This is a genomic window from Aquabacterium sp. A7-Y (assembly GCF_026153205.1).
In the GTDB taxonomy this organism is placed as follows: domain Bacteria; phylum Pseudomonadota; class Gammaproteobacteria; order Burkholderiales; family Burkholderiaceae_C; genus Caldimonas.
The window spans coordinates 1-54,653 of record NZ_JAPFBW010000013.1 but is presented as its reverse complement, the minus strand read 5'-3'; the positions used below and the strand labels follow the sequence as shown (position 1 = coordinate 54,653).

Here is a 54,653-nt window from a genome sequence, read left to right as displayed (position 1 = left end):
GGTCGAGATGACCAAGATGCCCGAGCTGGTGGCCTTCATGCACAGCATGATCGGCCTGGCAGCGGTGTTCATCGCGATCGCCGCGGTGGCCGAGCCCTGGGCCTTCCAGATCGTCCCGAAGGGGGAGCCCATCCCGGCCGGCAACCGGGTTGAGCTGTTCCTCGGCGCCGCCATCGGCGCGATCACCTTCAGCGGTTCGGTGATCGCTTTCGGCAAGCTCAGCGGCAAGTACAAGTTCCGCTTGTTCCAGGGCGCGCCGGTGGTCTTTGCCGGCCAGCACCTGCTCAACCTCGTGCTGGCGCTGGCCACCGTGGGGCTGGGCGGCGTGTTCACCTACAACGGCGATTGGAACGCCTTCTTCGCGATGCTGGCCCTGAGCTTCGTGCTGGGCGTGCTGATCATCATCCCGATCGGCGGCGCCGACATGCCGGTGGTGGTGTCCATGCTCAACAGCTACTCGGGCTGGGCGGCGGCGGGCATCGGTTTCTCGCTGAACAACAGCATGCTGATCATCGCCGGCTCGCTGGTGGGCTCCTCGGGCGCCATCCTGAGCTACATCATGTGCAAGGCGATGAACCGCTCCTTCTTCAACGTGATCCTGGGCGGTTTCGGCGGCGACGCCACGGCCGCCACTGGTGGCGCCCAGCAGCAGCGCAACGTGAAGAGCGGCAGCGCCGACGACGCGGCCTTCATCCTCGGCAATGCCGAGACGGTGGTCATCGTGCCGGGCTACGGTCTGGCGGTGGCCCGCGCGCAACACGCCGTGAAGGAGCTGGCCGAGAAGCTGACCCACAAGGGCGTGACCGTGAAGTACGCGATCCACCCGGTGGCCGGACGCATGCCGGGGCACATGAACGTGCTGCTGGCCGAGGCCGAGGTGCCCTACGACCAGGTGTTCGAGATGGAGGACATCAACGGCGAGTTCGGCCAGGCCGACGTCGCGATCATCCTCGGCGCCAACGACGTGGTGAACCCCGCGGCCCAGGTCAAGGGCAGCCCGATCTACGGCATGCCCATCCTGGAGGCCTACAAGGCCAAGACCGTCATCGTCAACAAGCGCTCGATGGCCGCCGGCTACGCCGGCCTCGACAACGAGCTGTTCTACATGGACAAGACGATGATGGTGTTCGGCGACGCGAAGAAGGTCGTCGAAGACATGGTGAAGGCGGTCGAGTAGGACGGCTGGGCAGGACCGCCCGGCGCCGGCCCTCAGCCCGCGTCGCCGGTCGGCACTTCCAGTTCCAGGACCGGCAGCTGCGGCCGCCTCAGGCGGCGCATCAGGCGGTCCCAGCGGCCCGGCCTTCGCGCCTTGTCGTAGAAGGGCGGGTGCGCGCGCAGCTCGTGCTGGCCGGGGGCCGGCCGCCGCCGCCCCGGCGCGAGGTGCAGCAGCCCCACCCCGGCCGGCAGGTGCAGCTGCGACAGCCGCTCCAGCTGCTCCTCGTGCGCCGGTCCCAGCGCGGCTTCCAGCAGCACCCCGACGCTGCTCACCACGCCCGGTGCCACCAGCAGGCAGAGCCAGCAGCGCTCGACCTCGGCATGGCTCTCGCAGTAGGCGTAGACCGCGCGCGCGAAGCCGTCCACCCGGGGCGGCGGCAGGTTCTGCGGCGCATCGTGGGCGCCCGAGGCCAGCAGCAGCAGGGTGCGCAGGTTGCACAACTGCGGGTAGGGAACGATGGCGATGTGCTCGCCGTCGCTGAGCACCGCATCGAACTTCTGCTGCTGGGTCCACGACAGCAGGATGGCGCCGCTGCACGCGATCACCGGCCCGCCGGCGAAGCCCGGGTCGCCGAGGTGGGCGCCTTCCTCGACATAGGCGGTGAGTCCGAGCCGGGTGCCGCCGTCGTAGGACATGAAGCTCAGCCGCGTGCGGGGTTTGCCATTGACCGGTTCGCTGTGCTGGCCCGTGATCCAGAGCGGGTGCCCGGCCAGCGTGCGCGCGAAGCGCAGCTCCTCGTCATGCGTCCTGTCGTCCTGCGCGGCGGCCAGCAACAATGGGTGCGATGACATGGCGGTCCTCCCTGGCGGCACCGGTGCGGCGGGTTCTTTTGGGAACGAGCCGGCGATGATGTCGTCCGCCCGCCGGAGCGGCAACCCCTCAACACGGCGGGTGCGGGCCCGCCCAGAAAAAAGGGCAGCCGGAGGCTGCCCTGAAGAGAGAGATGCAATAGAAGCGGAGGTCGGAACCTGTGCTCAGCGCATGGGCGCGGGCTCGGTGTTCGGTGTGATCGGGCCTTCGGTGCCGGGGGCCGGCGTTGTGGGCTCGATCATCGGCGCGGCAGGCGGCGCCTGTTCGTACGGCGTCGCGGGGGCCGCCGGCTGCTGCCAGCTGCCGGCCGGCTGCTCGGCGGGCGTGCCATAGGTCGGGGCCGGGGTGGCCGGCGCGGCACTCACCATGTCTTCGGGGCGAGCGCTGCTGCCGTCGGCGCCGAAGGTCGAACGGGCCAAGGGCGAGTTCGGCTCGACGGAACCGCTGCTGGACCCCGGCCCGGTCGAGGAGATCGTTTCGCCGTTCGGGCCCAGCGCGTCGACCGCGCTCTGGGCACCGGCCAGGCCGGCAGCGGCTGTCATCCACACCGCAAGGGTGGCGCTCAACATCGTTCGCTTTTTCATTCGTTCACTCCTTTGTCTGGTCCTGAAGCGGAGCCGGGGCCCGACAAGCCTTGTTGCCTGCGCCGGCCCGGCCGGTTTCGCCTTGGTGACACCGCCGCGAAGGGCGCCGGTGCAGGATGCAAGGCCGCTTGCAGGCATCTTGCGCGGAGCCGGGGGCGGCGTACTTTTCCTCGTGCGACAAGTGCAACGCTGCTCGTGTAGGTGAGCGCCGGACAGGTGTCGGACGGCTGGGAGATCACCCCCTCGCCGGCCTCAAAACCGCCCAGGAGTGGGCGGTCCTTTTGTAGGCGCGCAGCAGATTCGCTTTGCCAGGTCAGTAACGCCTTGTGGCACTTCCACCGAGTCGAATTCGGGTGGCAGTCCCGAAAGGAAGTCAAAAAAGTGCGAAAAAAGCCCATTCAGCACGACAATGCGCTACTCGAAACACCTGATGGCCGTCGTGTCAGCTATGCGTCAGAATCGAACGTCTTAGCGGAGTAACTGAATGAACAAGGTTTGGCTGGAGCACTACCCTGAGGGTGTTCCCCACGAGATCGATCCCGACCAGTACAGCTCGCTGGTCGGTTTGCTGGAGGAGAGCTTCCAGAAGCACCGGGACTTGCCGGCCTACAAGTTCATGGGCAAGACCGTGACCTTCGGTCAGGTGGACGACCTGTCGCGTGCCTTTGCGGCCTACCTGCAGTCCAGCGGACTGGCCAAGGGCGACCGGGTCGCGATCATGATGCCCAACGTGCCGCAGTACCCGATCGCGGTGGCCGGCATCCTGCGCGCCGGCATGGTGGTGGTCAACGTCAACCCCCTCTACACGCCGCGCGAACTGGAGCACCAGCTGAAGGATTCGGGCGCGAAGGCCATCGTGCTGATCGAGAACTTTGCGAAGACGCTGCAGGAGTGCCAGGCGAACACGCCGACGCGCCAGGTGGTGCTGGCCTCGATGGGGGACCTGCTGGGCTTCCCGAAGGGCCTGATCGTCAACTACGTGGTGCGCAACGTGAAGAAGATGGTGCCGGCCTATCAACTGAACGGCACCGTGCGTTTCAAGGACGCGATCGCGGCCGGGCGCCGCGCACCGTTCAAGAAGCCCGAGATCAAGCGCGACGACATCGCGGTGCTGCAGTACACCGGCGGCACCACTGGCGTGAGCAAGGGGGCGGTGCTGCTGCATCGCAACGTGATCGCCAACGTGCTGCAGTCCGAGGCCTGGAACGCCCCGGCGATGAAAAAGGTGGCTGCGGGCGAGCAGGTCGTGACCATCTGCGCGCTGCCGCTGTATCACATCTTCGCATTCACCGTGAACATGATGCTCAGCATGCGCATCGGCGGCTGCAACGTGCTGATCCCCAATCCGCGCGACCTGCCGTCGGTGTTCAAGGAGCTGTCGCAGCAGAAGTTCCACAGCTTCCCGGCCGTCAACACCTTGTTCAACGCGATGGCCCACCATCCCGACTTCAACACGGTGGACTGGAGCAGCCTGTCGCTGAGCGTCGGCGGCGGCATGGCGGTGCAGCAGGCCACCGCCAAGCTGTGGCTGGAGAAGACCGGCTGCTCGATCTGCGAGGGCTACGGCCTGAGCGAGACCTCGCCGTCGCTGAGCTGCAACCCGACCGACAGCAAGGCCTACACCGGCACCATCGGCTTGCCCCTGCCGTCCACCGAGCTGCGCCTGCTGGACGACGACGGGCGTGACGTGCCGCCCGGCACGCCGGGCGAGATCTGCGCCCGCGGCCCGCAGGTGATGGCCGGCTATTGGCAGCGCCCCGACGAGACCGCCAAGGTGATGACGGCCGACGGATTTTTCCGCACCGGCGACATCGGCACCGTGGACGAGCGCGGCTTCTTCCGTATCGTGGACCGCAAGAAGGACATGATCCTGGTGTCGGGCTTCAACGTCTATCCGAACGAGGTCGAGGACGTCGTGGCTCGCATGGAAGGGGTGCTGGAATGTGCGGCCGTCGGTGTGCCGGACGAGAAGTCGGGCGAGGCGGTCAAGCTCGTGATCGTGCGCAGCAACGCAGCGCTCTCGGAGTCCGAGGTGCGCGCCTATTGCGAGCAGAACCTGACCGGCTACAAGCGGCCCCGCAGCATCGAGTTCCGCACTGAGCTGCCCAAGAGCCCGGTCGGTAAGATCCTGCGACGCGAGCTGCGCAACAAATAAGCAGGCGTGGGTCCTCTGTCCCGCTTCGCGGCCCGGTGGCAACATCGGGCCGTTTTCGTTTCCGCTGAAAGGACCCTGTCATGTCCCGCATCGCCATCATGGCTGCCATGCAGGAAGAGCTGCGCGCGCTGCTCGCCCTGATGCCAGACGAACACAAGCAGGTGCTGGGCGGCCGCGAGTTCTGGCTGGGTCACTTGCACGGGCATGAGGTGGTGCTGGTGCTCTCGCGCATCGGCAAGGTCGCCGCAGCCACCACCGCCAGCTTGCTGGCGGCCCGCTTCGAACCCTCGGAGCTGCTGTTCGTCGGCGTGGCCGGCGGCCTGGGCCCGGCCGTGAAGGTGGGCGATGTCGTGGTGGCCGAGGACCTGCTCCAGCACGACCTCGACGCCTCGCCGCTGTTTCCGCGCCACGAGGTGCCGCTCTACGGCCGCTCGCGTTTCGTTTCGGATGCCGGCATGAACCGGCGGCTGGCCGCTGCCGTGCAGGCGGTGCTGGCCGAGGCGCCGCGGCATCTCGGTGCCAGCGCAGTGGCGGAGTTCGGCCTGGGGGCGCCGACCCTGCACCGCGGCCTGATCGTCAGCGGCGACCGCTTTGTCGCCAGCGGCGCGGAAAGCGCGGCCTTGCGCGCCGAACTGCCCGACGCGCTGGCGGTGGAGATGGAGGGCGCGGCGGTGGCCCAGGTCTGCCACGACTTGAGCCTGCCCTGCGCGGTGATGCGCACCGTGTCGGACCGCGCCGATGACAGCGCGCATGTGGACTTCAACGCCTTCATCCGCGAGGTCGCCAGCGCCTACAGTGCGGCGGTGGTGGCGGCCTATCTCGGCTAGCGTGCGGTCACAACCGACAGCCTCGCCACAAAGATGAGCGCGGAACCTGACCCCTTCATCGAACGGACAGAGACAAGCCGGCTTCGCCGTCTTGCGAGCGGACGTGGCGGCCCCTGAGGCGATCAATCGCGCTTGTAGCCTGACTCGCGCTGGCTGCGAACCGCCAACACGAAGACAGTGTCGACCGCGGAGACAAAGCGGTATAAGGCCACATAGCCGCGTGACCCGCTTCCAATGACCAGTTCCCGCTTCGAGCCTCTGACAGGTCGGCCAATCAGGGGACTGTGACTTAGGATCTGCAGCGCATCGAGAATCTCGCCGATGCGTTGTGGCGCATCGGCGGTGCGGGACGCGCTCATGTGGTCGAAGAAGCGATCGAAATCGTCGAACACCTCGGGCACCAGCTCGATGCGCGCCATCGGGTGGTGTCCGTTAGCGCACGAGCTTGCGAGCAGCTGGCCGCCGGGGCCGCTCGCCGCGGGCGCGCGCTTCCAAGTACGCCTTGGCGTCCTCCCAGCCCACCGACTCGCCGGTGCTCATCAGCCTCGCCCAGCGCTCATCCGCACGCTGGTGGAAGTCGTTGTCGAGCTCCGCCTGCTCCACGGTTTGTGCAATCGCATCGAGGATGAATGCGTGCGCGGTCTTGCCAGCCCGCTCCGCGGCAGCAGCCACTCGTTCCTTCAACTCGTCGTCCAGGCGGATGGTCGTCGTGCTCATGGGTACCTCGGCTCAGGCACGATAGTAGCACTTTTGTGCCACATCGTCGCGCTCAGAGTCCAAACCGTGATTCTGGTGCCCGGCGCGGCTGTCCAGTTCCTGCACCAACGAAAACGCGCCTCCGAGACCCCGGTGTTCGAGTGGACTCGTCCGGCCGCGGGCCCGTACCGTCCTAGGAGCGCCGCTCCTAAGCGCTGTCCGCCGGCGCCGCGTCGTCCCGCATGCGGCCCGCCACCAGGTCGAAGCGGAACAGCCGGCATTCGATCGGCCCGTTCCACATCGGCACACGCCGGCTTTCCTTCAGCCGCATCTTCGATGGCAGCTTCATGTCCGGGCTCAGGAGCCAGGCGGTCCAGCCGCTGAACTGGCGTTTCCAGTGGGCCGCCAGGCGCGGGAAAAAATCGTCCGGCGCGTCGGTGCCCTGGCGCTGCCGGCCGGCACTCCCGCGCGCCTCGATGCGCTCGCCGTAGGGCGGGTTGACCATCATCGTGCGCGCCAGGCCTTCGGGCAGGCGCGGCGCTGGACGCTCCAGCGCATCGCCGCCGTGGAACTCGATGGCCTGCGCGACCCCGGCCCGCTCGGCATTGCGGCGCGCGAAGTCGACCATGCGGAAGGCCACATCACTGGCGAACACCGGCACCGCCGGCGCATGCACCCGCGCCTGCGCCTGCTGCTTCATGGCCTGCCACTCGGCGCGCGCCTGCGGTCCGGCGAAAGGCGCCAGGGCCTCGAAGGCGAAACGCCGCTTGCTGCCGGGGGCGATGCCGCAGGCGATCTGGGCCGCCTCGATGGCGATGGTGCCCGACCCGCAGCAGGGGTCCAGCAGCGCGCCGCCCTGCTCGGGCGTGCCGCGCCAGCCGGCGGCCGCCAGCATCGCGGCGCCCAGCGTCTCCTTCAGCGGTGCCTCGCCCTTGTCCTCGCGCCAGCCGCGCTTGAACAGGGGCTCGCCCGAGGTGTCGGCGTAAACGGTGGCGTGGGTCTCGGTCAGGTGCAGCATCACGCGCAGCTGCGGGCGCTGGGTGTCGACGCTGGGGCGCTCGCCGCTTTCCTCGCGCATCACGTCACACACCGCATCCTTGATACGCAGCGCCGCGAAGTTGAGGCTGCGCAGCGGCGAACGCTGGGCCGTCACGTCGACCTTGAAGGTCTGGCGCGGCGTCAGCCACGCCTGCCACGGCACCTGCCGGGCCAGTGAATAAAGGTCTTCCTCCAGTCGGTAGGGGCCGTGCGCAACGCGCACCAGCACCCGTTGCGCCAGCCGGCTTTCGAGGTTGAGCGCCATCACTGCCCGGGCGTCGCCGCGCAGCGCGATGCCGCCGCGCTCGATGGTGCCCGCGGTGTCGGGCCCGAGGATGGTCATGGCCTCCTCGGCCAGCAGCTCCTCGACGCCGCCGGCGCAAGGCAGGAACAGGTCAAAAGGTTTCACAGGCTCTTGCGCAGGTTGGCCGGCGCGATCTTGAGCGCCTCGCGGTATTTGGCGACGGTGCGGCGCGCCACCTGGATGCCCTGCTCCTCCAGCATGTGGCTCAGCTGGCTGTCCGACAGCGGCTTGCGCGCGTCCTCGGCGGCCACCAACTGCTTGATCAGCGCGCGCACCGCGGTGCTGGAGGCGTTGCCGCCGGCCTCGGTGTTCAGCGAGGAGCCGAAAAAGTACTTCAGCTCGAAGGTGCCGAAGGGGGTGGCCATGTACTTGGCGGTGGTCACGCGCGAGATGGTGGATTCGTGCAGGCCCAGCTCGTCGGCGATCTCGCGCAGCACCAGCGGCTTCATCGCGATCTCGCCGTGGGTGAAGAAATTCTTCTGCCGCTCGACGATCGCCTGCGAGACACGCTGGATGGTCTCGAAGCGCTGCTGGATGTTTTTCATGAACCAGCGCGCCTCCTGCAGCCGCGCGCTCAGGGCCTGGCCGCTGTCGCCGGAGCGCTGCTGCTTGATGGCCTGGGCGTAGAGGTCGTTGATGCGCAGCTTGGGCATCACGTCGGGGTTCAGCACCACCTTCCAGTTGCGACCGGACTTCTGCACGATCACGTCGGGCACCACGATGTTGGCCTCGGCGCGCACGAAGGGCCGGCCAGGCTTGGGCTCCAGCGAGACGATCAGGCACTGGGCCTGCTTGATCAGCTCCTCGTCGGCGCCCGTGGCGGCCATCAGCTTCTTGATGTCGCGCCGGGCCAGCGCGTCGAGGCTGGTCTTGCAGATCATCAGCGCGATGATCTGCGCCTCGCTGCGCGGCATCGCGCGCAACTGCAGGCTCAGGCATTCGCACAGGTTGCGCGCGCCGACGCCGGTGGGCTCCATGTGCTGCAGCCAGCGCAGCGCGCACTGCAGGCGCTCGAGCAGCTCCTCGCGGGCCTCGGGATCGTCCTCGGGCACCAGCTCGGCGACGATGTCCTCCAGCGCATCGGCCAGGTAGCCGTCCTCGTCGAGCGACTCGATCAGCACCATCACGGCCGCCGCGTCGGTCGGGTCCAGCCGCATGCCGAGCAGCTGCTGGCGCAGGTGGTCCTGCAGGCTGATGCCGGGCGAGGCGCGGTCGATCGGGTCGAGGTCGTCGTCGTCGACCGCGCCGTTGCGGTTGCTGGGCGTCTCGCGGATGCCGTCGAAATCGTCCCGTTCGGTGCCGTTTTCCCAGTCTTCGCGCTCGGTCGCGCCGAACTCGACCGAGTCGACGCTGGCGGCGGCGTCGGGTGCCTCGCCGCTGTCGCTGTGCTCGGCGTCGGCCGTCTGGGTCTGTTCCCGTGTGATGGGACGTTCGAGGGCGGCGGCCGCCGCCGAATCGCCGGCGTAGTCGTCGTCGGGTTCCAGGAAGGGGTTCTGTTCCAGCATCTGCTCGACCTCCTGGTGAAGTTCGAGCGTGGACAGCTGCAGCAGCCGGATCGACTGCTGCAGCTGCGGCGTGAGCGCCAGATGCTGGGAGAGGCGGACTTGCAGCGACGGTTTCATCATCACATGCGGAAGTGCTCGCCGAGGTAGACCTTGCGGACGTCGGCGTTCTCGACGATCTCGCCAGGCGTGCCCTGGGCGAGCACGGCCCCCTCGCTGATGATGTAGGCGTGATCGCAGATGCCCAGCGTCTCACGCACGTTGTGGTCGGTGATCAGCACGCCGATGCCGCGTGCCTTCAGGAAGTTGATGATGCGCTGGATCTCGATTACCGCGATCGGGTCGACCCCCGCGAAGGGTTCGTCCAGCAGGATGAAGCGCGGCCGGCTGGCCAGCGCGCGGGCGATCTCGACACGGCGGCGTTCGCCGCCCGAGAGCGCCGGCGCCGGCGTGTGGCGCAGCTTCTCGATGCTGAGGTCGTGCAGCAGCGAGTTCAGGTACTGCTCGATCTGCGGTTTCTGCAGCGGCCGGCCCTTCTTGTCGTGCTGCAGCTCCAGCACGGCGCGGATGTTCTCCTCGACGGTGAGCTTGCGGAAGATCGAGGCTTCCTGGGGCAGGTAGCTCAAGCCCAGGCGCGAGCGCTCGTGGATGGGACGGCGCTCGACGTTGCGCCCGTCCAGCTTGATCTCGCCGCCGTCGGCGCGCACCAGGCCGACGATCATGTAGAAGCTGGTGGTCTTGCCGGCGCCGTTGGGGCCCAGCAGGCCCACCACCTCGCCGCTTTCGACTGCCAGGTGCACGTCCTTGACGACCTTGCGCGCGCCGTAGGTCTTCTGCAGCCCGTGCGCCTCGAGCCGGCTCTTGCGCGACTCGCGCGCGACCGCGGCCGGTGCGGCGCCGTTCACGGCGTGCTCCTGGCCGGGGGCTCGGACGGCGTCGCCGACGCGGCGGGCGCGGGCACGGAAGCCGCCGCCTCGCCCGGCGGCGGGTTGCGCGGCGACAGCACGCCGCGCACGCGGCCGCCCGGCGCGCCGGTGGCGGCCCCGTCGACGGTGAACACCTCGGCGCCGTTGTTGTAGGTGATGGTCTGCCCGGCCACCTCGTCGGCGAGGGTGTCGCCGCGGTAGCGCCGGATCTGGGCGTTACCGATCAGGCGCAGGGTATCGCTGCGGGTGTCGTATTCGATGCGCTCGGCCTCACCCTCGATGTATTCGTTGACCGCTTCGCGCTTCTGGCGGAAGAAGGCTGGCCGGCCCGAGCCCACGCCCACCGCCGACTGCTGGCCGTCGGGGGTCTGGCGGACCTCGACGCGGGCCGCGCGCATCACCATGGTGCCTTTGGTGATCACCACGTTGCCGGTCAGCACATTGGTCTGCTTGGCGTCGTCGTAGCGCAGGTTGTCGGCCGAGAAGTTGAGCGGCTTGTTGCGGTCGGCGCGCTCGGCCGCGGCCGGGCCCGCGACACAGGCTAGCGCCAGGGCCAGCAGCAGGGCAGGCAGCGCGTGTGCGTCGGTTCGGCGGGACCCGTCGAGCGGGCGGAAAGTCGGGGGGAGGAGCAAGTGGTACGGGCGCATTGAGAGGCATGAAACTTGCAGTAAAGGCCATTCTAGCCCACTGCCGCGAAGATGCCTCCCCACGACGTGCAGGTTTTGGACAGGAAGCCGCTTTTCGGGGCCGGCGACCGCGCCCCGGTGGGCCGGGGGCGGTTCAAGGCGGGCGGCCGGCGCGACGGCGCGGCCGGAGCGGCGCGCCGTCGTGCTTGCTCACTTTCGGCGCGACAGCGCGATCAGGTGGTCGGCCACCTGCAGTGAGCGTTCCAGGGAGCCGGCCACGCTGCCGGAGGTCCAGTAGCGACCGTTGATGCCGAGGGCCGGCACGCCGTCGATCCGGAAGCCGTCGGCCAGTTGTTTGGCCTGGCGGGTTTTGGTCTGCACGCCGAAGGAGTTGTAGGCCTCCAGGAACTTGGCACGGTCGACGCCGTTGGCCGCCATCCAGTCGGCGATCGCGTTGACCTCGTCCAGGCTCTTGCGCTCGACGTGGATCGCGTGGAAGACGCGCTTGTGCACCGGCTCCACCTGCCCGAGCGCCTCGAGCGCGTAGTAGATGCGCTGGTGCACGACAAACTCGTCGCGGAAGGCCACCGGCACACGACGGAAACGCACATCCGCCGGCAGCTTCTTGACCCAGGCTTCGAGCAGGGGCTCGAAGCGGTGGCAGTGCGGGCAGCCATACCAGAAGAACTCGACCACCTCGACGCCCTGCGGCGTGGAGGTCGGCTGTTGCTGGCGCAGCTCGACATAGTCCTTGCCCGCCTGGAAAGCCGCCTGCGCGACGGCGGTGCCGGCCAGCCAGGGCGCCACCGCCGCGCCACCGACCCACGCGGCCATGCCGCCAGTGAACTCACGACGCTTCATCCCGGATCCTTTCTCGTGTTGGAATGTGTAAGTGCCCCGATGGGAGTCGGGGCGCTTCACAAAGTTCATCCGCCCTACTCAGCGCTGCACGCGCACCAGGGCCGATTCGATGCCGCTGCTGGCCAGTTTTTCCTTCGCGCCGTCGGCTTCCGGCTGCGAGTCGTAGGGCCCCAGACGCACCCGGTAGACGGTGCGGCCGGTCTGCTCGCGCTCGGTGATCTTGGCGGCGAAGCCCAGCATCGCCAGCTTGGCGCGCTGCTGCTCGGCTTCCTCGACGCGGGCGTAAGCGCCGGCCTGCACGAAGTAGGCCGCGCTGTCCGAGGCCGAGGCCGAGGCTGGGGCCGGCCGCGTCTCGGGCGCCTGGCCGGAGAGGATCGCGGCCGGGTCGCGCGTCGAGCTCGGCGGCGCGGCGCTCGGACGCTGGCTGTCGGCGGCGCGGCTGTTGCTGCGCAGGCCCGGCGGCAGCGCCGCCGAGGCGGCCGGCACCGGCGCTTCGGCGGCGGCCGGCGCGCTGGCCTGCGGCCGCACCGGGTTGCGGCCCTGCAGCGGCGCATTGGGGTCCCAGTTGCGGTTGCGCTCGGCCTCCGCCGCGTCCTGTTCGGCCGTGCGCGAGGGCACCTTGTTGACGAAGGGGACCGGCACCTTGGTGACGTAGAGGGCCACACCCAGGGCCAGCGCCAGGCCGACCAGCAGGCCGACGATCAGGCCCAGGATGAAGCCGCCGCGTTGCTTTTTCATGTGAGTTCTGGCTTTTGCTGATATTTCGATCTTGGCACGCCGGGTGCCTCGGCAGGCGATTGTGTGGCAGCCGTGGCCGCTCACATCTTTTCCGGAGCGCTGACGCCCAACACCGTGAGGCCGTTGCGCAACACCTGCATGGTCGCCGTCAGCAGCGCCAGGCGGGCGCGGGTGAGTTCCGCGTCCTCGACCAGGAAACGCTGGGCCGCGTAATAGGTGTGGTACGCGCCAGCCAGCTCGCGCAGGTAGAAGGCCACGTCATGGGGCGCCAGGTCGGTGGCGGCCCGGGTCAGCATGTCGGGATACTCCGCCAGCTTGAGCATCAGCGCCGTTTCGCTGGGCGCGACCAGGTGGGCCAGGTCGGCGCTGTCCAGCGTCGAGAGGTCGCCCTGGTACTCGGCCACGTACTTCTGGCGCACCGAGCAGATGCGCGCATGCGCGTACTGCACGTAGTACACCGGGTTCTCGTCGTTCTGCTTGAGCGCCAGGTCGACGTCAAAGACGAACTCGGTGTCGGCCTTGCGGCTGATCAGGAAAAAGCGCACCGCATCGCGGCTGGTCCACTCGATGAGGTCGCGCAGGGTGACATAGGAGCCGGCGCGCTTGGAGATCTTGACCTCCTCGCCGCCCTTCATCACCGTGACCATCTTGTGCAGCACGTAGTCGGGGTAGCCCTCGGGGATGCCGACGCCGGCCGCCTGCAGGCCGGCGCGCACCCGCGCGATGGTGCCGTGATGGTCGCTGCCCTGCACGTTGATGACCTGGCTGAAGCCGCGCTCCCACTTGTTGATGTGGTAGGCGACATCGGGCAGGAAGTAGGTGTAGCTGCCGTCGGACTTGCGCATCACGCGGTCCTTGTCGTCGCCGTACTCGGTGGTGCGCAGCCACAGCGCGCCGTCCTGCTCGTAGGTCTTGCCGGCCGCGACCAGCTTCTGCACCGTCTGCTCCACCCGGCCGCTGCTGTAGAGGCTGGATTCGAGGAAATAGTTGTCGAACTTGACCCCGAAAGCCTGCAGGTCGAGGTCCTGCTCGTGGCGCAAGTAGGCCACCGCGAACTGGCGGATGCTGTCCAGGTCGTTGACCTCGCCCGAGGCGGTGAATTCACGGTCGTCGGCCTTCACTGTCTTGCGAGCCAGGAAGTCCGCGGCGATGTCGGCGATGTACTCGCCGTTGTAGGCTGCCTCCGGCCAGGCGGGGTCGCCGGGCTTGTGGCCCTGCAGGCGCAGCTGCGTCGAGTTCGCCAGGGTCGAGATCTGCACGCCCGCGTCGTTGTAGTAGAACTCACGCGTGACCTCGTGGCCCTGGGTCTCGAACAGATGGCAGATCGCGTCTCCGAGGGCCGCCTGGCGGCCATGGCCCACGTGCAGCGGCCCGGTCGGGTTGGCCGAGACGAACTCGACCATCACACGCCGGCCGGTCGGCGCGCGCAGCCCGAAGCGGTCGCCGGCGCTCAGCACCTCGGCCACCACCTGCTGCTTGGCGGCCAGCTTGAGGCGCAGGTTGATGAAGCCGGGACCGGCGATCTCCATGCTCTCGACCCAGCGCTGGAAGGCTTCACGCTGCTTCAGCGCGTCGATCAGCGCCTGGGCGAGCTCGCGCGGGTTTTTCTTCAGCGGCTTGGCCAGTTGCATCGCCGAGGTGCAGGCCAGGTCGCCGTGAGCGGCCTGCTTGGGCAGTTCGAAGGCGGCCACGGGGGTCTGGCCGGGGGCGAGCGCCGCCAGCTCGGCGGCGAGGGCTTCCAGGAGTTCGTGTTTGGCGCGGATCATCCGGCGATTCTACGTTTGGCCCCCGGCCCTGCCCGCGACGCTTGCAGCCCGGCGGCAGCAATGAAATGATGGGCGCCGCAAACCAGCCGCCGCGCCTGAATGACAGCAGTACCCGACAACCGCCCGCCCGTGCCCAGCCACATCGGTGAATACCGCGTCCTGCGCAGGCTCGGGGAGGGCGCGACCAGCGAGGTGTTCCTATGCCGCGACGAATTCCACGACCGCGAGGTGGCGGTCAAGCGGGTGCGCGAATCGGCGCTGCGCGACCCCGTTGACGGCCGCTACTACTCGCGGTTTTTCGCGGCCGAGGCGGCCCTGGTCGGGCGGCTGCAGCATCCGCACGTGGTGCAGATCTTCGACGCCGTGGAGGCGCCCGGCGAGCAGTACCTGGTGATGGAATACGTGCCGGGCAGCACCTTGCGGCGCTACTGCCGCGCCGACCAGCTGCTGCCGCTGGAGCTGATCGTCGAGCTGGGCTTCAAATGCGCGATGGCGCTGGGCTATGTGTTCCGCCAGGGCCTGATCCACCGCGACATCAAGCCGGCCAACCTGCTGGGCGTCGAATCCGGCGGACATCTCACCGACGTGAAGGTGAGCGACTTCGGCAGCGCGCTCAATCTGGGCGCCGACACCACCCAGGTGCACCGCGTCGGCTCGCTGACCTACATGTCGCCCGAGCAGCTCGACGGCGGTGCGCTCAATGCGCAGTCCGACATGTACGCGCTCGGCGCGGTGCTCTACCACCTGGTGACCGGCCACGCCCCGGTCGAGGGCGACTCGCAGGCCTCGATGATTCAGGGCATCCTGCACGCCCCGGTGGTGCCGCCCAGCGAGCGCCGCCAGGGCGTCGAGCCGGCGGTGGACGAGGCCATCCTGCGCGCCCTGCAGAAGCGCCCCGAGGATCGCTATCCCGACTGGGACGCCTTTGCCAACGCGCTGGCCGACCTGATCACGCGGCGCCAGGTGCCGCGCGGCAACCTGCAGGCGGTGCTCGACTCAGAGCGCTTCAACCTGCTGCGGCAGCTGGACTTTTTCGCCAAGTTCGACGATGTCGAGCTGTGGGAGGTGGTGCACCAGGGCCGCTGGCAACGCTACTCGGTCGGCCACCGGCTGATGCGTCGCGGCGAAAAGGGGCGGGACTTCCACATCGTGGCCCAGGGTGCCGTCGACGTGCAGCGCGACGGCCAGCGTGTCGAAACGCTGAGCGCTGGCATGCTGGTCGGCGAGATGGCCTACCTGGCGCCCAGCCGCGAGCTGCGGCTGCGCTCGGCCGACGTCGTGGCGCTCGACCCGCTGACCACCATCTCCTTCACGCCGGAGACCTTGGGCCAGCTCAGCCTGGCCTGCCGCGGCCGCTTCAACGAGGCCTTCATCGGTGTGCTGGTACGGCGCCTGCACGCCGCCCACGAAGCCTTGTCGCATCCCCAGCGCATCCTCTGAAGGGCCACCGCCGAGGCCGGCGCGCCCTGGCTCGCTCACTGCGCCAGCGGCTTGATGCCCTTGCAGTCGCTGCCCAGCCAGCGTGCGTTCTGCTCCATCTTCATCGACATCGGCTGGCCGTTCATCGTGCCTTCCATCGCGAGCGAGGTGCGGTAGCCCTCGGGGGTGATGTTCCAGCCGCGCCCCTGGCCCTTGAGCGTGCCCTGCGGGCTGGTGCAACTGAAGGAGAAGCTGGCCTCGGTGGCCGATTTCGGCTGCACGCTGTGCTCGCACTTCATGCTGGGATCGGGCGGCTGCGACAGCGGGTCGCGCTCGACCATCGCCTGGGTGAGGCAGTAGCGCATGGTGCCCGGTTTGCCAGTCAGGCCCACGCCGCGTTCGCGCATGGTCTGCTCGACCTGGCGGCGCTGTTCCGCGGTCATGCGTCCCAGCGCCGTCTCCAACTCGCGCTGGGACGGCATCGCCTGCCCGGCCACCTGGCCGGCCTGCTGGGTGTGCTGCACCTCCCACAGCCCGGGCTTGCGTTGGGTGAGGGTCTGCGCCTGGCTGGCGCCGGCGCTGACGGCCGCGGCAAGCGCCAGCAGGGCGGCGCTCCATCCGGTTCGCTCCATGAGATCTCCTTGGTATCAACGGGTCCAGACGCCGCGCGCCAGCAGCGTGGCGGCCAGCGGCACCAGGATGAGCAGGTGGGCCTCGATCATGACCCAGCGCCTGGCGCTGCGCACTTCGGCCTCGGGCGGCAGCGCGCCGCCCGCCGCGAGCGCCTTGCGCCAGCGCAGGAACAGCAGGGTGGGCCGGATGGACATCGCGCCGATCGCGACGAACAGCGTGAACTTGAGGTGCAGCAGCGGCTGGCTCCAGTACCAGCCGAAACCCTTGATGCCCCAGATCGTGCGCGCCAAGCCGGTGAGCAGCACCGCGGCGGCGGCGACCACGTAGAGCAGGTCCACCCGCGCCAGGCGCCGCACCACCGCGGCATTCATCCATTCGGTCCGGCACAGCGCGGCCTCGCTGGTGAGGAAGACCACCAGCGCCAGGATGGCGCTGAAGTGCAGGTAGGCCAGCAGGGATTCGAGCCACATCGTCAGCGTCTCCTTCGTGGGTGTCGAGCCGGCGCGCCCTCAGGCCGCGGCGGCGCCTTCCGTCGCGGGTGGCGCCCCCGTGCTCCAGTAGCCGGGGTCGCCGTAGGAATGCTTGAGAAAATCGATCCACAGCCGCACCCGCAGCGGCAGGTGCTTGCGCTGCGGAAACACCGCAAAGATGCCGTTGGGCGGCGCGGCGAACTCGTCGAGCACGCTCACCAGCCGGCCCGCCCTCAGCTCGGCCTCGACCTCCCAGGTCGAACGCCAGGCGATGCCGAGCCCGTTCAGGCACCAGTCGTGCAGCACCTGGCCGTCGGAGCAATCCAGTTTTCCGGGCGGGCGCAAGTGGGTCAGCTGGCCGTCCACCAGAAAGGCCCAGCCGCGGGTCTGGCTCGCGTCCGAGCTCAAGGTCAGGCAATCGTGCTGGTTCAGCTCGCCCGGGTGCCGGGGCTCGCCGCGCCGCTTCAGGTAAGCGGGCGTGGCGACGCAAAGGCGGCGGTTGTCCGCCAGCCGCAGGCTGACCAGGCTGGAGTCGGGCAGGTCGCCGACCCGCACCGCGCAGTCGAAACCTTCGTTGACGATGTCCACCACGCGGTCGCTCAGATTGAGCGAGAGCGAGACCTCGGGGTGCAGGGACAGGAAGCGCGGCACCAGCGGCGCGACGTGGCGCCGGCCGAAACCCGCCGGCGCGGTGACCCGCAAGTGGCCGCTCGCCTTCACGCCGCCGGCAGACACGCTGGCCTCGGCATTGGCCAAATCGGTCAGCAGGCGCTGACAGTCCTCCAGGAAGGCGCTGCCCTCGTGGGTCAGGCTGATGCGACGTGTGGTGCGCACCAGCAGCTTGACGCCCAGGCGCTCCTCGAGCGCGTCAATGCGTCGCCCGATCACCGCCGGCGCCACGCCTTCGGCGTTGGCCGCGGCCGTCAGGCTGCCCTTGGTGGCGACCGCCACGAAAGATTCAATCTGCTTGAGTCGGTCCATGCGGGTCCGTGATGCACAGCACGCCGCCAGACTAAGCGCCAAAAAGTAAAAAATCAACAGAGGTTTTGCCGTTTCCGACTTGGGCGGCGTCACCAATCGGGGCAGGGCTGGGTCTTGCGCGGCAAGCCCGCCGGGATTCGAGCGGATTCGGTCAAAGATAAAACACAAACGCTGCAATCAATCGCTGCACAAGTTCGCAATACAGTCCAGGGCATGAAAACGCCCGCGTTCCACGCCGTCCTCTTTGACGCTTACGGCACCTTGTTCGACGTGTACAGCGTGGGCCTGCTCGCCGAGCAGCTGTTCCCGGGGCGCGGCGAGGCGCTGGCGACGGTCTGGCGCGACAAGCAGCTGGAGTACACCCGGCTGGTCAGCATGGCCGACGCCGGCGGGCGCCGCTACCGGCCGTTCTGGGAGCTGACCCGCGATGCCCTGCGCTACAGCTGCCGCCGCCTCGGCCTGCCGCTGGACGGGGTGCAGGAAGACCGGCTGATGAACCAGTACCGCCATCTGAGCGCCTATCCCGAAAACCGCGATGCGCTGCAGGCGCTGAAGGACCGCGGCGTGCCGGCCGGCATCCTGAGCAACGGTGACCCCTCGATGCTGGACGTCGCGGTGCGCAGCGCCGGGCTGCAGGAGCTGCTCGACGTGGTCGTCAGCGTCGAGCCCTTGCGTTGCTTCAAGCCCGACCCGCGTGTCTACGCGCTGGGCCTGCAGAGCCTGCAGCGCCTGCGCCCGGAGCTGAGCGCCAAACAGGTGCTGTTCGTCTCCAGCAACGGCTGGGACGCGGTGGGCGCCACCTGGTTCGGCTTCACCACCTTCTGGCTCAACCGGGCCGGCTTGCCGGCCGAGGAGCTGGGTGTGCGGCCGACCCACGAAGGCCGCAGCCTGCAGGAGCTGCTGGCCCTGCCCGGACTGGAAGGGGCGCGCGCATGAACCTCGCCGAAGCCGCACTGATCGGAGCCGGCGCTTTTGCTGCCGGGGCCGTCAACTCGGTGGCCGGGGGCGGCACCTTCTTCTCCTTCCCGGCCTTGCTGGCGGTCGGCGTGCCGCCGGTGGTCGCCAATGCCAGCAACTCGGTCTCGCTGTGGCCGGGCAGCCTGTCCGGCGCCTGGGCCTACAAGCGCGAGCTGGCGCCGCTGAAGCGCTATCTGGTGCCGATGGGGCTGGCCTCGCTGGCTGGCGGCGTTGTCGGCGGCGTGCTGCTGCTGCGCACGCAGGACAGCGAGTTTGCCCGGCTGATCCCGTGGCTGCTGGCCTTCGCGACCGCGCTGTTCGCCTTCAGCCCCCGGATCTCGGCGCTGCTGGCTCGCTGGCGCGCGGGACGCCCGGCGACGGCCCAGGGCGGCTCGGCCGGCGGCTGGCTGACCCAGCTGCTGGTCTCGGTCTACGGCGGCTTTTTCGGCGCCGGCATGGGCATCCTGATGATGGCCAGCCTCGCGATCGCCGGGCACGAGGACGTGCAGGAGGTCAATGCCATCAAAAACCTGTTGTCGGCGGTGATCTACAGCGTCACGGTGGTGACCTTCATCGTCGCCGGCGCGGTGAGCTGGCCGCACACCCTGCTGATGATCCTGACGGCCACGCTGGGCGGCTACTGGGGCGCCACGGTGGCTCGCAAGGTGCCGGCCGTCTGGCTGCGCCGGGTGGTGATCGCCGTGGCGGCGCTGCTGACATTGCACTACTTTATGAAGTTCTACTGAGCTTCCCTTTTCTTCTGCGTTCTTCGACGCTTTTTTCCTTCTGACTTGTCGACCTAGGAGCTGACCATGTCCCTTTCCCTGCCCCAAGGCATGCAGATCACCGGCGCGATCGAGCCCGGCTTCGAGCGCATCCTGACCCTGCCGGCGCTCGAGCTGGTCGCCAAGCTGCACCGCAGCTTCGAGCCGCGCCGCCAGCAACTGCTGAAGGCCCGCGCCGAGCGCGCCAAGCGCCTGGATGCCGGCGAGCGCCCTGACTTCCTGCCCGAGACCCGTGCCATCCGCGAGGGCGACTGGACCATCGCGCCCATCCCGAAGGCGCTGGAGTGCCGCCGCGTCGAGATCACCGGGCCGGTCGAGCGCAAGATGATCATCAACGCGTTCAACTCGGGCGCGGACAGCTACATGACCGACTTCGAGGACTCCAACACCCCGAACTGGTCGAACCAGATCCACGGCCAGATCAACCTCTACGAGGCGATCCGCCGCACCATCAAGCTCGAGCAGGGCGGCAAGACCTACCAGCTCAACGACAAGATCGCCACCTTGCAGGTGCGCCCGCGCGGCTGGCACCTGGACGAGAAGCATGTCACCGTGGACGGCCAGCGTGTCAGCGGCGGCATCTTCGACTTCGCGCTGTTCCTGTTCCACAACGCCAAGGAACAGCTGGCCCGCGGCGCCGGCCCCTACTTCTACCTGCCCAAGATGGAAAGCCATCTGGAGGCGCGCCTGTGGAACGACATCTTCGTCGCCGCGCAGAACGAGGTCGGCCTGCCCCAGGGCACCATCAAGGCCACGGTGCTGATCGAGACCGTGCTGGCCGCCTTCGAGATGGACGAGATCCTGTATGAGCTGCGCGAGCACAGCGCCGGCCTGAACGCGGGCCGCTGGGACTACATCTTCAGCTGCATCAAGAAGTTCAAGGTCGACAAGAACTTCTGCCTGGCCGACCGCGCCAAGGTCACGATGACCAGCCCCTTCATGCGGGCCTATGCGCTGCTGCTGCTCAAGACCTGCCACAAGCGCAAGGCGCCCGCCATCGGGGGCATGAGCGCGCTGATCCCGATCAAGAACGATCCCGAGAAGAACGCGATCGCGATGCAGGGCATCATCAACGACAAGAAGCGCGACGCCACCGACGGCTACGACGGCGGCTGGGTCGCCCACCCGGGTCTGGTCGAGCCGGCGATGAAGGAATTCCTCGCCGTGCTGGGCGACAGGCCCAACCAGATCGACAAGCAACGTCCCGACGTCAACGTGAAGGGCTCGGACCTGCTGGACTTCCAGCCCGAGACCCCGATCACCGAGGCCGGCCTGCGCATGAACATCAACGTCGGCATCCACTATCTGGGTGCCTGGCTGGCCGGCAACGGCTGCGTGCCCATCCACAACCTGATGGAGGACGCCGCCACCGCCGAGATCAGCCGCTCGCAGGTGTGGCAGTGGATCCGCTCGCCCAAGGGCGTGTTGGAGGACGGTCGCAAGGTGAGCGCCGAGATGGTGAAGTCGCTGGTCGCCGAGGAGCTGCAGAAGGTCAAGAACAGCGGCGCGGCCGGCAAGTTCGACCGCGCGGCCGAGATCTTCGAGGTCATGAGCACCCAGGACGAGTTCGCGGAGTTCCTGACGCTGCCGCTGTACGAAGAGGTGTGAGCGAGGCTGCGGCGTCGGCTGATGACGGCCGGCGCCCTGCCCGAGAAAAACGCCGCCTCAGGCCCGGGCGTTCGGGAAGCTAGGCCTTGGCTTCCTCGGCCAGCCGCTGAATGAGGGCTGCGATGGCGACCTTGCGGTGCTTGCCCACCGGCATGTCGGGAAGGCGTGCCAGCGCCGCCTCGACGCTGATGTGCCCGTGCGCCAACAGCGCCCGGTTGAACACCCGGTCCTTCTCGCGGTTCGCGGCACACTTGCTGAGAAACAGGTCGAGGACGTCCAAGCAGAAGGCGACGCGGCCTTCGGTCTGCTCGGACTGGACTCGCACCAGCCGGTCCCGCCACCCTGACGGCAAGATGGCGGTGGTCGAGTCCACGCCCTGGGCGTAGTAGCCGTGGGTCTCGTGGAATTGCGAGCCTTCGCCGATGGCACCGTCGATGAGGTCCGCCTTGTCTTCCGCGTTCATCGGAAAGATGTCCGCCTCGTTGGACATCACGCACTCGACCGGCGGCCGCAGGACCGAGCCGAGGATGGATTGACTGCCGACGACGACAAATTCGTATTCGTTCGTGATGCGCGCAGCAGCGCGAATCAGGTGCTCCAGTTCATGCAGCTGCACGAGCACGTTCCTTCAAAGCCTTGACCTCGCGGATGATGGCCTGACGGGTTTCGTCGGGCAGCAGGGTGGCCAAGGGCGAGGCCTGCCGCAGCTGTCGCGCTTCTTCGGTGTCGGCTATGGCGAGGTTCCAGTCCTGAGCCGCCACGATGTCCGCCCAGCGTTGCAACAGCGGCCGGCTGTTGGGGTCGTCCCGCGTTGACCAGCGCGAAAGCGTCTGCTCCAGCCGCGCCACCAGGGTGGGGTCCTTGCGCAGGAGCCTCACCGCCTCTTGGTGCATCAGCAAGCTCTGCAGGTCCTGTGCACGGTGCAGGCTGGTCGGCACGACGGGTTCGTCTGCCGAGGCAGATGCTGCCTTGCTCGTGGCCACCAATGCCAGGTCCGCCACCATGCCAAGGGCGGACAAGACGCGCACATAGGTGCCGAACGCTGGCGACGGGTCGCCCTGTTCCACTGCACTGAGCGTCGTGCGGGAGATGCCGACTTGGCGTGCCAGCTCCACCGCGGACAGCGAGCGCGACTTCCGGGCACGGCGCAGCCGCTCTCCCAGTTGCACAAGCAGCTGCTGCTCTAGCGAAGAGGAAAGTTCGGAGCGTGCGGGCATGACAAGCATGATAGGCAAAATCCGAAAATTTGCCTAGAACGGTGGACATCCTGAGGCCAGTCCCCGGCGGCCGGTGCGCCCGCGGGTTATGCTGATCCGGACCATCGTAGGATGGTGCCTTCCCCACGCCTCCCCCCGATCGCCATGTGCCAGCTCCTCGGCATGAACTGCAATACGCCGACCGACATCGTGTTCAGCTTCACGGGCTTCGCGACGCGCTCCCAGGAGCATGCGGACGGCTTCGGCATCGCGTTTTTCGAGGGCGCGGGCGTGCGCTGTTTCGTGGACCACCAGCGCGCGCTGGGCTCGCCGGTGGCCGAGCTGGTGCGGCGCTATCCGATCCAGAGCACCAACGTCATCGCCCACATCCGCAAGGCCACCCAGGGGCGGGTGGCGCTGGAGAACTGCCATCCCTTCGTGCGTGAGCTGTGGGGGCGCTACTGGGTGTTCGCCCACAACGGCGACCTGAAGGGCTATGCGCCGCGGCTGCATGCCGCTTTCCGCCCGGTCGGCGATACCGACAGCGAGCAGGCCTTCTGCTGGCTGCTGCAGGAGTTGGCGAAAAACCATGCCACGGTGCCGACTCCCGAGCAGCTGACCGAGACGCTGCGGGAACTGGTGCCACAGATTGCCTCGCACGGCACCTTCAACTTCATGCTCAGCAACGGCCATGCGCTGTGGGCGCACTGCTCGACGCGGCTGCATTACCTGGTGCGCCGTCACCCCTTCCCGGTGGCTCGGCTGCAGGACGAGGACCTCAGCGTCAACTTCGCCGATGTCACCGCGCCTCAGGACCGCGTCGCGGTCATCGTCACCGAGCCGCTCACCGCCAACGAGGCCTGGACCGCCTTCGACCCAGGCGAGCTGAAGGTGTTCGTCGAAGGCGAGCCGCTGGCGGTGCCCTGAGCCGGGCGGCGCTGCGGCTTCAGGGCCGCTGCACCGGCAGGGTCAGCGTCATGCAGGTGCGCCCCGGCTCCGAACTGAAGCTGACGTCGCCGCCGAGCCCCTGGGCGCGCTTGCGCAGGTTGCGCAGCCCGCGCCCGCCCTCGCTGTTGGAAGTCATCGCCGCGACGTCGAAGCCCGCGCCGTCGTCGGTGACGCAGACCTCGACCTGGTCGCCCGCCTTGCTCAATGCGATGCGCACGTTGCGCGCGCGGGCGTGCTTGAGGATGTTGGTCAGTGCCTCCTGCACGATGCGCAGCACCTGCAGCGCCGCGGTCGGGTCCAGCCAGGGCAGCATCGGCAGGTCGTCGACCTGCCACTCCAGCTGCAGCCCGGCGGCTTCCAGGCGTTTGCCGAGACGGTAGCGCAAGGTCGCCAGCAGGGTCACCAGGTCGTGGCCGATGGGCTCCAGCGAATCGATCACCAGGCGCAGGTCGTCGACGCACTCGCGCAACACCTGGGCCACCGAGGGCAGGTCCAGCTTGCCCTGCTCGACCAGCACCAGCGAGGACATCAGCGCCGAGCCCATGCCGTCGTGCATGTCGCGCATCAAGCGCTGGCGCTCCAGCAGCAGGGCCTGCTCGCGCTCCACCGCGCGCAGCCGCTTGTGGTTCTCCTCCAGCTCGGCGGTGCGCTCGCCCAGGCGGTGCTCCAGCGAGGCGTTGATCAGCTCGACCTCGGCGATGGCGCCGCTGTAGCGTCGCAGCACCGCATAGAGGAAAGCACCGAACACCAGCAAGGTCGCGTAGGGCAGCAGGTAGGCCGACTCGGGTGTGATGCGCAGGCTCACCAGCAGGATGTCGTGGATGCCCAGCACGATGCAGACCCACAAGGTCGCGGTCAGCACGCGCAGCTCATGGCTGCCGTGGCGCAACGCGACCCAACTGAGGAAGCCGGTGACGAACACCGAAACGATGGCATTGAGCGTGTGCTGCAGCACCAGCAGGTCGACCGGCATCCAGGGTGTGGTCAGCGCGGCCGTCAGCAGCGTGAAGCCGATCAGCACGCGCTCCACCGCGCGGTAGCGCCGGTGGTGGAAGCGGAAGGCAAACAGATAGGTCAGCACCATGACCCAGGACATCGAGGCGTTGGTGGCCCACCAGAACCACTCGTGCATCGCGTCGCTGCGCGGCAGGTCGATGTGGTAGTGCAGATTGCGCAGCCACCAGGCCGACGACACCAGCGCGAACAGCAGGTAGGCCGACTCCTTGCGACGGCTCCACCAGAAGCCGAAGGAAAACAGCCCGAGCACCAGGATGGTGAGGCTGGTGACCTGCGGGCCGGTGATGTGCATCAGGGTGCGGCGGTCGGCCATGCTGCGGATCTCTTCGGCCGGTCCGACCCACAGCGTCGCGAGCGAATGGGTCATGCCCGCGCGCAGCGGCACGCCGACGATCACGTCGACCGTCACGTCGATGCCGGGGCTGGTGAAGATCGCGTCGTGGGGAATCGAGGCGTACAGCGGGCGGTTCCACTGTGAGTTCCAGTTGCGCCGGTTCGCGAGCAGCAGGCGCCCGTTGACATGCACCTCCACCGGGCCGCCCTGTACCCGCGCGCCGTAGACGGCCAGTGGCGGCGAGGCGCCCGTCGGCGGCAGCACGTAGCGCACGTGGTACCAGTGCATTTCCCAGTCGGCGTTGCCAGGGGTGCCCTCCACGGCGGCGCGAGGTGTTGTCGCCGGCAGCCCGACCTCGCTCCAGCCCGGCTCCGAGATGTCGGGCCGCAGCACGCCGGGCTCGGGCAGGTGGGGGCCGATCGGCACCACCTGATGCAGCGCGCTCTCGAAATGGCGCACCGGCACCGCCTCGTCGGAGGCTGGCTGCTGAGCGCGAACGACGAAGCTGAGCAAGAGGCCTGCGAACAGGCTAATCGCGCAACAGGCCCAGCTTGCGAGCTTCATACACTGCTTCGGACTTCGAATTCACCTGCAGCTTGCGGTAGCTGCGCTTCACATAGGTCATCACCGTGTGTTTGGAGACGCTCATCATCTGGGCGATCTCTTCATACGTGAAGCCTTTGGTCGCCAGTGTAAGCACCGCCAGCTCGCGCTCCGACAACACCGGCGCGCCTTCGGCTGGCACGGTCGCGGCACTCGAAGCGGGGGCCAGCCGGTTCAGCAGCTGCCGCGCGATCACCGGGCTGATCGGGCTGCCGCCGGCGTGCAGGGCGCGGATCTGCTCCGCGATGTCCTCGGGCAGCGTGTCCTTGAGCAAATAGCCCGTCGCGCCCGCTTCCAGCGAGCTGACCACGTGCTGCTCGTCGCCGAACACAGTGACCACCATCACGTCGCACTCCGGCAGGTGGGCGGCGCAGTAGCGGATCAACTCGATGCCGCCGATGTCTGGCAGCCCCAGGTCGACCAGCAGGACGTCGGGACGCGCGGCCTTCAGCAAGGCGAGGCCGGACGCACCATCGGCGCCGGCCCCGGCCAGCTTCAGGTCGGGGGCAGCCTCGATCGCGTGCACGAAAGCCTGACGAAACTTGGCGTCGTCCTCGACGACAGCCACGGAGAGTTGCCACATGCCCGGCAGTGTAGGCCGACGGGCTGAACATCGGCTGGCAGGGCGGTCCCTTGTTGAAGGGACAGCCCGGGCGGCCTGGCTCTGGCAATCGGTCCCGCTGGTTTCGATCGAGCCGACATGCGCGTCCATCAGGTCGTATACCCGGCCGGCGAGGCTGCCGAAGTGGCGGTCGGGAGGACGTGATCCATCCGGAACGCTCGGGGCTCGGAATGTAAGCGTGAAATGTGTAAGCAAGTGCTGGGCGATCTTTCCGCGCACCAGGGGCCGAGTGAGGCGCGTTCGCGACGAATGCGTGCCGTATTTGCGTGCAACTCGTTGCAGATCGCCCGATGCAGCAACACTGCAGCGACAATCGATCGGCCTTCTTCAGGCGGTCCAGGAGACACAGCGGATGGAACTCGACATCAACGGCCGGCGGCACGAGGTGCAGGACGAGGCGATCGATCCTGCGATGCCTCTGCTGTGGGTGTTGCGCGACGTGCTGCAGATGACCGGCACCAAGTTTGGCTGCGGCGTGGCGGCCTGCGGTGCCTGCACGGTGCGGGTCGACGGCGAGGCGGTGCGCTCCTGCGTGACGCCGGTGAGTGCGGTGGCGGGCCGCTCGGTCCAGACCATCGAGGGCCTGGCGCCCGAGGGCCGGCTGCATGTCTTGCAGCGCGCCTGGATCGAGCACCAGGTGCCACAGTGCGGCTACTGCCAGTCCGGCATGCTGATGGCGGCGGCGGCCCTGCTCGAGCGCCAGGGCGACCCGAGCGATGCCGAGATCGACGCCGCCATCACGAACCTCTGCCGCTGCGGCACCTATCCGCGAGTGCGCCAGGCCATCAAGACGGCCGCGCGTGAACTCGCTTCGCCGGCGCGCCGCGCGAGCATGGAGGCGAGGCAGGGATGAAACGTCGCACCTTCCTGCTCAGCGCTCTGGCCACGGGCGGCGCCCTGGTGGTGGGCTACGGCCTGCTGCCGCCGCGCAGCCGCAGCGGCGATCGCCACAGCCTGCCGGTCGAGGACGGCCAGGTCGGGCTCAACGGCTGGCTCAAGATCCGGCCCGACGGACAGGTGGTGCTGGCGATGCACCGCAGCGAGATGGGCCAGGGCGTGCACACCGCGCTGCCGATGCTGGTGGCCGAAGAGCTGGACATTCCTCTGTCCAAGGTGCAGCTGGAGCAGGCCGGCAGTGATGCGATCTATGGCAATGTCGCGATGTTCCTCGCGAGCCTGCCTTTCCATCCCTCCGAGAAGGGCGAGGACGGGCAGCGCAGCGGCCGGGTGGTGACCGGCGAATGGCTGGTCGCCAAGTTCGCCCGCGAACTGGGCGTCAGCGCGACCGGCGGATCGACCAGCATGGCCGACGCCTGGGACGTGCTGCGCCTGGCCGCGGCCACGGCGCGCGCGCAGTTGCTGGGCGCGGCCTCGCTGCGCTGGCGGCTGCCGGTGTCCGAGCTGCGCATCATCGACGGCGTTGTCAGCCACGCCTCGGGCTCCAGCGGCCACTTCGGCGAGCTGGCACGTGCCGCGGCGGCGCTGTCGGTGTCCGAGGTGCGTCTCAAGCCGCCCCAGACCTGGAAGCTGATCGGCCGCAGTGCGCCGCGACTGGACGTGCCGGCCAAGGTCGACGGCAGCGCGGTGTTCGGCATCGACGTGCGTCTGCCCGGCATGGTCTACGGCGTGGTGCGCATGTGCCCGATGCTGGGCGGCAGCTACGGTCGCGTCGATGTGGACGGCACCTTGCGCCGGCCCGGTGTCGAGCGGGTGGTGCGGCTGGGTGCGATGGCCGGTTCCACCGCCGGTGTTGCGGTGGTCGGGCGCAGCTACTGGCATGCACGCCAGGCCGCCGACGCGATGCAGGTCGAGTGGCGGCCGCCACCGCACGAGCCGGCGGCGGGCCTGCTCGACAGCCGCAAGATCGCCCGCCGGCTGGAGGCCGAGGCACGCCGAGCGCTGCACGACGACGAGGGTTTCGCCTTCTATACGCTGGGTGAGGTCGCCAGCGCCGAGGCCGGCGCGGCACGCCGGCTGGAACAGGTCTACCGCGCGCCCTACCTGGCCCATGCCACGATGGAGCCGGTCAACTGCACCGCGCGAGTCGCCGACGGCAAGGTCGAGGTCTGGGTGTCGACCCAGGCGCCGACGCTGGCGCGCGACGTGGCGGCCCGCATCGCGGGGGTAGACCCGGAGAAGGTGACGGTGCATGTGAAGCTGCTGGGCGGTGGTTTCGGCCGCCGGCTGGACGTCGACTACGTGGCCCAGGCGGTGCGTGTCGCGATGGAACTGGGCGGGCGGCCGGTGCAGCTGATCTGGCCGCGCGAGGAAGACCTGACGCACGACTTCTACCGACCGGCCGCGGTGGCGGTGCTGCGGGCCTCGCTGGACGCCAAGGGCCGGCCGCTGGCCTTCCGCTTCGCCAGCGCCGGCGACGCGATCACGCCGCGCTGGGTTGAACGCGGCCTGCCGACGCTCACCGGTCCGGTCGACCTGCCGGACAAGACCACCGCCGAGGGCCTGTTCGACCTGCCCTACGAGGTGCCGCACCAGCGCATCTCGCACGCCGCGACGCGCAGCGGCGTGCCGGTGGGCTACTGGCGCTCGGTGGGGCACTCGCACAACGCGTTTTTCAGCGAGGCCTTCGTCGACGAGCTGGCGCACGAGGCGCGCCAGGACCCGGTGGCCTTCCGGCTGTCGCTGCTGGAGGCCCGACCGCGGCACCAGGCGGTGCTGAAGCTGGCGGCCGAGAAGGCCGGCTGGAACCGCCCCGCGACCCCCGGGCGGGGCCGCGGCGTGGCGCTGCACGAGAGTTTCGGCTCCATCGTCGCGCAGGTGGTCGAGGTCTCCCTGGAGCAGGGCCGGGTGCGGGTGCACCGGGTGGTTTGCGCGATGGACTGCGGCACCGTGGTCAACCCGGGCATCGTCGCGCAGCAGATGGAAAGCGCGGTGATCTTCGGCTTGAGCGCCGCCTTGTACGGCCGCATCGACGTCGTGCAGGGCGCGGTGCAGCAGCGCAACTTCCCCGACTACCGGCTGCTGAGCCTGGCCGAGACGCCGCAGATCGAGACCCACCTGGTGCGCAGCAGCCGGTCGCCCTCGGGCGTTGGCGAGCCCGGCACGCCGCCGCTGGCGCCGGCGCTGGCGAACGCCTTGTTCACGCTCACGGGGCAGCGCCTGCGCAGCCTGCCGCTGACCGTCACAGCGACTTGAAACAGGCAGCCGGGGACCGGCCGGCTCAGCTGCGGGCCGCGTTGAGTTCGTCGCGCGCGGCCTGCGCTGCGCGACGCGCGGCGGCGGCGAAGTCGTCGCCGTTGCCCGCATACAGGATGGCGCGCGAGGAGTTCACCACCACCAGCCCGGTGATGCGGCCGTCCTGCTCCCGATAGCCGGCCTTCACCGTCGCGCGCGCATCGCCGCCCTGCGCCCCCACGCCCGGGATCAGCAGCGGCACCGTGGGCGCCAGCTCGCGCACTCGCGCAATCTCGTCGGGGAAGGTGGCTCCCACCACCAGCCCCAGCTGCCCGTTGGTGTTCCACTCGCCCTGGGCCAGCCGGGCCAGGTGCTCATAGAGGCGCGGCTGACCGTCGACCTCGGCGAGGCGCTGGTTCTGCAGGTCCGAGCCGCCGGGGTTGGAGGTGCGACACAGCAGGATGGCGCCCTTGTCGGGGTAGGCCAGGTAGGGCGACACCGAGTCGAAGCCCATGAAGGGCGACAAGGTCACCGCATCGGCGCCGTAGCGTACATACGCTTCGCGGGCGTACTGCTCGGCGGTCGATCCGATATCGCCGCGTTTGGCGTCCAGGATCACGGGCACCTGTGGCGCCACCGCGCGGATGTGCGCGATCAGGCGCTCCAGCTGGGCCTCGGCGCTGTGCGCCGCGAAGTAGGCGATCTGCGGCTTGAAGGCGATCGCCAGGTCGTGCGTGGCGTCGACGATCGCGGCGCAGAAGTCGAAGATGCGACCGGCGTCGCCCTTCCAGGCCCCCGGGAAACGCGCCGGCTCGGGGTCGAGGCCGACACACAACAGGGAGTGGTGGGCGCGCTCGGCGCGCAGCAGCTGATCGAGGAAGTTCATGCCGGCATTTTAGGGAGACCGGCAATCATCCTATGATTGCATGCCATCGTTCCGAGTCGAGGTGTCCATGTCCGCATCGCCTGTCCGCCGTACGCTGGTCGACCAAGCCGTCGACCGGATGCGCCTGTGCCTCGAGCGCGGCGAGTGGCAGGTCGGCGAGCGCATTCCGATCGAGCCCGAGTTGGCGGCCCAGCTGGGCGTGAGCCGCAACACGGTGCGCGAGGCAGTGCGGGTGCTCGCCTACAGCGGCGTGCTCGAGGTGCGACAGGGCGACGGCACCTGGGTGCGCTCCGCGGTCGACGCCAGCGACGTGCCCCAGGACCTCAGCCGGGCGACGCTGCGCGAGCACCTGGAGGTGCGCGCGATGCTGGAAGTCGAGGCGGCGCGGCTGGCCGCCGAGCGCCGCAGCGCCGACGATCTGGAGGCGATGCGGGCGGCCCTCTCGCTGCGCGGCGAGCACCTCAACAAGCGCCGCCGCAGCGTGTTCGTCGAACACGACCTCGCCTTTCACCGCGCGGTGGTCGAGGCGGCCCACAATCCCGCGCTGGCCAAGCTGTATGCCTTCTTCGAGCGGGCCGTGCGGGCCACGGTGCGCGCGACCCTGGATCTCGACGATCTGCCCGAGCCCGACTACGCGGCCCACCTGCGGGTGTTCGAGGCCATCTCGCGCGGCAACAGCGCCGCGGCGGTGGACGCCTCGCGCGCGCTGCTGCAGCCCATGCTCGACGCCCTCGATCCGGCCGCGCCCCGCCGGCCGGCGCGGCACCAGGCCGACACCTGATGTCGCGCTCCGAACCCTGGCCCGCGGCGGCCTTGGTTCTCGGGCTGGTGGCCAGCCGCCGGCGCCAGATAGCCGCTTGAGGGGCGCTCAGCGGCCGATGCGCTGCGCCAGCGCGACCGCCTGGCCGGTGTAGCTGCCCGGCGTCATCGCCAGCAGGCGTTGCTTTTCCTCGGCCGGCAGCTCCAGGGTCTGGATGAACTCGCGGATCGCTTCGCGCGTGATGGCCTTGCCGCGGGTCAGTTCCTTGAGCCGCTCGTAGGGGTTGGGCAGGGCGTAGCGGCGCATGACGGTCTGGATCGGCTCGGCCAGCACCTCCCAGGCCGCATCGAGGTCTGCGGCGAGCGCCTCGCGGTTGACCTCCAGCTTGTCCAGCCCGCGCAGCAGCGAGTCGTGGCCGAGCAGCGCATACCCGAGGGCCACCCCCATGTTGCGCAGCACCGTGGAGTCGGTCAGGTCGCGTTGCCAGCGCGAGATCGGCAGCTTCTGGCTGAGGTGGGTCAGCAGCGCGCTGGCGAGGCCGAAGTTGCCTTCGGCGTTCTCGAAGTCGATCGGGTTGACCTTGTGCGGCATGGTCGAGGAGCCGATCTCGCCCGCCTTGGTGCGCTGCTTGAAGTAGCCCAGGCTGATGTAGCCCCAGACGTCGCGCGACCAATCCACCAGGATGGTGTTGGCGCGGGTCACCGCGTCGAACAGCTCGGCCATGTAGTCGTGCGGCTCGATCTGGATGGTGTAGGGGTTGAAGCTCAGGCCCAGCTGCTGTTCCACGACGCGGCGGCTGAACGCTTCCCAGTCGAAGCCGGGATAGGCCGCAAGGTGGGCGTTGTAGTTGCCCACCGCGCCGTTCATCTTGGCCAGCAGCGCCACGCCTGCAATACGCTCGCGGGCGGCCGCCAGGCGCGCCACCACGTTCGCGATCTCCTTGCCCACTGTGGTGGGGCTGGCGGTCTGGCCATGGGTACGGCTGAGCATCGGCAGGTCCGCCAGCTCGTGGGCCATGGCGGTCAGCTTGGCGAGGATCTTGTCCAGCGTGGGCAGCAGCACCTGTTCGCGGGCGCTCTTGAGCATCAGCGCGTGCGAGGTGTTGTTGATGTCCTCGCTGGTGCAGGCGAAGTGCACGAACTCACCGGCCCGCTCCAGCTCGGCATCGCCTTCGAAACGCGACTTGATCCAGTACTCGACCGCCTTGACGTCGTGGTTGGTGGTCTTCTCGATGTCCTTGATCGCCTGCGCGTCGGCCGCTGAGAAGTTCTGCACCAGCGCACGCAAGCGCGCGCGGGCCGCCTCGGACAGGGGCTTGAACTCGGCGAAGCCGGCGTCGGACAAGGCGATGAACCACTCGACCTCGACCTGCACGCGGCGGTGCATCAGGCCATATTCGCTCAGCAGCGGGCGCAGCGAGGCGACCTTGGAAGCGTAGCGGCCATCGAGCGGCGACAGGGCGGTGAGCGGGGAGTGGTCCATGATGAGATCTCGACGAGCCCGGCGGGGGCTCAACACAGGGAGAGGGAGGAGGGCCGTATTTTAGAGGCCCGCGCGGCTCGGGCCCGGCAGGACGCTGCCTCGGCCGCATCCTGCCCTGCGGCCGGTCGTGCCGGCTTCAGGGCCGTGCGGCGGCGGCGTTGCGGAAGAGCTGCATGCGCTCCTCGTCGGCCGGGTGGCTGGCGAAGGCGATGCCCAACAGCGAATCGTCCCGGCTGGTGTCATCGGCCGCGGGGGGCGGCCGCCCGGGTCCGCCTTCGCAGGTCGGCGGATCTTCTCGAAAAACCGCACCATGGCCATCGGCGAGTGCCCGGCAGCTTGCAGCACCCGGATGCTGGCCCGGTCGGCCTCGCGCTCGGCATCACGCGAATAGCCGGCCTGCCCGAGGATCACCGGCGCCGTCGCCAGCCAGCCGCTGAAGTCGCCGAAGGCGATGCTGGACACGACGCCGAGCAGGGTGGTCTGCACCAGCGCCCGCATGCCGTGGCGGTGTTCGACGTGGCCCAGCTCGTGCGCCAGCACGCCGACGATGACCTCGGCGTCACCCTCGACCAGCTTCACCAGTTCGTCGGTGACCACGATGGTGCCGCCGGGCAGGGCCAGTGCGTTCGGGCCGATCTTGCTGCGATGGAAATGCAGCCGCCAGGGCGGCGCATCGCCGCGCGGATAGGCCTTGACCACCGCGCGGCGGAAGGCTTCCTGCAGCTGTGCCTGCTGGGTCGCAGGCAGCTCGCTGGGCGCGAGCAGGGCCGAGCGGATCGAGGCGTAGGCCGACTCGCCCAGCGAGGCGTCGACGCTGGCAGGCACCAGCTGCACGACGCCGCGCGCGACCCAGGGCAGGCCCCACTGGTAGACACCGGCCGTCAGCAGCGCCAGCAGCACCAGGCAGCCGAACACCCAGGCCCAGCTGCGCTGCGTGCGTGAGACCAGGCTTTCGCGCTGTCCGCCCGCCTCGGCCCAGGCGTCCCAGGCGGCGGCGTCGCTGCTGTGCAGCGAGGAGCCGTCGGGCAGATGGGCCACCCGCCTGCCGTGGCGGCTGCGCTCGGGCCATTGCACTTCGCGCACCGGCACCGAGCGCGCGACGCCCGCACCTTGCAGGTACAGGGTGTCGCCGCTGAGCCGCGCGGTGATGCGGTAGGCGCGCGCGGAATGGCCGTCGTAGTAGTCAAGGGCGATGGCGCAGACGCTGTTCATCTGGGGCATGTGAGGCGACGTCTTCAGATGCCGAGCTCGAAGCCCATCAGCTCGTCGCCCATGTCGGCGGCGGCATCACCGCTGGGGGGCCGCAGGGCCATGTAGAGCTCGTCGATATCGATGCGGGAGACCAGCGTGACGGCTTCCAGCCGCAGGCGCCGGGTGGCCACTGCGGCCCAGGGCCAGTAGAGGCCCAGCGTGATCGTCACCAGCAGGTAGTTCTTGAGCTGCAGCAGCAGGTAGCGCCTGAACTGCAGCTCGCTGCGCAGGCGCAGATAGCGGTTGCCGGTTTTGGTCCAGAGGAGGTTCTGCATGCGTGTCTGGAAGTAGGGCGAGACCACCACATAGAAATAGAGCATGCCGCCCAGAAAGGCGATTCCGGCAAGCATCATGGTCAGCCGCAGCCAGCCGCCCGGGTCTTTGCCCGCGCCCGGATAGGCCAGCAGCGCGATGCCGCCGAGCAGCAGCGGCAGCAGCGCCATCAGCCCGAAGCTGCGCAGGAACACCCCATAGACCGGACCTGCACCGAGGCGCAACTCGGTCTGCAGCTGGGCCAGGCGGAAGTGGTCGTGCTGGTATTTCTTGAGGCGCCAGAAGAAATAGGGAGCCACCAGCAGCAGCGCGGCGAACACGACCAGGGCGGCGATGTTGATCCATTGCTGGTCGATGTCCAGCCCCAGCAGCTGCGAGGCCTGCACATCCTGGTCGTGGCTGAGCAGCGCAAGGCTGACCAGCCCGAGCACCAGCGGGGCCAGCATCGCCGCATAGGCCTTGCGGCTGTTGCCGGCGAAGGCGAAACGCAGGCCGCGCCAGCTGGTGTGGGCGAGGCGGAACTGCAGCGCCGCGCGCACCAGCGCCGGCAGCAGCGCGCTGACCAGCACCGCGGCCACCAGCGCGCTCAGCGCCGACAGCTCCATGGCTTGGGAATAGAGCGCCCACAGCACGCCGGCCAGCATGGTGCCGCGCAGCATCTTGCGCGGCTGGCCGTGGAAATCCAGGCCCTGGCCCGCGATCTGCGTGTTGGCATAGAAGTAGCGCAGCTTGCGCACCTTGGCCCAGGGGTAGTAGAAGCCGAGCGTGACGAAGGTCAACAGCAGGTTGACGATCCAGATGCGGAAGTACTCGCTGCCGCTGGCGGTGAACTCGACCGGGATGTGGTGCGCCTGGCGCGGATGCAGCAGCCGCGAGAAGACGCTGTTGCGAGGCGGGTCCGCATCGATCGAGCTCACCATGCCGGTGATGCCGCCGCTGTCGACCACTCCGCTGCTCCAGGCGGGTGCCGGGCGGCTCAGCCCGCTCGGGGCGGGCGACTCTACCGGCCTCGCCGGGTCAAGCAGGGATGTTGTATTCATGTTGCGGCGGCCACTCTCCGAAGGCCTGTTTTTTGCAAACACTGTATCACCGCCTACTGCCCCGGAGGGCCTGTGTGTGGTGTCTCGGACACCCCTCTTTGCGGGGACAGACCCTAGAATCGGCGACACACCATCGCGTCACATCATGAAACTGATTGGATCGCTGACCAGCCCTTACGTGCGCAAGGTGCGCATTGTGATGGCTGAAAAGAAGCTCGATTACAAGCTCGAACTCGAGGACGTCTGGTCCGCGGGCAGCGCCATCCGCGACTCCAACCCGCTCGGCAAGGTGCCCTGTCTGGTGATGGAGGGCGGCGAGGCGGTGTTCGATTCGCGTGTCATCGTCGAATACCTCGACACCCTGTCCCCGGTTGGCCGCATGATCCCGGCCACCGGCCGCGAGCGCGTCGAGGTGCGCACCTGGGAGGCACTGGCCGACGGCCTGCTCGACGCCAGCATCCTGGCCCGCCTGGAGCAGACCTGGCGCGGCCGCACCGAGCTGCAGCGCAGCGCCGCCTGGGTCGACTGGCAGATGCACAAGGTGCATGCCAGCGTCAAGGCCATGAGCCAGGGCCTCGGCGACCGCAATTGGTGCGCCGGCATCCACTTCACACTGGCCGACGTCGCGGTCGGCTGTGCGCTCGGCTATCTCGACTTCCGCTTTCCGAACATCGACTGGCGGCGCGACTACCCCAACCTGGCCCGCCTGCACGACAAGCTCTCGCAGCGCCAGAGTTTCATCGACACCGTGCCGCCGACGGCCTGACGCGCTGCGGCCCGGTTCGCGCCGCGCTCGTGCGGCGCGCCCGTTTCAGGAGCCGGGCATCGCCTGCGCTCGCTTCGGCAGTTGCAGCCGCACGCACCAGCCCTCGGGGTGCGGGCCGATGTCGATGCGCGCGCCCAGGCTGTCGGCGCGCTTTTTCATGTTGCTGAGGCCGCGCTTGCCGCTGGGCATCGCGATGGGCTGGCGCGCCCCGGGGGTGGAGCGCTGCAGCAGGCCGTTGTCGAGCACGCTCAAGCTGAGCTGCCCGTCGCGCTGCTCCAGGCTCAGCCGCACCACGCTCGCCTGGGCGTGCTTGATGATGTTGGTGAAGGCCTCGCGCACGATACGCAGCACCTGCAGGGTTTCGCCGGGGCACAGCTCGGTGTCCATCGCCGCGTCGTCGACACTCCACACCAGCCGGATGCCGGCGGCGCGCAACGAGGGCTCGACCCGGAAACGCATCTCGGCCAGGGCCTCGCCCAGCGTGCGCTGCTCGGCTTCCAGCGAGTCCAGCGACAGGCGCAGCTCGACCAGGCAGTCGTCCAGCGCGAGGCGCAGTTCCTGCAGCAGTGCGGGTGCCGTGGTGGTGCCCGGCGGCGTCCCGAGCTGCTGCGCGAGCGTGATCGCGCCCACCAGCCGGCCACCCAGGCCGTCGTGCATCTCGCGCAGGATGCGGTCGCGTTCGGCGCCCGCGGCCTGTTGCCGTTCGACGTCGCGGCGGTCGTCGAACAAGGCCTCCAGTTCGCGCTGCTTGTTGTCCAGCGTGTCCTGCAGGTTCCGGTTGAGGTCGCGCAGGCGCAGCAGCGTGCGGGCGTAGTCCTCTACCAGCCGCCAGCCCATCACGAACAGCAGCAGCACGATCGCATAGCGGGCCCAGGTATAGGCCTCGTAGTCGTGCTGCAGGCGGAACACGATCCAGTCGCGCGCGCCGAAGCCCACGCCCCCGAGCGCGCTGAGGCACAGCAGCGCGCCGGTGCGCGAGCGTTCGCGCACCGTGTAGTGCGCCAGGTAGAGGGCCATGCCGGTCGTCACGGCCAGGGTCAGCAGCAGGTGCAGGGTGCGCAGCACCGGCAGGTTGGCTGCCGCGTTGACGACGGACAGCAGCACTGCCCCGGCCATGTAGGCGCCCAGCAGGCGCCGGCCCACCAGGTGGTCGCGCTGCACCATGGCCAGCAGGAACATCGCGATGGTGGCGACGAACACGCTGTAGGAGAGTTCGAAACACAGGTGCAGCAGCCACGACCAGGGACCGGGGTGGTGCAGGTTGAGCGCGCCGATGCGCCAGGCCCACACCAGGTTGGCGGCGGCGAACCAGCTGTACATCGACTGCCGGGTGCGCCAGGCCACCAGCAGGCCCAGCACACCCATCGTGCCGCTGGCGCTGATCAGGAACCAGCCACCCCGCACCTGCACGTCCAGCGCGTGCTCGTAGAGCCGCTCCAGCTCGCGCTCGTGGCCGACCCAGAGGCTGGACAGGCCGGCTTCGCGGCGCGGCTCGCCGATGACCTCGATCACCAGCACATTGCCCGCGGGCCGGACCAGCGCCTTCGGCAGGCGCACGAACTGCGGTTCCTGGCTGTAATTGGACAGCGGCCGCTGCTCGCTGCCGACTTCCACCACCGAGTGACCGTTCAGGCGGATGCGGAAGACGTTGCCGATGCGCCGCGCGAACAGGGCCGGGCGCTCGACCTGCAGCGCCGCGTCGGGCAGGTCCAGGCGATAGCTGACGCGGCCGTTGCGAGCCGGCGCAGTGTGCTCCCAGGCATCGGGCAGGCGCACTTCGCGCTCGGGTGCGGCGGCGCCGGCGCTGTGGTCGGTGATCCAGGCCCGTTGCACCCGTACCGCCTCGGCAGCGGCGGCCGGTTGCAGCAGGGCCAGCAACGCCAGCAGGCACAGCCCGACCGGCAGGGCCAGGACGCGGCGCTGCAGCCAGCCGCGAGCCGCCATCAGTCGGACAGGGACGTCACCGGCACGCGGTGCATCGTCTGCAGCTTGGCGTAGATGCCGCGCACATGGGTGGCGACCACGTGGGGGCTCAAGCCCAGGCGCTCGGCCACCTCCTCGGCGACATAACCCTGCGCGACCAGCTTGAGCACCGCCTGCTCCTGGGTGGTCAGCACGCGCCCGGCGTCGGCGGACGCGAAGCGCTTGAGCAGGTAGCGGGCGATCGCGGGGGAGATCGGCGACTCGCCGTGCGAGGCGCCCTGGACGGCGTGGATCAGCTCCGGGTCGGAGCAGCCCTTGAGGAAATAGCCGTCGGCGCCGGCCTCGATCGCGTGGATCACTCGGCTTTCATCGCCGAACACCGAGTAAACGAGGATGTGCGGATGCCAGGAGGGCGGCGAGCTGTCCAGCTCGCGGATCAGCTCGGTGCCGTCGCCGTCGGGCAGACCGAGGTCGGACAGCAGCACCTGCGGCCGGCACCTCGGCAGCTCGGCCCTCGCCTGGGCCAGCCGGTCGGCGTGGCCGACGCAGTGAATGCCATCGGCGCGAGCCAAGGCATCCAGCACGTGCCGGGCGAGCAGGGGGTCGTCCTCGACGAGGTAGACGGTCAACACGGGCGGCACATCAGCGGCTTTTTCCAGAAGTCGCGGCATCGTAGTTCAGGCCATTATGGGACGCATCCCCACGGATGGGGGCATGGCCGCCCCTTGCCAGCGCGTCGCTGTCGTGCCGGGCGGCCGCCCGGGGCAAAGGCGGAGCTTGCCGTGGCGACGGCCGGCGGCTGCGACAATCCGGAATTCCCCGCTGGAAGTTGTGATGAAAAACGCCCCGACCGCCCTGACCGATGACGACCTGGACCAACTTGATGCCCTGCTGACCGAGCTCAGCGAGCGCAGCGAGATGGTGCCCGACCTGGAACAACTCGACGGTTTCCTGGCCGCGCTGGCTTGCGGCCCCCGGCAGCTGCCGCTGGACCAGGCCCTGCAGGCGCTCGGCGAACCCCTGCCCTTCGCCGACGCAGCCCAGGCCGCCGAGGTTCTGGCGCTGATCGAGCGCCGCTGGCAGGGCGTGCTGCAGGCGATCGACGCCCCGGTGCAGCGCCTCGACGATGACCGGGCCCTGCAGCCGCTGCTGACCGACTGGGAGGCCGTCATCGAGCACACGCCCGTGGAAGAACGCGCCGCCTTCGGCGAGGTGCCGGCGCTCGGTGCCGTCTGGGCCAGCGGCTTCCTGCAGGCGGTGGACGCCTTCGAGGACGAGTGGCTGCTGGCGGCGGATGACCCGGGCAACGAGTTCGTCGACGGCTGCCTGCAGACCTTCGAGGTGCTGGCCAGTGACGAGGACGAGCTGGCCCCGGAGCAACGCGAGATGAGCCGCGACGAGCGCCTGGCCGACGCCTTGTGGGCGGTTTACGATCTGCGCGACTTCTGGCGCGAGCGGGCGTCCTTGCGTCCCGTCAAGCAGGTGCGCAAGCAGCCCGAGCCGGGCCGCAACGACCCCTGCCCCTGCGGCAGCGGCAAGAAGTACAAGAAATGCCATGGCGGCGGCGACGACGGCGGCCAGGCCGCCTGACGTTCCCGCGTCTCCCCGCTATACTGGCTCCCGGCGCCGATTTGTTCCGGCTTGCGGGCGCCTAATAAATACAGCTAAAGGGGGCGGTCGAAACCCGGTCTCACCTCTAGCGTGACGCCGGGTTTTCTGTTGTTTGGTGATATGGGTTCCATCGGTCACGTCACCCCTTCGACCATGTCCTTCGACCAGCCGCTGTCCTTGCGCAGCGGCGCGCAGCTGCGCGACTACGAACTGGTCTACGAAACCTACGGCCGGCTCAATGCCGACAAGAGCAACGCGGTGCTGGTCTGCCACGCGCTCAACGCCTCGCACCACGTGGCCGGCACGTATGAGGGCCGGCCCAAGAGCGAGGGCTGGTGGGACAACCTGGTGGGCCCCGGCAAGCCGCTGGACACCGAGCGGTTTTTTGTCATCGGCATCAACAACCCGGGCTCCTGCTTCGGCTCCACCGGGCCCACCCACACCAACCCGGCGACCGGCCGCGCCTACGGCGCCGACTTCCCGGTCGTGACGGTGGAGGACTGGGTGCAGGCCCAGGCGCGCCTGCTGGACCGGCTGGGCATCACCCACCTGGCGGCCGTGCTGGGCGGCAGCCTGGGCGGCATGCAGGCGCTGAGCTGGTCGCTGCAGTTCCCCGACCGCTTGCGCCACTGCATCGCGGTGGCCACCGCGCCCAACCTGTCGGCCCAGAACATCGCCTTCAACGAGGTGGCGCGGCGCGCCATCGTGACCGATCCGGACTTCCATGGCGGCCACTACGGCGCGCACGGCGTGCTGCCGCGGCGCGGGCTGCGGGTGGCTCGCATGATCGGCCACATCACCTACCTCAGCGACGATGTGATGGAGCAGAAGTTCGGCCGCGAGCTGCGCGCCGGCGAGCTCGGCTACAGCACCCAGGACATCGAGTTCCAGATCGAGAGCTACTTGCGCTACCAGGGCGACAAGTTCAGCGAGTACTTCGACGCCAACACCTACCTGTTGATCACCCGCGCGCTGGACTATTTCGACCCGGCCCGCGAGCACGGCGGCGACCTGGCCCGCGCGATGGCGGCAGCGACCGCAAAATTCCTGCTGGTCAGCTTCACGACCGATTGGCGCTTCTCGCCGGCGCGCTCGCGCGAAATCGTCAAGGCCCTGCTCGACAACCGGCGCGACGTCAGCTACGCCGAGATCGAGGCGCCGCACGGCCACGATGCCTTCCTGCTCGACGACCCGCGCTACCACGGCGTGCTGCGGGCGTATTTCGACCGCATCGCGAAGGAGGTCGGGGTATGAGCGAAAGGAAGGACCTGGAGCTGATCGCGAGTCTGGTGCCGCCGGGCTCCCGCGTGCTCGACCTCGGCTGCGGTCGCGGCGAGCTGCTGGCGCACCTGCGCGACCACCGGCAGTGCAGCGGCTACGGCATCGAGATCGACGACGCCAACGTGCTGGCCTGTACCGAGCGCGGCGTCAACGTGATCCAGCTCAACCTCGAAGAGGGGCTGGCGATCTTCGAGGACCAGAGCTTCGACGTGGTGCTGCAGCTCGACACCCTGCAGCATCTGCGCAACACCGAGTCCATGCTGCGCGAGACCGCGCGGGTCGGGCGCATCGGCATCGTCAGCTTTCCCAACTTCGCCCACTGGCCCAACCGCCTGCGGGTGATGTCGGGCCGCATGCCGGTGACCAAGGCGCTGCCGTACGAGTGGTACAACACGCCCAACATCCGTGTCGGCACGTATGCCGACTTCGAGGTGCTGGCGCGCAAGAACGGCTTGCAGGTGCTGGACAGCTTCGGCATCCGCCAGGGCCGGCCGGTGCGGCTGCGGCCCAACCTGCTGGCCAGCGTCGCGGTGTTCAAGTTCACGCGCGGCTAGTGGGGTGTCCCGCAGAGACGGGGCAGAAGTCCTGCCGAGAAACGGCCGCATGCGTCGTTGCGGTGCTCATCGGGCGGCCCCGCCCGATTCCGCGCCGCGCCTAGCCTGCGACCGTTTTCGGCAGAACTTCGCAGCCGGTCCTCTTTGGCACCCAGTTGTGCCACGTCTCTGCGGGACACCCCGCTAGCACTTCAGAATCTCGCGCGCCAGTAGGCGCCCACGCCGTTGCGGCGGATGCGCAGCGACAGGCTGGAGTGGTCGTCGAACCTCAGCCGCAGCCCGCCGCGGGCAATGCCCCAGCGGGCGCTCGGCGACGGGGCCCACTCGAACTGCTCGCGGGCGCGCTCCCACTGGTTGGCATGGGCGCCCCAGTAACCCGGCGGCGGCTGCCAGGCCGGAGCGACAGCGGTGCCCTCGCCGCCCGCCGTCAAGCCGGGCGCCGGCGGCACGCCGCCCATCGGCGCGGCGCGGTAGGCAGCCAGGGGGCCGATGCGGCCCGGCGTTGCGGAAAGTGCGCTCTGCAGTGCAGCGCTCGGTGCGCTTGCTGTGCCCGCCGTGGCTGCGGTTTCGGGCTCCTTCAGCGGCCCGGGCGGCAAAGCCGCCGCGGCGGCTTCGGCGGCCCGATCGCCGCTCGGCAGCGGGGCCGCCAGGGCCAGCGCTTCGCCTTCCGCCGGGGTGTCGTCGGCCGCCGCGCCGCTGGCCAGCAGGACCGCTGCCAGCAAAACGGTGCAGGGCGCACGGCATCGCGGTCGGGGCGACAGCGGCTGCGGAGAACGCGGGCAGGGCTCAGCGCGGCGAGCAGCCTGAGGAGAAGGCAGTCGGCAAGACATGACAGACCTCCGCATCCAGAGTGGCCACCAAAGCGCGGCCGGGGCGCTGTGAGCGTCACCGGACGGAGGCGAAGTGTCTGTCGGAGGCCGCGAGCCCGCGTGTAGGAATCGAGGAAGCGTGCCCCGAAACCGCTGCCGCGGCCTACCGCGGCCGCTGTCGACGCCTCCCCTCCGCAGGTCGAGCGCCTGCCTACAGACTATCCCAGCCCAGCCCCCAGCGCGCCAGGTATTTCCGCAAGCGGTCGGCATCGTTGACCACCCGGCGCTGCCCGCGGCTGACGTTGAAGAGCCGCCGCCCCGCGTCCGACAGGCTGCGCGAGCTGCGGCATACCGCCACCACCTGGGCCAGCTGCAGGCGGTCGAACAGGTCCATCTGCTGCAGTGCGGCGGCATCGAGCAGTCCGTCCAGCACTTCCTCCGCGGCGGCCGGCGCCATGCTCTCGCTGTGACCGTCCTCGCGTTGCCACAGCCAGCTCAGCCGGGCGATTTCCGCCTCCACCAGCGCGACGGCGATGCGCCCGCTGTCCGCCAGGGTCGCCAGGCGGGTCACGGAGGCTGCCAGGTCGCGGAAGTTGCCGCGCCACACCGCCTCGCGCGACTGTGCGAAAGCCAGGTAGCGCGCCTTGGCCTCGGCGCTGAAGCGCACCAGGCGGCCCAGGTCGCGCGCCGCCTGCTCGAGCAGGAAGTCCAGGTTGGGTTCGATGTCCTCGGTGCGCTGGGCCAGTCCGGGCAGCTGGTAGCTCCAGAGGTTGATGCGGGCGAACAGATCGTCGCGGAAGCGGCCCGCCGCCACTGCTTCGCGCAGGTCGCAGTTGGTGCCCGCCACCAGCTGGAAGTCGCTCTCCACTTCGCGATCGGCGCCCACCGGGTAGAAGCGCTTTTCCTCGATCGCCTTCAGCAGCATGGCCTGCTCGTCCAGCCCCAGCTCGCCGATCTCGTCCAGGAACAGCACCCCCTGGTCGGCGCTGCGCAACAGGCCGGCGCGGTCGGCCGCGGCGCCCGTGAAGGCGCCGCGCCGGTGGCCGAACAGGGCGGAGGCCGCGCCGTCGCCGCGCAGGGTGGCGCAATTGACCTCGACAAAGGGCCCGCGGACCTGGTGGCGTGCCTTCTTCAGCTCGTACATGCGGCGCGCCAGCAGCGACTTGCCGGCGCCGGTCGGCCCCGTGAGCAGCAGGGGCGCGCGCGAGCGCACCGCCACCCGCTCGATCTCCTCCACCAGGGCATTGAAGTGCGGGTTGCGCGTGGCGATGCCGGATTTCAGGAAGCTCACCGCGTCGCGCTGCTCGCGCTCGAAACGCTGTGCCAGCGCGTCGTAGCGTGACAAGTCGAGGTCGATCAGGGTGTAGCTGCCCGGGTCACCCGCATGCTGGCGCTTCGGCGGTGCGCTCTGCAGCAGCACGCCGGGGATGTAGCGCGCCTCCACCAGCAGGAACAGGCAGATCTGCGCGACATGGGTGCCGGTGGTGATGTGGGCCCAGTACTCCTCCCGCTCGGGTTGGAAGGCATAGCCGCGCGCCCAGTCGAACAAGGCGCCGTAGACCTCGCCGAAGTCCCACGGGTCGTCGAGGTCGAGCCGGACCGGGCGCACCTTCGTCTCGGGCGAGACGCTCATGATGTCGGCCGTGAGGCTGTGCGCCAGTTCCTCGTGTCGCGGCGTGTACAGGAGCTCCAGCCGGTCGACCACGAAGTCCGCGTGCTGCACCAGCGAGACCGTGGGGCGCCATTTCTCCCAGCGCCCGGCGCCGTTGCCGCCGTCCAGCTGGGTGCCGAGGAAGCCGAGGACGACCTTCTTCTTCATGATCCTGTGGGCTAGTTGGCTCGCTTTGATTCTAGTTCTCTTGAGGAAGCAGGCAGGACAGGACGCCAGGACTTTGCCGGAGATCGAGAAAAAAGTCCTTTAGGATCAACGTCTTGCGACGTGTTGTGAGGGCGTCGGCGACGCCTGGCATGGCCCGTGCAATTCTTCTCGCAGCAGCTCCACAGCTGCAGGAATAAGGAGTGAGCCATGAACGAACAGAACTACAACATCGAAGAAGTGCCCGGTGGCGTGCCGGTGAAGATGTGGACGCACGGCGTCCCGGTCGAGGACGATGCCAAGCGCCAGCTCGCCAATGCCGCGCGCCTGCCGGTCGTGTTCAAGCACATCGCGGCCATGCCGGACGTGCACCTGGGCATCGGCGCGACGGTGGGCTCGGTGATCCCGACCCTCAAGGCCATCATCCCGGCCGCGGTGGGTGTGGACATCGGCTGCGGCATGATCGCGGCCAAGACCACCCTCGCGGCCTCGGACCTGCCCGACAACCTCGGTCCGCTGCGTTCGGCGATCGAGCGCGCGGTGCCGCACGGACGCTCGCCGGGCGCGCGTGATCCCGGCGCGTGGCACAAGGTGCCCGGCGCGGTGGACACCGCCTGGGCGCAACTGGAGCCCGAGTTCACCGAGCTGTGCCGCGACTACCCGAAGCTGGAGAAGACCAACCATCGCAACCACCTCGGCACCCTGGGTACCGGCAACCACTTCATCGAGGTCTGCCTGGACGAGGAGGGTTTCGTGTGGTTCATGCTGCACTCGGGCTCGCGCGGCGTCGGCAACGCGATCGGCACCATGTTCATCGAGCTGGCCAAGCAGGACGCGATGCGCCACGAGGCCAACCTGCCCGACCGCGACCTGGCCTACTTCGAGGAAGGCTCGCGCTACTTCGGTGACTACGTGCGGGCCGTCGGCTGGGCGCAGAAGTTCGCGCAGCTCAACCGCGAGGTGATGATGCGCCGCGTGATCGAGGCCGCCAAGACCGTGATCCGCAAGAACTTCCAGAGCCACATCGAGGCGGTGAACTGCCACCACAACTATGTGCAGAAGGAGCGCCACTTTGGCGCGGACGTGTACGTGACCCGCAAGGGTGCCGTGAGCGCCAAGAAGGGCGAGCTGGGCATCATCCCGGGCAGCATGGGCGCGCGCAGCTACATCGTGCGCGGCAAGGGCAACCCGGAGAGCTTCGAAAGCTGCTCGCACGGAGCCGGCCGCACGATGAGCCGTGGCGAGGCCAAGCGCCGCTTCACGCTGGCCGACCAGCGTGCCGCCACCGAAGGCGTCGAGTGCCGCAAGGACAAGGACGTGATCGACGAGATCCCGATGGCCTACAAGGACATCGATGCGGTGATGGAGGCACAGCGCGACCTGGTGGACGTGGTGCACACGCTCAAGCAGGTGGTGTGCGTGAAGGGATGAGCATGGGCGACAAGAACAACATCAAGGCCGTGAGCCTGGACGGCTCGCAAGGCGAGGGGGGCGGCCAGATCCTGCGCACCTCGCTGGCTTTGTCGATGCTGACGGGCCGTCCGCTGCGCATCGAGAACATCCGCGCCCGCCGCGCCAAGCCTGGCCTGATGCGGCAGCACCTGGTGTGCGTACAGGCGGCCGCCGCGATCAGCGGCGCCGAGGTGGAGGGCGCGGAGCTCGGTTCGCAGCAGCTCGCCTTCACACCGGGCCCGGTGAAGGCAGGCGACTACCGGTTCGCCATTTCGAGTGCCGGCAGCTGCACGCTGGTGCTGCAGACGGTGCTGCCGCCCCTGCTGTTCGCGGACGCCCCGAGCCGCATCGAGCTTTCCGGCGGCACCCACAACCCGATGGCGCCGCCTTTCCACTTCCTCGAGCGCGCCTGGCTGCCGCTGCTGCGGCGCATGGGCGGCGAGGTGGAGCTGTCGCTGCGTCGCCACGGCTTCTACCCGGCCGGTGGCGGCGAGGTCACGGCCCACGTCGTCCCGCAATCCGGCGGGCTGCGGCCTTTGCACCTGAGCGAGCGGGGCGAGTTGCGCGAAGCCTATGCCGAAAGCCTGGTGGCCGGCGTGCCGCGCAGCGTGGCGCAGCGCGAGCTCGAGGTGCTGGGTCGCGTGTTGTCCTGGAGCGGCGAGCAGCTTCGCACGCCGGCCATGCGCCAGAACGAGGGCCCGGGTAATGTCTTGATGGCCACGCTGGGGTTCGAGCATGTCACCGAAGTTTTCACCGAGTTCGGCGAGCGTGGCCGTTCGGCCGAGGAGGTCGCGCAGCGCCTGCTGGCCGAGATGCGCCCCTATCGGGACAGCACGGCCGCGGTCGGTCCGCACCTGTGCGACCAGCTCGCTCTGCTGGTCGCGCTGGCCGGCGAGGGCCACTACACGAGCAGCGAAATCACCGAGCATTCCCGTACAAATTTCCGCGTGATACAGCAGTTCTTGCCAGTGTCGTTCCGGACCGAGGCGCTGGAAGGGGCCTGGAAGGTGTCGGTCGCGGCCACGATGCCTGGGTCGGGTTAAGGCTTGACACACCGGGGCCCAGGCCGCGAAGATGAACGAAAGGACAGCGCAAGCAGGAACGCCAGCCGCAGGAGTCACATCCAGGGCCGGGAACCGGGGCTTTGAGCGGGAAAAAGCCGGCGCGGGACAATCCGGGCGGCAAGTTTTGCCCGTATTGCCGCAAGGACTGCCCCTCGGCTCACCGAGCCGAGGAGGTCCGCAGACAAAAGGCGCCCCGAACCCGGACCGCCCAAGCTAGGTGAGGGAGGGTCGGAGAGGGAGGAGCGGGCCGGTATACGTCCGGGGCGCCATAAACCACTGAGAACACAGCAGCAATCGCCGTGCCAACCCTCGGAGCTGGCTCCGGGGGCTGTTTTCCCGCCTTTTTCGCTGTCTCTCGGAACCCTGCCGTAGCGGCCTGCCGGGGCCTTCGCACCGGACCAGGATTGCCATTCCTATCCGCCGTTCGCATTCCTTTCCTCTTTGCTTTCCCTTCTTCACCGATGCCGCGCTTTGCTGCCAACCTGTCTCTGCTCTACACCGAGCTGCCCTTCCTGGATCGTTTTGCCGCGGCCGCGCGCGATGGCTTCAAAGGAGTGGAGTTCCTGTTTCCCTACGAACACGATCTTGCCGAGACCGCTGCGCGACGCCGCGATGCGGGGCTGCAGCAGGTGCTGTTCAACGCGCCGCCCGGCGATTGGACGCGCGGCGAGCGCGGCCTGGCCTGCCTGCCGGGCCGGCAAGACGAGTTCCGCCGGGGCATCGTCCAGGCGCTGGAATGTGCCGAGGCGCTGTCCTGCCCGCTCATCCATGTGATGGCCGGCCGGGTGCCGGCCGGCGTCGAATCCGCCGAGCTGCACGACACCTATGTCGACAACCTCGCCTGGGCGGCCGCCCAGGCGGGCGCCTGTGGTCGGCGGCTGAGCATCGAGCCCATCAACCCGCGCGACATGCCCGGCTATCTGCTCACGCGCCAGGACCAGGCCCACCAGGTCCTGGCGCAGGTCGGTTCGCCGCACCTGGCGGTCCAGATGGACCTCTACCACTGCCAGATCGTCGAGGGCGACCTCGCGACCAAGCTGCGGCATTACCTGCCCGGTGGCCGGGTCGCCCACCTGCAGATCGCCGGGGTTCCCGAGCGTCACGAGCCCGACGTCGGGGAATTGAACTACGCTTACCTGTTCGAGCTGATCGACTCGCTCGGTTATCCCGGCTGGGTGGGCTGCGAATACCGGCCGCGCCTGGGCGCCGTGCCGGATGGCACCCGTCTGGGCCTGGGCTGGCGGCCCCCAGGCTGACCCGATGGCGCGAAACGAAGCCGCTGCGTACACTGCGCCGACCATGAGTGCCGTTTTTGCCCCCTCTCCTGCCGCTGCCTCCGCGCCCAAGGTCGACAGCGCTCCATCCACTTTGACGCTGTCGGGCCTCGCGGCCTGCGACGGTACCCGCCTGGCGCTGCGGCGCTGGCCGGAGCCCGAGGGGACGACGCGTGCCAACCTGCTGATCGTGCACGGCCTGGGCGAGCACAGCGGCCGCTACGAGCATGTGGGCCGCCGCCTTCGCGACGCGGGTCTGCGTGTGTTTGCCTACGATCACCGGGGCCACGGCCAGTCCGAAGGCGGGCGCGGCCGGCTGGCGCGTCCCGACGACCTGCTCACCGACCTGGCGTGCGTGCTCGACGCCCTGCGCGCCGAGCACGGCGGGCCCTGGGTGCTGCTGGGCCACAGCATGGGCGGCCTCGTCACGGCGCGTTTTGTGGCCGAGGGGCTGCGCCCGGTGGACGGGCTCGTCCTCAGCTCACCGGCCCTGGACAGTGGACTGTCGGTCTTCACGCGGGCGCTGTTGACCGTCGCGCATGTGCTGGCACGCAACCTCCCGATGGGCAACGGCCTCGATCCCACCGGCGTCTCACGCGACGCCGCCGTGGTGGCCGCCTACCGGGCCGACCCGCTGGTGCACGACCGGGTCACGGCGCGGCTGGTGCGTTTTATCGTCGACGGGGGCGCCTACGTGCTGCAGCGGGCGGCCGGCTGGCGTGTGCCGACGCTGCTGCTGTGGGCGGGCTGCGACCGTCTGGTGCGGCCTGCGGGCAGCGAGGCTTTTGCGCGGCGTGCGCCGGCCGCGCAGGTGCAGGCCCGGTGTTTCCCCGAGATGTTCCACGAATTGCTCAACGAGCCCGACCAGGCGGCTGTCTTCGAGGCGGTCGAGTCCTGGCTGGACACGCGATTCCCCCGCTGATGCAGGGTCTGGCGGCCAGCCTACACTGGCTCCACGCCCAACCATCGTCAGGAGTCCCCGCATGAACGCCCCGGACCGCTTTGCCTCCACGCCGCAGCCGGACGCCGCGGCCTTGCAGACCTTCATCGACGAGACCTGGGACCGCGAGATCGTCCCGGCGCTCACCGAGTACATCCGCATTCCCGCCAAGTCACCCGGTTTCGACCCTGACTGGGCGCGCAACGGCCACATCGACAGCGTGGTCCGCAACGCCGCGGCCTGGGCCGAGGGCAAGCGCCTCGCCGGTTTCAAGCTGGAGGTGGTGCGCCTGCCGGGTCGCACGCCAGTGATCTTTTTCGAGGTGCCGGCCACCGGTGCCGGCAGCGGCAAGACCGCGCTGATGTACGGTCACCTCGACAAGCAGCCCGAGTTCAGCGGCTGGCGCAGCGACCTCGGACCCTGGACGCCCAAGTACGAGGACGGCAAGCTCTACGGCCGCGGCGGCGCGGACGACGGGTACGCGATCTATGCCGCGGTCACCGCGCTGCTGGCGCTCGATCGTCAGGGCGTCGGCCGTCCCCGCGTGGTGGGCCTGATCGAGACCTGCGAGGAAAGCGGCTCCTACGACCTGCCGGCGTACATCGAGGTGCTGCAGGACCGTCTGGGCGACGTGGGGCTGGTGGTCTGCCTTGATTCCGGCGCCGGCAACTACGACCAGCTCTGGCTCACCACCTCGCTGCGCGGCATGGCCAGCGGTGTGCTGAAGGTCGAGGTGCTGACCGAAGGGGTGCACTCGGGTGACGCCAGCGGCCTGGTGCCGTCGAGCTTCCGGGTCCTGCGCCAGGTGCTGGATCGCCTGGAGGACGCCAAGAGCGGCCGCCTGCTGCCCGCCAGCTTCCATTGCGAGATCCCGGCCGAGCGCATCGAGCAGGCACATGCCGCGGCGGCCATCCTCGGCGACAAGGTGTGGAAGTCCTATCCCTGGGCCTGCGGCGCCGAGGGGCAGTCGGTGCTGCCGACCACCACCGATCCCGCCGAGGCGCTGCTGCGCCGCACCTGGCACCCCACCCTCAGCGTCACCGGGACCGAAGGTTTTCCGGCGCTCCAAGACGCTGGCAATGTGCTGCGGCCCTACAGCGCCTTCAAGCTCTCGCTGCGCCTGCCGCCGCCGGTGGACGCGGTCGCGGCGACGCAGGAGCTCAAGCGCCTGCTGGAGCTGGACCCGCCCTATCAGGCCAAAGTCACCTTCGAGGCCGAGCACGGCGCCACCGGCTGGAATGCGCCCGGCCTGGCACCCTGGCTGCAGCAGGCGCTGGAGGGCGCCTCGCGCACCTTCTACGGCGCGCCGCTCGGCTACATCGGCCAGGGAGGCACCATTCCGCTGATGAATCTGCTGCAGGAGAGTTTCGCGCAGGCGCAGATGATGGTGTGCGGCGTGCTAGGCCCCAAGAGCAATGCGCACGGGCCCAACGAGTTCCTGCACGTGCCGTATGCCAAGCGGCTCACCGCGGCGGTCGCGGCGGTGGTGGCAGCGCAGCCCTGACGGGCTCGGGCAGCGTCAGAGCAGCGAGCCGGTCAGTGGACCGGTCGGCGAGCCGGGGCCGGACAACGCCGAGAGCACCTGGAAGGCCACCGCCTCGAAACGCTGCTGCGGCTCGATCAGCTGGGCCTGCTCCGCCACCAGCGGCAGGTCGCGCGAGCCGCCCGGGGTGCGCAGCACCAGCGCGTACAACACCGACACCGCATGCGAGAGGGCCTCGGGCAGCGCGTCGCCGCACAGCAGCCGGCCGAGCAGCAGGGCCGAGAACACGTCGCCCATGCCGTTGGGCAGCGGTGTCAGCGGCACGAAGGGCGTGCTGACGGTCCAGGCCTGCTCGCGTGTGACGGCCAGGGTCTCCAGCGTATCGGGCCGCACGTCGGGCGTGCGCAGCGAAGTGATCACCACGGCCTTCGGGCCGAGAGAGCGGGCGGCGGTCACCGCGTCGTCGCGCGAGACCACCGGGCGACCGATCAGCTGTTCGAACTCGAACTGGTTGGGGGTGATCAGGTCGGCCTGGGGCACCGCGCGGTCACGGTGGAATTCCGGGATGCCCGGCCGCACGAACAGCCCGCGGCCCACGTCGCCCATCACCGGATCGCAGCAGTAGAGCACCTCGCCGCGCGCCGCCTTGACCTCTGCCACCGCCTGCAGAATGGCCTCGCCGATCGCCGCGTCGCCCAGGTAGCCGGACAGTACCGCATCGCAGCGCGCCAGCACGCCGCGGGCACGCAGGCCGTCGAGCACCTCCAGCACATGGAGTGCGCTGAAGACCTGGCCTTTGAACTCGCCGTATCCCGTGTGGTTGGAGAACTGCACCGTGTGGATCGCCACCGGGCTGAGGCCGAGCCGCTGCAGCGGGAACACCGCGGCGGCGTTGCCGACATGGCCGTAGGCCACGTGCGACTGGATCGTCAGGACGTGTCGAGGGGCGTTCATGCGTTCTATTGTGCGGCGCCTGTCGTGTCCTTGCTGCGGCACCGCCGCTGCCCTCAGTGCGGGAACGCCAGCCGCTTCTCCAGGCGCCGCTGCACCTGCTCGAAACACAGGCTCAGCAGCCAATAGACGCCGGCCGCGGCGAGGTAGAGCGGAAAGGGCTGGAAGGTGGTCGAGATCAGCTCCTTGGTCGCCAGCATCAGTTCGGTGACCGCGATCACCGAGACCAGCGAGGTGTCCTTGATCAGGCTGATCAGGCTGTTGCTCAGGCTGGGCACGGCCATGCGCAAGGCCTGCGGCGCGACGATGTGGCGCAGGGTCTGCAGGTGGGTCAGCCCGAGGCTGGTGCCGGCCATCCACTGCCCGCGGCCGACACCCGTCACGGCGCCGCGCAGGCTTTCGGAGAGGTAGGCCGCGACGTTGAGTGTCAGCGCCAGGATGCCCGCCGTCAGCGGCGAAAACTCGATGCCGACGCTCGGCAGCCCGTAGTAGACGATAAACACCTGCACCAGCAGCGGCGTGCCGCGCATCGCGCTGACATAGACCGTCGCCGCCTGGCGCAGCAGCGGCAGCTCCAGCACGCGCACCAGCGCCACCAGCGCGCCGAGTGCCAAGCCCAGCACCATCGCCGAAACCGCGAAGATGAGTGTGTAGCCGGTGGCGCGCAACATCACCGGGGCGGCCAGTTCGAACAGCGCAAGCAGGTCCATGGTGGGGTCTTGTTGGGATCTGCACCCGGTGCCGCCCGGGCAGGGGCGGCACGCTGCGGATCAGATCGGGCGCAGCCGCATCAGGGCGCGACGGGCGGCTTGCTGACGTCGCGGCCGAACCACTTGGTCGAGATCTTCGCGAAACTGCCGTCGGCCTTCAGGTCCGCCAAGGCCTTGTCGATCGCCTGCTTGAACGCGGGGCTGCCCTTGCGGAAGGGGATCGCGTTGCTCTCGACGGCCCCCAGCGGCGCACCGGCCTTCACCGGGAGCCGGGTCTTCTGCGCCAGGTAGGGGATCAGCAGGCTGTCATTGAGCGCCACATCGATGCGCCCGGTGGCGAGGTCCTGCAGGTACTCCGGCGCGCCGGGATACACCTTGACCTCGGCGCCCTCGATGGAGCGGGCCAGGTCGGCGTAGTTGCTGCCCTGGCCGACGCCGATCTTCTTGCCCTTGAGGTCGGCCGGGCCCTGGATCTTGCGCGTCTCATTGTTGCGCACGATCAGCTGCGGGCTGGACAGCACATAAGGCTCGCTGAAATCGAAGGTCTTGCGGCGCGCCTCGGTGGCGGCGACCTGGTTGACGATGACGTCGTACTTGCCGGCCTGCAGGCCGGCCAGGATGCCGCTCCACTCGGTGGTCGTGAACTGCGGCTTGACACCCAGCTTGGTGGCGATGGCCTCCGCGATCTCGACGTCGAAGCCGGTCAGGCGACCCTGTTCGTCGCGGTAGTTGAAGGGCGGGTAGCTGCCTTCCAGGGCGATACGCAGGCTGCCGCGCTGCTTCACTTCATCCAGCAGATCGGCGGCGCCTGCCGAAGGCGCCACCAGGGCCAGACCGAGGCCGGCCAGCGCCAGCCAGGATTTGAAGGTCTTCATATTCCTCCAGTGCATCAAAAGTGGATTTGATATGCAGAATGATCGCACATGAAGTGATCAAGCGGGAGCCCGCCGTCAGGAAATCCCCACGGACAGGCCGACGCATACCAGGGCCGCCAACGGTGCCGTCTCCGCGCGTAGCACACGCGGGCCCAGCGTGACCGGCTGCAAGCCACGGTCCCGGGCCGCCTGCTCCTCGGCGGGGGCCAGGCCGCCCTCGGGGCCGCTCAGGAACAGCGCGGAACCGGCCGGCCGGCCCAGCGAAGCCAGCGGCACCGCGTCCTGCAGGCTCAGCACCGCCCGCAGGCCCGGCCCGTCGGTCAAGCCGGCGCACCAGTCGCGCAGCGACCGGACCGGCTCGACCCGCGGCACCCGCGTGCGCCCGCTCTGCTCGCTGGCCGCGATGGCCACGCCCTGCCAGTGCGCCACCTTCTTGTCGGCCCGTTCACCGGAGAGCCGCAGCACCGAGCGTTCGCAGACCAAAGGCTGGATCACGGCCACCCCCAGCTCGGTCGCCTTCTCGACCAGCCAGTCCATGCGTTCGTTGGCCGGCATGCCGACCGCCACCGTGACCTCCAGCGGCAGCTCGCGCTCGACGGCCAGGGGTTCCAGCACCTCGACCTCCACCTCGCTGCGGCCCATGCGGGTCACCCGTGCGCGCCATTCGCCGCCTTCGCCGTTGAACAGGGTGAGGGTGTCGCCGGGCTGCAGACGCAGCACCTGGACATGGCGGGCCGGGCCGGGCGGCAGTGCCAGGGTCGTGGCCGCGGCCAGCGGCAAGGGAGCGTAGAGGCGGGGCGTGGATCGGGACGTCATGGCGCGCAGTGTGCACCAGCGGCCGTGCGCTTGAAGCCGGTCTGCTGACAGCGTTTGTCAGGGGCTTTGCGTTAGCCTCGGGCGATCGCGCTGCCTTGTTTTGTCTGCATGAGCCCGTCTCCCGCCCCTGCCCCCGCGCCCGCTCCCCTGCTGAAGGACGGCTTCAATGCCGCCACCGTCGAAGGGATTGCCGACGGCCTGCTGTCGGCTCACCCCGCCTTCGATCGAGCGGGCTTCCTTGCGGCCTGCCTCGACGGTTTCGAGTCGCTCAGCCTGATGGAGCGCGTCGGCCGGGTGGCCCGCACGATGGTGGATTTCCTGCCGCCGTCCTACCCCGAGGCGCTGCAGGTGCTGCACCGGGCCATGGGGCCGGCGCCGCAGGACAGCGGCGAGAGCGAGGGCATCGCGGTCTTCCGCCATGCGTCCCACCTGCAGTTCGTCGCCGAGGCCGGTCTCGGCGATCCGCAGGCCTCGCTGGATGCGCTGGAGCGCATGACCTGCCGATTCAGCGGCGAGTTCGCGATCCGGCCTTTCCTGGAGCAGGACCCGGTCGGCACCCTGCGGCGCATGCAGGCCTGGTCCCGACATCCCGACTGGCATGTGCGCCGGCTCGCCAGCGAAGGCTCGCGTCCACTGCTGCCCTGGGCGCGGCGGGTCTCCCACCTGATGGCCGAGCCCGCGCTGACGGTGCCCCTGATCGACCCCCTCGCGGCGGACCCGCACGAGGTGGTGCGCCGTTCAGCGGCCAACCACCTCAACGACCTCAGCCGGCTGGACGCCGCGCTGGCCGTCCGCACCGCTGCGGGCTGGCTGGAGGCGGGCAGCCTGCACGCGCGGCGCAGCGTCGAGCGCGGGCTGCGCACGCTCGTCAAGCAGGGGCACCCCGAGGCGCTGGCCCTGCTGGGTTTTGCGCCCGCACCCGACGTGGTCCTCGAAGGGCTGACCCTCGACCGCAAGCGGCTCGCCGTGGGCGAGCGGCTGGGCTTCAGCTTCCAACTGCTTTGCCCCGGCACGACGCGCGCCTGCGTCGATTACGCGGTGCACTACGCGGCCGCGCGCGGCGGGCAACGCCGCAAGGTTTTCAAGGGAGAGGTGCGCGAGCTGCGACCGGGCCACTCTGAGGCCTTCACCTTCACACGGGACTTCTCGCCGCGCACGACCCGCAAGCTCTACCCCGGGCCGCACCGCATCGAGGTGCTGGTGAACGGCCGCACGCTGGGCGAGGCCGGCTTCGAGTTGGCGCTCGGCTGAGCCCTGCTTCCACCTGCCGGGCGCCGCGGCGCAGCCATGAAAAAAGCCCGCCGGAGCGGGCTTTTCCTTCGTCGTCACCAGCAGCGGGCCGCTTGGGCCCGCCCTTCAAGCTCAGCCGCCGACGTTGATCGGGGCAGCGCTGGGCTGGGTGCGCAGGAAGCTGGCGGTTTCCTGCTTCACGTCCTCGCGGGTGCGGGCGGTGGCGGTAGCAGCCTGCGCGGGCAGCACGGTGGCTTCGCCGCTGAACACGGCCAGTTGTTCACCTTGGGCGCGGGCCTGGGCCAGCTCGGCCTTCACTTCGGCGCGGGTCTTCAGCGACTGCGCTTCGCGGGTCCAGGTCTGGTCGAAGTCGTTCGCTTCACCGGCAAAGGCGCCGGCGGCAGCAAAAGCGGTCATCGCGGCAACGATCAGGGTCTTCTTGGCGTTCATGTTCAGCTCCATTCACAAGCGGGTTAGGTCCGGGTCGGCAGGATCAGCCCCCGGCCCCTCGCTGAGTCGCAACCGTTGGTCGTTTGTGCTCATCGATGGGATGAACTTTAGGTGTTAACCCTTGGCGGAAAAACGGGCCTGGCTACAATGAATCGTTTCGGAAACCGCAACAAAGGGGAAGGCTGTGGACCGTCTGCATTCG

General features: G+C 69.1%; 52 protein-coding genes and 1 riboswitch (1 of these 53 running past the window's edge). Of the genes, 21 read left to right on the top strand and 31 right to left on the bottom strand.

Features of this window, described 5'->3' with window-relative positions; all coding sequences use genetic code 11:
- Positions 1-1,177: the 3' portion of an NAD(P)(+) transhydrogenase (Re/Si-specific) subunit beta gene (locus tag OOT46_RS13640; protein WP_265404158.1), read on the top strand. It extends 245 nt beyond the left edge of the window; 1,177 of the gene's 1,422 nt are visible here — the last part of the coding sequence; the start codon falls outside the window, past its left edge; its stop codon occupies positions 1,175-1,177.
- Between the two features lie 32 nt (positions 1,178-1,209).
- Here the strand turns inward: OOT46_RS13640 and OOT46_RS13635 are convergent, their stop codons facing one another.
- Positions 1,210-2,007 (bottom strand): hypothetical protein, encoded by a 798-nt coding sequence (locus OOT46_RS13635; RefSeq protein WP_265404157.1) that lies wholly within the window; start codon positions 2,005-2,007, stop codon positions 1,210-1,212.
- Between the two features lie 183 nt (positions 2,008-2,190).
- A complete protein-coding gene (locus tag OOT46_RS13630; RefSeq protein WP_265404156.1) occupies positions 2,191-2,610 on the bottom strand; it encodes a hypothetical protein in 420 nt (139 codons plus the stop codon).
- Positions 2,611-3,094: 484 nt separating this feature from the next.
- Here OOT46_RS13630 and OOT46_RS13625 point away from each other — a divergent pair, with 484 nt between their 5' ends.
- Positions 3,095-4,765: a long-chain-fatty-acid--CoA ligase gene (locus OOT46_RS13625; RefSeq protein ID WP_265404155.1), complete on the top strand. Its 1,671-nt coding sequence runs from the start codon at positions 3,095-3,097 to the stop codon at positions 4,763-4,765.
- Between the two features lie 80 nt (positions 4,766-4,845).
- The gene (locus OOT46_RS13620) at positions 4,846-5,592 is read left to right on the top strand and encodes a 5'-methylthioadenosine/adenosylhomocysteine nucleosidase (protein WP_265404154.1); all 747 of its coding nucleotides are present in this window, start codon (positions 4,846-4,848) and stop codon (positions 5,590-5,592) included.
- Positions 5,593-5,714: 122 nt separating this feature from the next.
- Here OOT46_RS13620 and OOT46_RS13615 read toward each other — a convergent pair whose 3' ends face one another.
- From OOT46_RS13615 to argS, 9 genes are all read right to left on the bottom strand, one after another.
- Entirely contained in the window at positions 5,715-6,011 is a 297-nt protein-coding gene (locus OOT46_RS13615) for a type II toxin-antitoxin system RelE/ParE family toxin (RefSeq protein ID WP_265404153.1), read from the bottom strand.
- A gap of 13 nt (positions 6,012-6,024) precedes the next feature.
- Positions 6,025-6,309: a ribbon-helix-helix protein, CopG family gene (locus tag OOT46_RS13610; RefSeq protein ID WP_265404152.1), complete on the bottom strand. Its 285-nt coding sequence runs from the start codon at positions 6,307-6,309 to the stop codon at positions 6,025-6,027.
- Positions 6,310-6,496: 187 nt separating this feature from the next.
- Positions 6,497-7,735: a THUMP domain-containing class I SAM-dependent RNA methyltransferase gene (locus OOT46_RS13605; RefSeq protein WP_265404151.1), complete on the bottom strand. Its 1,239-nt coding sequence runs from the start codon at positions 7,733-7,735 to the stop codon at positions 6,497-6,499.
- On the bottom strand, positions 7,732-9,252 hold the full coding sequence (locus OOT46_RS13600; protein WP_265404150.1) for an RNA polymerase factor sigma-54: 1,521 nt from the start codon (positions 9,250-9,252) through the stop codon (positions 7,732-7,734). The genes OOT46_RS13605 and OOT46_RS13600 overlap by 4 nt, the downstream gene beginning before the upstream one ends.
- A 2-nt stretch (positions 9,253-9,254) precedes the next feature.
- Positions 9,255-10,037, bottom strand: coding sequence for an LPS export ABC transporter ATP-binding protein (gene lptB, locus OOT46_RS13595; RefSeq protein ID WP_265404149.1), 783 nt, complete (start codon positions 10,035-10,037; stop codon positions 9,255-9,257).
- Positions 10,034-10,690: a lipopolysaccharide transport periplasmic protein LptA gene (lptA, locus tag OOT46_RS13590; RefSeq protein ID WP_265404148.1), complete on the bottom strand. Its 657-nt coding sequence runs from the start codon at positions 10,688-10,690 to the stop codon at positions 10,034-10,036. The genes lptB and lptA overlap by 4 nt, the downstream gene beginning before the upstream one ends.
- Positions 10,691-10,894: 204 nt before the next feature.
- Positions 10,895-11,545, bottom strand: a complete 651-nt coding sequence (locus OOT46_RS13585; protein WP_322114255.1) for a thiol:disulfide interchange protein DsbA/DsbL — start codon at positions 11,543-11,545, stop codon at positions 10,895-10,897.
- 78 nt (positions 11,546-11,623) lie between these two features.
- A complete protein-coding gene (locus OOT46_RS13580) occupies positions 11,624-12,283 on the bottom strand; it encodes an SPOR domain-containing protein (protein ID WP_265404147.1) in 660 nt (219 codons plus the stop codon).
- An 80-nt stretch (positions 12,284-12,363) separates the two neighbouring features.
- The gene (argS, locus tag OOT46_RS13575) at positions 12,364-14,049 is read right to left on the bottom strand and encodes an arginine--tRNA ligase (protein ID WP_265404146.1); all 1,686 of its coding nucleotides are present in this window, start codon (positions 14,047-14,049) and stop codon (positions 12,364-12,366) included.
- 99 nt (positions 14,050-14,148) lie between these two features.
- Between argS and OOT46_RS13570 the strand changes: the two genes are divergently transcribed.
- Entirely contained in the window at positions 14,149-15,489 is a 1,341-nt protein-coding gene (locus OOT46_RS13570; protein ID WP_265404145.1) for a serine/threonine-protein kinase, read from the top strand.
- Positions 15,490-15,524: 35 nt separating this feature from the next.
- Here the strand turns inward: OOT46_RS13570 and OOT46_RS13565 are convergent, their stop codons facing one another.
- Genes OOT46_RS13565 through OOT46_RS13555 form a run of 3 tightly spaced genes read right to left on the bottom strand, consistent with a single transcriptional unit; the run spans position 15,525 to position 17,552 of the window.
- Complete coding sequence (locus OOT46_RS13565; RefSeq protein WP_265404144.1) at positions 15,525-16,100, bottom strand: DUF3617 domain-containing protein; 576 nt, start codon at positions 16,098-16,100, stop codon at positions 15,525-15,527.
- Between the two features lie 15 nt (positions 16,101-16,115).
- Complete coding sequence (locus OOT46_RS13560; RefSeq protein WP_265404143.1) at positions 16,116-16,571, bottom strand: DUF2214 family protein; 456 nt, start codon at positions 16,569-16,571, stop codon at positions 16,116-16,118.
- A 39-nt stretch (positions 16,572-16,610) separates the two neighbouring features.
- A complete protein-coding gene (locus OOT46_RS13555) occupies positions 16,611-17,552 on the bottom strand; it encodes a LysR family transcriptional regulator (protein ID WP_265404142.1) in 942 nt (313 codons plus the stop codon).
- A 213-nt stretch (positions 17,553-17,765) separates the two neighbouring features.
- Between OOT46_RS13555 and OOT46_RS13550 the strand changes: the two genes are divergently transcribed.
- The 3 genes from OOT46_RS13550 to aceB all read left to right on the top strand — a co-directional run bounded on the left by OOT46_RS13550 (position 17,766) and on the right by aceB (position 20,902).
- Positions 17,766-18,488, top strand: a complete 723-nt coding sequence (locus OOT46_RS13550) for a haloacid dehalogenase type II (protein ID WP_265404141.1) — start codon at positions 17,766-17,768, stop codon at positions 18,486-18,488.
- The gene (locus OOT46_RS13545; protein ID WP_265404140.1) at positions 18,485-19,255 is read left to right on the top strand and encodes a sulfite exporter TauE/SafE family protein; all 771 of its coding nucleotides are present in this window, start codon (positions 18,485-18,487) and stop codon (positions 19,253-19,255) included. The genes OOT46_RS13550 and OOT46_RS13545 overlap by 4 nt, the downstream gene beginning before the upstream one ends.
- Before the next feature lie 66 nt (positions 19,256-19,321).
- Complete coding sequence (aceB, locus tag OOT46_RS13540) at positions 19,322-20,902, top strand: malate synthase A (RefSeq protein WP_265404139.1); 1,581 nt, start codon at positions 19,322-19,324, stop codon at positions 20,900-20,902.
- A 79-nt stretch (positions 20,903-20,981) separates the two neighbouring features.
- Here the strand turns inward: aceB and OOT46_RS13535 are convergent, their stop codons facing one another.
- On the bottom strand, positions 20,982-21,518 hold the full coding sequence (locus OOT46_RS13535; protein WP_265404138.1) for a DUF6036 family nucleotidyltransferase: 537 nt from the start codon (positions 21,516-21,518) through the stop codon (positions 20,982-20,984).
- Positions 21,505-22,119: a helix-turn-helix transcriptional regulator gene (locus OOT46_RS13530; RefSeq protein ID WP_265404137.1), complete on the bottom strand. Its 615-nt coding sequence runs from the start codon at positions 22,117-22,119 to the stop codon at positions 21,505-21,507. Before OOT46_RS13530 ends, OOT46_RS13535 begins: the two co-directional genes overlap by 14 nt.
- 144 nt (positions 22,120-22,263) lie before the next feature.
- Here OOT46_RS13530 and OOT46_RS13525 point away from each other — a divergent pair, with 144 nt between their 5' ends.
- Positions 22,264-23,025, top strand: coding sequence for a class II glutamine amidotransferase (locus OOT46_RS13525; protein ID WP_265404136.1), 762 nt, complete (start codon positions 22,264-22,266; stop codon positions 23,023-23,025).
- Positions 23,026-23,044: 19 nt separating this feature from the next.
- On the opposite strand, the gene OOT46_RS13520 is transcribed toward OOT46_RS13525, so the two are convergent.
- Both OOT46_RS13520 and OOT46_RS13515 read right to left on the bottom strand, forming a co-directional pair.
- Positions 23,045-24,910, bottom strand: a complete 1,866-nt coding sequence (locus OOT46_RS13520; RefSeq protein ID WP_265404135.1) for a sensor histidine kinase — start codon at positions 24,908-24,910, stop codon at positions 23,045-23,047.
- 16 nt (positions 24,911-24,926) lie between these two features.
- Positions 24,927-25,583, bottom strand: a complete 657-nt coding sequence (locus OOT46_RS13515) for a response regulator (protein ID WP_265404134.1) — start codon at positions 25,581-25,583, stop codon at positions 24,927-24,929.
- 391 nt (positions 25,584-25,974) lie between these two features.
- Between OOT46_RS13515 and OOT46_RS13510 the strand changes: the two genes are divergently transcribed.
- Positions 25,975-26,475, top strand: coding sequence for a (2Fe-2S)-binding protein (locus OOT46_RS13510; protein ID WP_265404133.1), 501 nt, complete (start codon positions 25,975-25,977; stop codon positions 26,473-26,475).
- The gene (locus OOT46_RS13505; protein WP_265404132.1) at positions 26,472-28,775 is read left to right on the top strand and encodes a xanthine dehydrogenase family protein molybdopterin-binding subunit; all 2,304 of its coding nucleotides are present in this window, start codon (positions 26,472-26,474) and stop codon (positions 28,773-28,775) included. Before OOT46_RS13510 ends, OOT46_RS13505 begins: the two co-directional genes overlap by 4 nt.
- Positions 28,776-28,800: 25 nt before the next feature.
- Here the strand turns inward: OOT46_RS13505 and pyrF are convergent, their stop codons facing one another.
- Positions 28,801-29,640, bottom strand: a complete 840-nt coding sequence (pyrF, locus tag OOT46_RS13500; RefSeq protein WP_265404131.1) for an orotidine-5'-phosphate decarboxylase — start codon at positions 29,638-29,640, stop codon at positions 28,801-28,803.
- A 67-nt stretch (positions 29,641-29,707) separates the two neighbouring features.
- Between pyrF and OOT46_RS13495 the strand changes: the two genes are divergently transcribed.
- A complete protein-coding gene (locus OOT46_RS13495; RefSeq protein ID WP_265404130.1) occupies positions 29,708-30,421 on the top strand; it encodes a FadR/GntR family transcriptional regulator in 714 nt (237 codons plus the stop codon).
- A gap of 87 nt (positions 30,422-30,508) precedes the next feature.
- On the opposite strand, the gene purB is transcribed toward OOT46_RS13495, so the two are convergent.
- From purB to OOT46_RS13480, 3 genes are read right to left on the bottom strand one after another with little or no spacing between them, the layout of a single operon-like run.
- On the bottom strand, positions 30,509-31,882 hold the full coding sequence (purB, locus tag OOT46_RS13490; RefSeq protein ID WP_265404129.1) for an adenylosuccinate lyase: 1,374 nt from the start codon (positions 31,880-31,882) through the stop codon (positions 30,509-30,511).
- Positions 31,883-31,942: 60 nt separating this feature from the next.
- Positions 31,943-33,094, bottom strand: a complete 1,152-nt coding sequence (locus OOT46_RS13485; protein ID WP_265404128.1) for a M48 family metallopeptidase — start codon at positions 33,092-33,094, stop codon at positions 31,943-31,945.
- Positions 33,095-33,117: 23 nt separating this feature from the next.
- Positions 33,118-34,446, bottom strand: coding sequence for a YjgN family protein (locus tag OOT46_RS13480; protein ID WP_265404127.1), 1,329 nt, complete (start codon positions 34,444-34,446; stop codon positions 33,118-33,120).
- Between the two features lie 145 nt (positions 34,447-34,591).
- Between OOT46_RS13480 and OOT46_RS13475 the strand changes: the two genes are divergently transcribed.
- A complete protein-coding gene (locus OOT46_RS13475) occupies positions 34,592-35,212 on the top strand; it encodes a glutathione S-transferase N-terminal domain-containing protein (protein WP_265404126.1) in 621 nt (206 codons plus the stop codon).
- A gap of 45 nt (positions 35,213-35,257) precedes the next feature.
- Here OOT46_RS13475 and OOT46_RS13470 read toward each other — a convergent pair whose 3' ends face one another.
- Positions 35,258-37,156 carry an ATP-binding protein gene (locus OOT46_RS13470; RefSeq protein WP_265404125.1) on the bottom strand — a complete coding sequence of 633 codons (1,899 nt, stop codon included), beginning with the start codon at positions 37,154-37,156 and terminating at the stop codon, positions 35,258-35,260.
- Positions 37,156-37,806 carry a response regulator gene (locus tag OOT46_RS13465; RefSeq protein WP_265404124.1) on the bottom strand — a complete coding sequence of 217 codons (651 nt, stop codon included), beginning with the start codon at positions 37,804-37,806 and terminating at the stop codon, positions 37,156-37,158. The genes OOT46_RS13470 and OOT46_RS13465 overlap by 1 nt, the downstream gene beginning before the upstream one ends.
- Positions 37,807-37,969: 163 nt before the next feature.
- Here OOT46_RS13465 and OOT46_RS13460 point away from each other — a divergent pair, with 163 nt between their 5' ends.
- The 3 genes from OOT46_RS13460 to metW all read left to right on the top strand — a co-directional run bounded on the left by OOT46_RS13460 (position 37,970) and on the right by metW (position 40,581).
- The gene (locus OOT46_RS13460) at positions 37,970-38,725 is read left to right on the top strand and encodes a UPF0149 family protein (RefSeq protein WP_265404123.1); all 756 of its coding nucleotides are present in this window, start codon (positions 37,970-37,972) and stop codon (positions 38,723-38,725) included.
- A 23-nt stretch (positions 38,726-38,748) separates the two neighbouring features.
- Positions 38,749-38,824: riboswitch (SAM riboswitch) on the top strand.
- Between the two features lie 42 nt (positions 38,825-38,866).
- Positions 38,867-40,000: a homoserine O-succinyltransferase MetX gene (metX, locus tag OOT46_RS13455; RefSeq protein WP_265404122.1), complete on the top strand. Its 1,134-nt coding sequence runs from the start codon at positions 38,867-38,869 to the stop codon at positions 39,998-40,000.
- Positions 39,997-40,581: a methionine biosynthesis protein MetW gene (metW, locus tag OOT46_RS13450; protein WP_265404121.1), complete on the top strand. Its 585-nt coding sequence runs from the start codon at positions 39,997-39,999 to the stop codon at positions 40,579-40,581. The genes metX and metW overlap by 4 nt, the downstream gene beginning before the upstream one ends.
- A 191-nt stretch (positions 40,582-40,772) precedes the next feature.
- Here metW and OOT46_RS13445 read toward each other — a convergent pair whose 3' ends face one another.
- Together OOT46_RS13445 and rtcR are read right to left on the bottom strand one after the other, a co-directional pair.
- Positions 40,773-41,303 carry a hypothetical protein gene (locus OOT46_RS13445; RefSeq protein ID WP_265404120.1) on the bottom strand — a complete coding sequence of 177 codons (531 nt, stop codon included), beginning with the start codon at positions 41,301-41,303 and terminating at the stop codon, positions 40,773-40,775.
- A gap of 298 nt (positions 41,304-41,601) precedes the next feature.
- Positions 41,602-43,209, bottom strand: a complete 1,608-nt coding sequence (rtcR, locus tag OOT46_RS13440; protein WP_265404119.1) for an RNA repair transcriptional activator RtcR — start codon at positions 43,207-43,209, stop codon at positions 41,602-41,604.
- Positions 43,210-43,416: 207 nt separating this feature from the next.
- Here rtcR and OOT46_RS13435 point away from each other — a divergent pair, with 207 nt between their 5' ends.
- The 5 genes from OOT46_RS13435 (at position 43,417) to OOT46_RS13415 (ending at position 49,440) form a co-directional block, all read left to right on the top strand.
- Positions 43,417-44,637, top strand: a complete 1,221-nt coding sequence (locus OOT46_RS13435; protein WP_265404118.1) for an RtcB family protein — start codon at positions 43,417-43,419, stop codon at positions 44,635-44,637.
- A 2-nt stretch (positions 44,638-44,639) separates the two neighbouring features.
- The gene (gene rtcA, locus OOT46_RS13430; protein ID WP_265404117.1) at positions 44,640-45,701 is read left to right on the top strand and encodes an RNA 3'-terminal phosphate cyclase; all 1,062 of its coding nucleotides are present in this window, start codon (positions 44,640-44,642) and stop codon (positions 45,699-45,701) included.
- A gap of 482 nt (positions 45,702-46,183) precedes the next feature.
- Positions 46,184-46,978, top strand: a complete 795-nt coding sequence (otnI, locus tag OOT46_RS13425; protein ID WP_265404116.1) for a 2-oxo-tetronate isomerase — start codon at positions 46,184-46,186, stop codon at positions 46,976-46,978.
- A 43-nt stretch (positions 46,979-47,021) separates the two neighbouring features.
- Positions 47,022-47,918, top strand: a complete 897-nt coding sequence (locus OOT46_RS13420) for an alpha/beta hydrolase (RefSeq protein WP_265404115.1) — start codon at positions 47,022-47,024, stop codon at positions 47,916-47,918.
- Positions 47,919-47,979: 61 nt separating this feature from the next.
- Positions 47,980-49,440, top strand: coding sequence for a M20 family metallopeptidase (locus OOT46_RS13415; RefSeq protein WP_265404114.1), 1,461 nt, complete (start codon positions 47,980-47,982; stop codon positions 49,438-49,440).
- A 15-nt stretch (positions 49,441-49,455) separates the two neighbouring features.
- Here OOT46_RS13415 and pdxY read toward each other — a convergent pair whose 3' ends face one another.
- From pdxY to OOT46_RS13395, 4 genes are all read right to left on the bottom strand, one after another.
- The gene (gene pdxY / locus OOT46_RS13410) at positions 49,456-50,373 is read right to left on the bottom strand and encodes a pyridoxal kinase PdxY (protein ID WP_265404113.1); all 918 of its coding nucleotides are present in this window, start codon (positions 50,371-50,373) and stop codon (positions 49,456-49,458) included.
- A 53-nt stretch (positions 50,374-50,426) separates the two neighbouring features.
- Entirely contained in the window at positions 50,427-51,080 is a 654-nt protein-coding gene (locus OOT46_RS13405) for an amino acid ABC transporter permease (RefSeq protein ID WP_265404112.1), read from the bottom strand.
- Between the two features lie 80 nt (positions 51,081-51,160).
- Positions 51,161-51,955: a transporter substrate-binding domain-containing protein gene (locus OOT46_RS13400; protein WP_265404111.1), complete on the bottom strand. Its 795-nt coding sequence runs from the start codon at positions 51,953-51,955 to the stop codon at positions 51,161-51,163.
- A 75-nt stretch (positions 51,956-52,030) separates the two neighbouring features.
- Positions 52,031-52,771: a 16S rRNA (uracil(1498)-N(3))-methyltransferase gene (locus OOT46_RS13395; RefSeq protein WP_265404110.1), complete on the bottom strand. Its 741-nt coding sequence runs from the start codon at positions 52,769-52,771 to the stop codon at positions 52,031-52,033.
- Positions 52,772-52,879: 108 nt separating this feature from the next.
- Between OOT46_RS13395 and OOT46_RS13390 the strand changes: the two genes are divergently transcribed.
- The gene (locus tag OOT46_RS13390) at positions 52,880-54,022 is read left to right on the top strand and encodes a hypothetical protein (RefSeq protein WP_265404109.1); all 1,143 of its coding nucleotides are present in this window, start codon (positions 52,880-52,882) and stop codon (positions 54,020-54,022) included.
- A gap of 111 nt (positions 54,023-54,133) precedes the next feature.
- Here OOT46_RS13390 and OOT46_RS13385 read toward each other — a convergent pair whose 3' ends face one another.
- Positions 54,134-54,451: a DUF4148 domain-containing protein gene (locus OOT46_RS13385; RefSeq protein WP_265404108.1), complete on the bottom strand. Its 318-nt coding sequence runs from the start codon at positions 54,449-54,451 to the stop codon at positions 54,134-54,136.
- Positions 54,452-54,653 lie beyond the last annotated feature (202 nt).

Bases quoted from the DNA above. Each gene is read 5' to 3' on its own strand.
- OOT46_RS13420 (WP_265404115.1), top strand. From the start codon at position 47,022: ATGAGTGCCGTTTTTGCCCCCTCTCCTGCCGCTGCCTCCGCGCCCAAG.
- OOT46_RS13560 (WP_265404143.1), bottom strand. From the start codon at position 16,571: ATGTGGCTCGAATCCCTGCTGGCCTACCTGCACTTCAGCGCCATCCTG.
- OOT46_RS13530 (WP_265404137.1), bottom strand. From the start codon at position 22,119: ATGCCCGCACGCTCCGAACTTTCCTCTTCGCTAGAGCAGCAGCTGCTT.
- OOT46_RS13620 (WP_265404154.1), top strand. From the start codon at position 4,846: ATGTCCCGCATCGCCATCATGGCTGCCATGCAGGAAGAGCTGCGCGCG.
- aceB (WP_265404139.1), top strand. From the start codon at position 19,322: ATGTCCCTTTCCCTGCCCCAAGGCATGCAGATCACCGGCGCGATCGAG.
- OOT46_RS13610 (WP_265404152.1), bottom strand. From the start codon at position 6,309: ATGAGCACGACGACCATCCGCCTGGACGACGAGTTGAAGGAACGAGTG.
- metW (WP_265404121.1), top strand. From the start codon at position 39,997: ATGAGCGAAAGGAAGGACCTGGAGCTGATCGCGAGTCTGGTGCCGCCG.
- OOT46_RS13615 (WP_265404153.1), bottom strand. From the start codon at position 6,011: ATGGCGCGCATCGAGCTGGTGCCCGAGGTGTTCGACGATTTCGATCGC.
- OOT46_RS13435 (WP_265404118.1), top strand. From the start codon at position 43,417: ATGAACGAACAGAACTACAACATCGAAGAAGTGCCCGGTGGCGTGCCG.
- OOT46_RS13510 (WP_265404133.1), top strand. From the start codon at position 25,975: ATGGAACTCGACATCAACGGCCGGCGGCACGAGGTGCAGGACGAGGCG.
- OOT46_RS13545 (WP_265404140.1), top strand. From the start codon at position 18,485: ATGAACCTCGCCGAAGCCGCACTGATCGGAGCCGGCGCTTTTGCTGCC.
- OOT46_RS13525 (WP_265404136.1), top strand. From the start codon at position 22,264: ATGTGCCAGCTCCTCGGCATGAACTGCAATACGCCGACCGACATCGTG.
- metX (WP_265404122.1), top strand. From the start codon at position 38,867: ATGGGTTCCATCGGTCACGTCACCCCTTCGACCATGTCCTTCGACCAG.
- OOT46_RS13565 (WP_265404144.1), bottom strand. From the start codon at position 16,100: ATGGAGCGAACCGGATGGAGCGCCGCCCTGCTGGCGCTTGCCGCGGCC.
- OOT46_RS13390 (WP_265404109.1), top strand. From the start codon at position 52,880: ATGAGCCCGTCTCCCGCCCCTGCCCCCGCGCCCGCTCCCCTGCTGAAG.
- OOT46_RS13515 (WP_265404134.1), bottom strand. From the start codon at position 25,583: ATGTGGCAACTCTCCGTGGCTGTCGTCGAGGACGACGCCAAGTTTCGT.
- OOT46_RS13400 (WP_265404111.1), bottom strand. From the start codon at position 51,955: ATGAAGACCTTCAAATCCTGGCTGGCGCTGGCCGGCCTCGGTCTGGCC.
- OOT46_RS13550 (WP_265404141.1), top strand. From the start codon at position 17,766: ATGAAAACGCCCGCGTTCCACGCCGTCCTCTTTGACGCTTACGGCACC.
- OOT46_RS13385 (WP_265404108.1), bottom strand. From the start codon at position 54,451: ATGAACGCCAAGAAGACCCTGATCGTTGCCGCGATGACCGCTTTTGCT.
- OOT46_RS13480 (WP_265404127.1), bottom strand. From the start codon at position 34,446: ATGAATACAACATCCCTGCTTGACCCGGCGAGGCCGGTAGAGTCGCCC.
- OOT46_RS13505 (WP_265404132.1), top strand. From the start codon at position 26,472: ATGAAACGTCGCACCTTCCTGCTCAGCGCTCTGGCCACGGGCGGCGCC.
- OOT46_RS13630 (WP_265404156.1), bottom strand. From the start codon at position 2,610: ATGAAAAAGCGAACGATGTTGAGCGCCACCCTTGCGGTGTGGATGACA.
- OOT46_RS13405 (WP_265404112.1), bottom strand. From the start codon at position 51,080: ATGGACCTGCTTGCGCTGTTCGAACTGGCCGCCCCGGTGATGTTGCGC.
- OOT46_RS13495 (WP_265404130.1), top strand. From the start codon at position 29,708: ATGTCCGCATCGCCTGTCCGCCGTACGCTGGTCGACCAAGCCGTCGAC.
- OOT46_RS13580 (WP_265404147.1), bottom strand. From the start codon at position 12,283: ATGAAAAAGCAACGCGGCGGCTTCATCCTGGGCCTGATCGTCGGCCTG.
- OOT46_RS13635 (WP_265404157.1), bottom strand. From the start codon at position 2,007: ATGTCATCGCACCCATTGTTGCTGGCCGCCGCGCAGGACGACAGGACG.
- OOT46_RS13470 (WP_265404125.1), bottom strand. From the start codon at position 37,156: ATGGCGGCTCGCGGCTGGCTGCAGCGCCGCGTCCTGGCCCTGCCGGTC.
- OOT46_RS13475 (WP_265404126.1), top strand. From the start codon at position 34,592: ATGAAACTGATTGGATCGCTGACCAGCCCTTACGTGCGCAAGGTGCGC.
- rtcR (WP_265404119.1), bottom strand. From the start codon at position 43,209: ATGAAGAAGAAGGTCGTCCTCGGCTTCCTCGGCACCCAGCTGGACGGC.
- pyrF (WP_265404131.1), bottom strand. From the start codon at position 29,640: ATGAACTTCCTCGATCAGCTGCTGCGCGCCGAGCGCGCCCACCACTCC.
- OOT46_RS13585 (WP_322114255.1), bottom strand. From the start codon at position 11,545: ATGAAGCGTCGTGAGTTCACTGGCGGCATGGCCGCGTGGGTCGGTGGC.
- pdxY (WP_265404113.1), bottom strand. From the start codon at position 50,373: ATGAACGCCCCTCGACACGTCCTGACGATCCAGTCGCACGTGGCCTAC.
- purB (WP_265404129.1), bottom strand. From the start codon at position 31,882: ATGGACCACTCCCCGCTCACCGCCCTGTCGCCGCTCGATGGCCGCTAC.
- OOT46_RS13415 (WP_265404114.1), top strand. From the start codon at position 47,980: ATGAACGCCCCGGACCGCTTTGCCTCCACGCCGCAGCCGGACGCCGCG.
- OOT46_RS13555 (WP_265404142.1), bottom strand. From the start codon at position 17,552: ATGGACCGACTCAAGCAGATTGAATCTTTCGTGGCGGTCGCCACCAAG.
- OOT46_RS13395 (WP_265404110.1), bottom strand. From the start codon at position 52,771: ATGACGTCCCGATCCACGCCCCGCCTCTACGCTCCCTTGCCGCTGGCC.
- argS (WP_265404146.1), bottom strand. From the start codon at position 14,049: ATGATCCGCGCCAAACACGAACTCCTGGAAGCCCTCGCCGCCGAGCTG.
- OOT46_RS13625 (WP_265404155.1), top strand. From the start codon at position 3,095: ATGAACAAGGTTTGGCTGGAGCACTACCCTGAGGGTGTTCCCCACGAG.
- otnI (WP_265404116.1), top strand. From the start codon at position 46,184: ATGCCGCGCTTTGCTGCCAACCTGTCTCTGCTCTACACCGAGCTGCCC.
- OOT46_RS13460 (WP_265404123.1), top strand. From the start codon at position 37,970: ATGAAAAACGCCCCGACCGCCCTGACCGATGACGACCTGGACCAACTT.
- OOT46_RS13465 (WP_265404124.1), bottom strand. From the start codon at position 37,806: ATGCCGCGACTTCTGGAAAAAGCCGCTGATGTGCCGCCCGTGTTGACC.
- OOT46_RS13600 (WP_265404150.1), bottom strand. From the start codon at position 9,252: ATGAAACCGTCGCTGCAAGTCCGCCTCTCCCAGCATCTGGCGCTCACG.
- OOT46_RS13485 (WP_265404128.1), bottom strand. From the start codon at position 33,094: ATGAACAGCGTCTGCGCCATCGCCCTTGACTACTACGACGGCCATTCC.
- rtcA (WP_265404117.1), top strand. From the start codon at position 44,640: ATGGGCGACAAGAACAACATCAAGGCCGTGAGCCTGGACGGCTCGCAA.
- OOT46_RS13570 (WP_265404145.1), top strand. From the start codon at position 14,149: ATGACAGCAGTACCCGACAACCGCCCGCCCGTGCCCAGCCACATCGGT.